The following is a 56,802-nucleotide window of genomic DNA, read 5'->3' on the forward strand; positions in this document are numbered from 1 at the left end:
CCTGGCCGTGGACCACACCGGCGAGGAGGTGGACGGCGACCAGATCCTGGCCGTGCTCGCGCTGGCCATGCGGGAACGTTCCACCCTGCGCTCCGACACCGTCGTCGCGACCGTCATGTCCAACCTCGGCTTCAAGCTCGCGCTGGAGCGCGAGGGGCTGGAGCTGGTGCAGACCGCGGTCGGCGACCGCTATGTGCTGGAGGAGATGAAGGAGAAGGGCTACGCGCTCGGCGGCGAGCAGTCCGGCCACGTCATCATCCTCGACCACGCCACCACCGGTGACGGCACGCTGACCGGCCTGCTGCTGGCGGCGCGGATCGCCGAGACCGGCCGTACGCTCAGGGACCTCGCGTCCGTGATGGAGCGGCTGCCGCAGGTGCTGGTGAACGTCCCGGACGTGGACAAGTCCCGGGTGGGTACGTCCGTGGAGCTGGTGTCGGCGGTCACCGAGGCGGAGCGCGAGCTGGGGGCGACCGGGCGGGTGCTGCTGCGGCCCTCGGGCACGGAGCCGCTGGTGCGGGTCATGGTCGAGGCGGCCGACATCGACCAGGCGCGCTCGGTGGCCGGACGCCTGGCGGACACGGTGAAGTCGGCGCTCGGCTGACACCTTCACGACTTCTCGGCACGCTCACCTCGCGGGGTGGGCGTGCCGAGTGCGTTCCGGCGGGCTACAGCTTGCGCAGGCTCAGCCGCTGGACCTTGTGGTCCGGCCCCTTGCGCAGCACCAGCGTGGCGCGGCCCCGGGTCGGGGCCACGTTCTCCAGCAGATTGGGCTTGTTGATGGTCCGCCAGGTCGTCCGGGCGTAGTCGAGCGCCTCCTCCTCGGAGACCTGGGTGTACTTGCGGAAGTACGAGGACGGGTTCTGGAAGGCGGTCAGACGGAGCTTGCGGAACCGGTTGAGATACCAGCGTTCGATGTCCTCGGGGCGGGCGTCGACGTACACGCTGAAGTCGAAGTAGTCCGCGAGGCCGACCCGGGTGCGGCCGTCCTTGCCGGGCAGGGCGGGCTGGAGCACGTTCAGGCCCTCGACGATGAGGATGTCCGGGCGACGGACCGTGAGGACCTGGTCGGGGACGATGTCGTAGATCAGATGCGAGTAGACGGGGGCCGTCACCTCGTCCTTGCCGGCCTTGATGTCGGCGACGAAGCGGGTCAGGGCGCGGCGGTCGTAGGACTCGGGGAAGCCCTTGCGGGACATCAGGCCGCGGTCGCGCAGTTCCTCGGTGGGCAGCAGGAAGCCGTCCGTGGTGACCAGTTCCACGTGCGGGTGTTCGGGCCAGCGGGACAGCAGGGCCTGCAGCAGGCGGGCGACGGTCGACTTGCCGACCGCCACCGAGCCGGCGACGCCTATGACGAAGGGCGTGCCGGACTGGGAGCCCTGTTCGCCGAGGAAGGTGTTCAGGGCGCCTCTGAGGCCGTCCGTGGCCTTCACATAGAGATTGAGCAGCCGGGACAGCGGCAGATAGATGTCGCGCACCTCGTCGAGGTCGATGACATCGCCCAGACCGCGCAGCTTCTCGACCTCCTCGGCGGTCAGCGGCAGCGGCGTCTTGTCGCGCAGCGCGCTCCACTCGGCACGGGTGAGGTCGACGTAGGGAGTCGCCTCCGGCCTGGACCGGTGGGCGCTCCGGGGCATCGAGGGGACCGGAGAGATCACAGTCCATTGTTAACGGAGTTCGAACGGGTGGCCGCGTGGGCTGCGTCACGCCGGGGCGCGCGGGCGGGCTCGCGGTGGCCGGACGATGGCTGGACGAGGTGGCCGGGCGATATGAATTTGATCATCTGACGGTAAGTAGGGCATAAAGGGGACGCAAAGCGTGCGGGGGGAATCCGCAGGCACGAACAGAGAGAACGCCCTTCCATGAGAACCATCGCCGTCCGTCGTACCGCTCTCGCCGCCTCCGCCGCGGCCCTCGCGCTGCTCGCCACCGCGTGCGGATCCTCCGACAGCGAGGGCAAGAGCGACGACGCGAAGGCGGCCCAGGCGGAGAAGAGCCCCTCCGCCGCGCCCGCCAAGGCGCTGAGCGCTGCGGAGCTGGAGAAGGCCGCGCTCGCCCAGGCGGACGTCAAGAGCGGCAAGGTCATCACCAAGGTCGTGCCGGGGGACGACCTCGCGCAGGACAAGGTGACGTCGGACGACGCGGCGTGCACCCCGCTCGCGTACGTCGCGGCGGCCACGTATCTCGGCAAGCCCGCGGCCACGGTGAAGCGCACGTGGACCGGCGACGCCAAGAAGGCCGGGGCGGGGGCCAGTGACGAGGAGAAGATGCTGGCCGTCGCCAACTACGCGAAGGCCGTCGAGACGCTCACCAGCTACGACAACGGCGGCGCCGAGCAGGCGATGAAGGACCTGAAGACGGCCGTCGGGAAGTGCTCCGGTGGCTTCTCCTACACCGCGAACGGCACGAAGACGAAGGTCGTGAAGGTGGCGACGACCGAGGAGCCCGGCGGCGCCGACGAGGCGCTGGCCCTGACGCTGACGGTGGACGCCGACGGGGTCAAGGCGCCGGTGAAGGCCGTGGTGGTCCGCAAGGGTGCCACGCTCGCCTCCTTCCCCGCCATCAACATCACCTCCCTCGCCACCGGCAAGGACTTCGCCTTCCCGACGCAGATCGTCGACGCCCAGCTCGCCAAGCTCGGCTGATCGGGTCGGCTTCCCCGGCCTCGCGTGCGCTGGGAATTTCCGAATTCGGGCAGGCTTCGGGAGGTCGGGGTGCCGCACTGACCGTAGGCTGCGGCACATGTGCGGAATCGTGGGATACGTGGGGCCGCAGTCGGCGCTCGACGTGGTCGTGGCGGGACTGAAGCGGTTGGAGTACCGGGGGTACGACTCGGCGGGCGTGGCCGTCCTCGCGGACGGCGGCCTGGCCTCGGCCAAGAAGGCCGGGAAGCTGGTCAACCTGGAGAAGGAGCTGGCGGACCGGCCGCTGCCGACCGGTCCCACCGGCATCGGACACACCCGGTGGGCCACCCATGGCTCCCCGACCGACGCCAACGCGCATCCGCATCTCGACAACGCGGGCCGGGTCGCCGTCGTCCACAACGGCATCATCGAGAACTTCGCGGTGCTGCGGGCCGAGCTGGAGGAGCGCGGCCACGTCCTCGCCTCCGAGACGGACACCGAGGTCGTCGCGCATCTGCTCGCCGAGGAGTTCTCGGTGACCGAGGACCTCGCGGAGGCGATGCGGCTGGTGTGCGGTCGGCTGGAGGGCGCGTTCACCCTGGTCGCGGTGCACGCGGACGCGCCGGACGTGGTCGTGGGCGCCCGGCGGAACTCGCCGCTCGTGGTCGGTGTCGGGGAGGGCGAGGCGTTCCTCGCCTCGGACGTGGCGGCGTTCATCGCCCATACGCGCTCCGCGATCGAACTGGGCCAGGACCAGGTGGTGGAGCTGCGCCGGGACGGCGTGACGGTCACCGGCTTCGACGGACGGCCCGCCGACGTCCGCAGCTTCCATGTCGACTGGGACGTCTCGGCCGCCGAGAAGGGCGGCTACGACTACTTCATGCTCAAGGAGATCGCCGAGCAGCCCAAGGCGGTCGCCGACACCCTGCTCGGCCGGATCGACGCGGCCGGTTCGCTGTGCCTGGACGAGCTGCGGATCTCCGCCGCCGAACTGCGCGAGGTCGACAAGGTGGTGATCGTGGCGTGCGGGACCGCCTTCCACGCCGGGCTCATCGCCAAGTACGCCATCGAGCACTGGACCCGCATCCCCTGCGAGGTCGAGCTGGCCAGCGAGTTCCGCTACCGGGACCCGATCCTCGACTCGCGCTCGCTGGTCGTCGCCATCTCCCAGTCCGGCGAGACCATGGACACGCTGATGGCGCTGCGGCATGCCCGTGAGCAGGGCTCCAGGGTGCTGGCGATCTGCAACACCAACGGCTCCACGATTCCCCGCGAGTCGGACGCCGTGCTGTACACGCACGCGGGCCCGGAGGTCGCGGTCGCGTCGACGAAGGCGTTCCTGACGCAGCTCGTCGCCTGCTATCTGGTGGCCCTGTATCTGGGGCAGGTGCGCGGCACGAAGTGGGGCGACGAGATCGGGGCCGTCATCCGCGATCTGTCGAAGATCTCCCACGAGGTCGAGCGGGTCCTCGAAACCATGGAGCCGGTACGGGAGTTGGCGCGCTCGCTCGCCGGGAAGAACACCGTGCTGTTCCTGGGGCGGCATGTGGGCTACCCGGTGGCGCTGGAAGGCGCCCTGAAGCTCAAGGAGTTGGCGTACATGCACGCCGAGGGCTTCGCGGCGGGCGAGTTGAAGCACGGGCCGATCGCACTGATCGAAGAGGACCTGCCGGTGGTGGTCGTGGTGCCGTCGCCGCGTGGTCGCTCGGTCCTGCACGACAAGATCGTTTCGAACATCCAGGAGATCCGGGCGAGGGGCGCCCGCACGATCGTGATCGCGGAGGAGGGCGACGAGACCGTGGTCCCGTACGCCGACCACCTGATCCGTATCCCGGCGACCCCGACCCTGCTCCAGCCGCTGGTGGCGACGGTGCCGCTCCAGGTCTTCGCCTGCGAACTGGCCACGGCCCGGGGCAACGAGGTGGACCAGCCGCGCAACCTGGCGAAGTCGGTGACGGTGGAGTAGCGAGCCGACGCCCGGCCCCCGGAAGCCGGGGCCGGGCGAGGTCCGTGCTCAGCCGCGCGCGTCCTGGGCGCGGCGGTACGCCCGATGGGTGTAGTAGGCCAGCATGGCGCCCGGCACGATCGCGCGGGCGAGGTAGTACCACGCCGGGTGCTCCGCGTCGGACGCGTCGAGGGCGGCGGTCAGGATCGCCAGGACGAACACCACGTCCAGCACCACCATGCCGATGAGCCCGAGCGGCCATCTCCGCGCCGCCTTGCCGCCGTCGGCGTTCCCGGCCGCCCGCGCGCCGCTCTGCCGCTCGCGCGGGCGCGGGATCCGTTCCGGGTCACGGGCCGGCAGGGGGACGACCAGCTCGGCGGGGACGGCCGCGTCCAGCGCCGCGATCCGCTGGGCCGTCACACCCCGGAACAGGGTGGGCTCGATGGCCACGCGGAAGCCGTCGAGGCCGGTCAGTTCGCGGGCCCCGTCGGGGCGGGCGGTCATCGCGGCGCAGGAGTGGAACCGCACGGTGACCGGGCCGCCCGGCAGCAGCAGACTCACGCCCTGCTCGCCGATGACCAGCGTGACGTCGTCGTCCTCCAGCGAGGGGTGCCGGGTGCCGACGACCGGTGTCGAGGAGTACTGCGGGGCGGGCGTGAACCCCGCCCATTCGGCCTCCTGGGTGGGCACTTGGAGCAGCGCGCCGTCCCACACCTCGCGCGCGACCTCGCGCAGATCCGCGACCGTGACCGCGTTCAGCTCGGCCTTGTGCTGCTCGGGGGAGAGCAGCCGGTGGCCGAGCAGCAGGCTGAGCGCGTACGTCGGCAGCAGGGCGGCGCCGAGGTCGGGGGTGTCGTACATCTTGAGCATCTTGCCGCGTACGGCGTCCAGTTCGGCCTGCTCGATACGGCCCGCGCGCAGCCGGGCGAGCGTGTCGACGAACCCGCCGACCACCGCCGCCTGCTTCCGGGGCAACGCGTCGGCGTACGCGGTGAGCGTGGCGAAGTCCGCGTCGCGCGGGCTGTAGTCGGCGTCGGCCGTGTACGAGTAGCCGCCCTCCTGTCGCAGATCCTGGTAGAGGGCGCGGCCGAGGACGTCGGTGAAGACGGCCGCCGCGGTGGTGCGGCGCAGGACCGAGGTGAGGACGACATGGCCGTCCTCGCCGCGGATGTAGGCGGGCGTGACGGGCAGCGCGCTGGACGGGGCCGGTGCCGGGATGCGGCGGCCGGCGGGCAGCGTGAGGTCCAGGCCGTCCGGTACGTGGTCGCTGGTGATCCACAGCACCGCGTTGTCCCGGGTGAAGCGGGTCTCGGCCCACTGCCGTACCTCGTCGGCGGTCAGCCGCAGGGTGCCGAGTTCGTCGTAGCTGGACAGGCCGTAGCCCTGGGCGCCGTAACGCCACAGCGGCATCGGGGTGCCCGGACCCGCGCCGCGCCCCGCGGCCTCGGTGCGGAGGATCTCCTTCTCCGTCTCCAGCCGGTCCAGCGGCAGGTCGCGCAGCGCCGCGCAGACGGCGTTGAGATACGCGACGACCTCCGCCTCGCTGCCGGTGACGTGGAAGAGGGTGTACGCGTTCGCCGTGGCGCCGTTGTAGTGCAGGTCGGACAGGCCGAGGCGGTGCAGGGCGAGGTGTTCGACGAGGTGGGTGATGCCGGAGGTGGGCAGGGTCTCGTCGGCCCGGCCCACGCGGAAGAAGAGACCGGCGGTGATCTCGCCGGGGCGCGGAGCGTGGAGGACGGGAACGCCCTGGGCGGTGGTGTGGGCGATCAGGCCGTCGAGGGCGGCGAGTTCGGCACCGTCGGGTCGGCCCGCGGTCGTGTCGTCCACGGTCGTCCGGTCATACGCGTCATACGTGGTCATCTGTCCGTCGTCCTCCCTCTCAGAGCGTCGCCAGCGCGGCCTTGCGGAACTTCATGAACCGGCTCTGCCAGTTGCCCAGGTACTGCCACGAGGACTCGGAGGCCATCGAGCCCAGGGCGGCGAAGTGCCGGGCGGCGTCCTCGAGATGGCCGCCGAGCGAGAAGGCGAGGGCGAAGGTGCTGTGGCCGGTGATCCAGTGCCAGTCCTGGCGGTAGGCCGAGTGCAGCACGGAGACCAGGGCGGCGTGGCGCAGGTCGTCACGGACGGGTACGCCGTGCATGTACGCCGTCGCCTCGCTGTCCTCCAGCTCCAGCCAGTGCTCGATATGGGCCTCGGCGACCAGGATCCCGGCGTGCGAGCCGTCCGGCGCGGAGGCCGCGCACTCCTGGGCGAAGCCGTGCGCGGCCTCCCAGGAACCGCCCCACTTGGGGCACACCTGCTGGAGCAACTGCGTCTGCGCGCTGAAGTGGTGGGGGTGATGGGCGGACAGCCGGTCGTAGCGGCGCCGGGCCTCGGACTGCCCCAGTTGCAGACCGCGGGCGAGGGTGATGCGGGACGTCCAGGCGGGGGCGTACGCGGGCTGCTCCGCGCAGACCTCGATCAGCAACTGCTCGGCCTTGCGCAGCCAGGAGTGGAACCGGTCGAACTGGTCCCGCGAGACGTGCTCGGCACGGGCACCACTGCGGATCTCCCAGCCGATGCGGATGTACCGCTCGGCCAGCAGCGTGCGCGCCAGCGGGTCGCCGGGCAGGGCCGCCACGGCCTTCTCCAGGTAGGTCTCGGTCCCGGCGATGCCGCCGAACGCGCCGACGGCGACGGAGGTCTTGTCGACGGAGTCGAGCCCGGCGAAGAAGTCCTGGGTGGCCGCCCAGTCACCGGCCCGGGCCGCGGTGCGCAGCGGGGCGAGTCCGGGATGCGCGTCGAACGGGTCGGTCACCAGCGCCGAGGCCCGCTCGGCTCTGCCCCCGTCGCCCTCTCCGCCGCCGCTGCTCCTGCTCATGGCTCCGCCCCCTTGGCGTATCGAATGTGTGCCGACCGCAGCACGCGCCGACTGACCCCCAGGGCGCGCGATGTGATCCACAGGTGCACGAACGGGCGCGAATGTGAACCGCCGGTGTGCACGGTGTGATCGAGTCTGCGCAGGTTAGCAGGGGTGTCCGACATGAGGTGACCGGATTTCAGGTGGCTGGATTTCAGGTGACGGTGAGAGGGCACTCGACGAACTCACCGAACTCACCGAACCGGCCGAACTCACCGCCGTCCGAGCCGACCTCCGAGGCGACCTCCGAGCCCGACCGATGAATTCCCGTCCCAACTCCGGTCATTGCTACGTACGTTGTATACAGGCCGCACCGACGACCGTACGAACGCAGCCGCCAGGAAGGACCACCCGTCATGACCGCACCCGCCAACGGCCCCGCCAGCTACTTCCCCTCCATCGAGAAGAAGTACGGCCGCCCGATCGCCGAGTGGACGGACCTCATCCGCTCCTCGCCGCTGACCAAGCACATGGAACTGGTCAACTGGCTCAAGTCCGAGCACGGCCTGGGCCACGGCCACGCCAACGCCCTGGTGGCGCACACCCTCGCGGAGAACAGCGGCAAGTAGGGCAACCGGGCGAGGCGCCGGGCGGATCGTAGAGTGCCCGGATGAGCATCATCGGAGTCGGTATCGACGTGGCCGAGATCGATCGGTTCCGGGCCGCGCTGGAGCGTACCCCGGGGCTGGTCGAACGGCTCTTCGTGGAGCGGGAGTTGTCGCTTCCCAGTGGGGAGCGGCGGGGGCTCGCCTCCTTGGCGGCGCGGTTCGCGGCCAAGGAAGCGTTGGCCAAGGCCCTGGGTGCGCCCAGTGGGCTGCACTGGACGGACGCCGAGGTGTACGTCGAGGACAGCGGGCAGCCGCGGCTGCGTGTGACGGGCACGGTCGCGGCCCGTGCCGCCGAACTCGGCGTGCGGTCCTGGCATGTGTCCCTCAGTCATGACGCGGGTGTCGCGTCCGCGGTGGTCGTCGCCGAGGGGTAGCGCCTCCGCCGTGCGGCGACAGCGGTGCGGGAGACTCGGCGGTATGCGTACTGCGTACAGCGTGGAGACGGTGAGGGCGGCCGAGCGGGCGCTCATGGCACGGCTACCGGAAGGCGCGCTGATGCAGCGCGCAGCCGCCGGACTGGCCGCGACCTGCGCCCAGGTGCTGGGCCGGGTGTACGGCAGCCGGGTGGTGCTGCTGGTCGGCAGCGGGGACAACGGCGGCGACGCCCTGTACGCGGGGGCGCGGCTCGCCCGGCGCGGGGCCGGCGTCACCGCGCTGCCGCTCACGCCCGACCGCGCGCACCGGGGCGGGCTCGCGGCCCTGCGGCGCGCCGGTGGCACGGTCGCGGACCCCGCGGTGGCCGCCGAGGAGACGATCCGGCGGGCCGACCTGGTCATGGACGGGATCGTCGGCATCGGTGGCAAGGGCGGCCTGCGGGCGGACGCCGCACGGCTCGCCGCGCTCGCCGCGCGCTCACGTGCGGCCGTCGTCGCCGTGGACCTGCCGAGCGGGGTGGAGGCCGACAGCGGGGAGGTACGAGGGGCGGCCGTACGGGCGGACCTCACCGTGACCTTCGGTACGCACAAGCCGGCGCTGCTCGTCGATCCGGCACGCGAGTACGCCGGCACCGTACGCCTCGTCGACATCGGGCTCGACCTGCCCGAGGAGGCCGAACTGGAGGCGCTGCAGCACGCGGACGTGGCGGCGCTGCTGCCGCTGCCGGGCCCGGAGAGCGACAAGTACCGGCGCGGGGTGGTCGGGATCGCCGCCGGGTCGGCCCGCTACCCCGGCGCGGCCGTGCTCGCGGTGTCGGGCGCGCTGCGGGGCGGGGCCGGGGCCGTGCGGTACGTGGGGCCCGCCGCGAGCGCGGTGATCGCCCGCTTCCCGGAGACCCTCGTGTCCGACAAGGGTCCCGCGAAGGCCGGGCGGGTGCAGGCATGGGTCGTCGGGCCCGGCGCCGGGGACGAGGCGCGGTCCGTGGCGGAGGTGCTGAAGGCCGAGGTCCCCGTGCTCATCGACGCGGACGGGCTGCGACTGGCCGACCGGGGCGCCGTACGCCGTCGCTCGGCCCCCACCCTGCTGACCCCGCACGCCGGGGAGGCCGCCGCCCTGCTCGGTATCTCGCGCGAGGAGGTCGAGGGCGCCCGGCTCACGGCGGTACGGGAACTGGCGGCGCGCTACGACGCGACCGTGCTGCTCAAGGGCTCGACCACGCTGGTGGCGGACCCCGGGGGCGGGCCGGTGCGGGTGAACGCGACGGGCACGCCGTGGCTGGCGACCGCGGGCAGCGGCGATGTGCTCTCGGGGCTCTCCGGCTCGCTGCTCGCGGCCGGCCTCTCGCCCCGGGACGCCGGGAGCACGGCGGCGTATCTGCACGGCCTCGCGGGCCGCTACGCGGCGGACGGCGCGCCCGCGGGGGCGCACGACGTGGCAGATGCGCTCCCGGAGGCCTGGCGGGACGTACGCGACTGAACGACCGCCCGCCGGGGCCGCGCGCACGTGTGGCGCCTGCGTACGGGTGACCCGCGAGCGCGGCGGCTCCGTCGCACCGTCGCGCTCGCGCTTGTCTGATCACATGATCAGTACACGCATGGCCGGTCGCGGTGCCACGGTCCTCCTCACCGTCGCCACCGCCCTCTCCTCGGCCACCACAGTCGCCGCCGCCCCCGACGCCCCGAGGAAGTGCCCCGTACGCGCGTACCGCGTCGCCTGCGTCGACCTCACGCGCCAGCTCACCTGGGTGCAGAAGGGGGAGAACGTGGTCTACGGCCCCGTCCCGGTCCGCACCGGCGGCCCGGGGTACCGGACCCGTACCGGCTGGCACAAGATCTTCTGGAAGCACCGGAACCACTGGTCGACGCTCTACGACACCCCCATGCCGTACAGCCAGTTCTTCAGCGGCGGCCAGGCCTTCCACGCCGTGGACGACGACATCACGAGCGGGGAGGGCTCCTACGGATGTGTGAACATGCGCCCCGCCGACGCCCGCGCGCTGTGGGGGTTCCTGAAGGAGGGCGACCGCGTGTACGTATGGGGGCGCAAGCCCGGCACCTGAGACCCGAGCGGTACCGGTGCCGGATCACCATCGACCGCTTTTGAGACACTGGGGCGCCATGACAAGTTCAAAGACAGCACCCTTCCGTGCCCGCGCCGAGATCGACCTGGCGGCCCTTCGAGCGAACGTACGAGCCCTGCGTGCCCGCACGCCGGGCGCGGCCCTGATGGCCGTGGTCAAGGCGGACGCGTACGGACATGGCGCGGTGCCGTGCGCCCGCGCCGCCCTCGAAGCCGGTGCGCGGTGGCTCGGTACGGCCACGCCCGAGGAGGCCCTCGCCCTGCGCGAGGCGGGCCTCCCGGGGCGTCTCATGTGCTGGCTCTGGACGCCCGGCGGCCCCTGGCGGCAGGCGATCGAGGCCGATGTCGACGTGTCCGTGAGCGGCCTGTGGGCCCTCGCGGAGGTGCGCGAGGCGGCAGCCGCCGTGGGCGCGCCCGCCCGCGTCCACCTCAAGGCCGACACCGGTCTCGGACGGGGCGGATGCCAGCCCGACGACTGGCCCGAACTCGTCGCCGAGGCCCTGCGCGCCCAGGCGGACGGCCTGCTCACCGTGGTGGGCCTGTGGTCGCACTTCGCCTGCGCCGACGAGCCCGGCCACCCCTCGATCCAGGCCCAGCTCACCCGCTTCCGCGAGATGGTGGCGTACGCCGAGGCGCAGGGCGTGCAGCCCGAGGTGCGCCACATCGCCAACTCGCCCGCCGCGCTCACCCTGCCCGAGGCCCACTTCGACCTCGTCCGTACGGGCATCGCGATGTACGGCATCTCGCCGAGCCCCGACCTCGGCACCCCGGCCGACCTCGGGCTGCGCCCGGTGATGGCGCTCAAGGCCTCGCTCGCCCTGGTGAAGCAGGTCCCCGGCGGCCACGGCATCAGCTACGGGCACCTCTACACCACCCCCGGCACCACCACCCTCGGCCTGGTCCCCGTCGGCTACGGCGACGGCATCCCGCGCCATGCCTCCGGGGCGGGCCCGGTCCTGGTCGACGGCAAGCCGCGTACGGTCGCGGGCCGGATCGCCATGGACCAGTTCGTGGTGGACCTGGGCGGCGACGAGCCGGCGCCGGGCGCGGAGGCCGTCCTCTTCGGCTCCGGCGACCACGGCGAGCCCACCGCCGAGGACTGGGCGCAGGCGGCCGGGACGATTGCATACGAAATCGTGACCCGGATCGGCACCCGCATCCCGCGCGTCTACGTGAAGGTGGATACCGAACACGAGGGCTGACCCGTCCGGGTGAATCCGGCAGGGGCCTGTTCCGAGGTGTCCGTCGTCCGCGCGACGACGGACACCTCGGAACAGGCCCCGGGTCATGAGCAGAACGAGCGGAGCTCTCGGGGAGGAGCGGGACGTGAGCGAGAGCAGCGCCGGGGCCGTGGAGGCCGTCGCGGGCGAGGCCGCCTCCGCCGCCGGGAACTGGCGCGTCGCCGGTCTCGCGGGCGCGGCGCTGGGCATGGTCGCGGCGGGAGCCGCCGCGGGTGTGGCCATGGAACGGCTGACGGTCGGCCGCAGCATGCGCCGCAAGGCCCGGCTCGTCCTCGACTCGGCGGGCCCCTACGGCGGGCTGCGCGGCACCCCCGGCAAGGCGTACGCGGACGACGGGACCGAGCTGTACTACGAGGTGGACGACGTCGAGCCGGAAGGCGGCTCGGCACCGCGCCGCCGCCGGCTCTTCGGCCGCAAGGCCCCGGCCCCGGTCACCGTCGTCTTCAGCCACGGCTACTGCCTCAACCAGGACTCCTGGCACTTCCAGCGGGCCGCGTTGCGCGGTGTCGTACGGACGGTGCACTGGGACCAGCGCAGCCATGGTCGCTCCGGGCGCGGCAAGGCGCAGGCCGACGGCACGCCCGTCTCCATCGACCAGCTCGGACGCGATCTCAAGGCCGTGATCGACGCGGCCGTGCCCGAAGGGCCGATCGTGCTCGCCGGACACTCCATGGGCGGCATGACGGTCATGGCACTGGCGGACCAGTTCCCCGAGCTGATCCGCGAGCGGGTCGTCGGCGTCGCCCTCGTCGGGACGTCCTCCGGGCGGCTCGGCGAGGTCAACTTCGGGCTGCCCATGGCGGGCGTCAACGCGATACGGCGCATCCTGCCCGGCGTGCTGAAGGCGCTGGGGCAGCAGGTCGCGCTCGTGGAGAGGGGGCGCCGGGCCACCGCCGACCTGTTCGCGGGGCTCATCAAGTGGTACTCGTTCGCGTCACGGGACGTCGATCCGGCCATCGCCCGGTTCGCCGAGCGGATGATCGAGGGCACCCCGATCGATGTCGTCGCCGAGTTCTACCCGGCGTTCGACGACCACGACAAGACCGCGGCGCTCGCCCACTTCGCCGATCTCCCGGTCCTCGTCCTGGCCGGTGTCCAGGACCTGGTCACGCCGAGCGAGCACAGCGAGGCGATCGCCGATCTGCTGCCCGACGCCGAGCTGGTGCTCGTGCCCGACGGGGGGCACCTCGTCATGCTGGAACACCCCGAGGCCGTGACCGACCGCCTCGCCGATCTGCTCGCCCGTACGGGAGCGGTGCCCGCCCCGGCTACCGTTGATGGCTGTGGCTCCGCCTTCTCCTGAGGTGAGGTGGCGTCCCGTCTCCGGCCGCGGTCCGGCCCGGACCGATCCCCTGGCGGGGGCGTAACAAGCGCACGACTCCGAGTGAGTGACGATGGAAGAACTCGCAACACCGCACACCCCGGCACCCGACGGCGTCACCGTCCGGCTCACCATCACCTCCCCCGAACAGATGCGGGAGCTGGGGCGCCGGCTCGCCGAGCTGCTGCGCGCCGGCGACCTCGTGATGCTCAACGGCGAGCTGGGCGCGGGCAAGACCACCCTGACCCGCGGGCTCGGCGAAGGGCTCGGGGTGCGGGGCGCGGTCACCTCCCCGACCTTCGTGATCGCCCGGGTGCACCCGTCCCTCGATGACGGCCCGCCGTTGGTCCATGTGGACGCCTACCGGCTGGGCGGCGGCCTCGACGAGATGGAGGACCTCGATCTCGATGTCTCGCTGCCGGAGTCCGTGGTCGTCGTGGAGTGGGGCGAGGGCAAGGTCGAGGAGCTGACGGACGACCGGCTCCACGTGGTCATCCACCGCGCGGTCGGCGACACCACGGACGAAGTGCGCCTTGTCACCTTCACGGGCATCGGACGCCGCTGGGCGAACGTCGACCTGGGCGTGCTGTCGGCCTGAGCCGGGCCTGAGGTGCCGCGATCGGCGGGCTTTCGGACGTACCGCCGGGGCGTGCGCTCGTCCGCCGAACGTTCCGACAAGGTGTCGGCATGATGTTGCATCGCGGGTGCCGGGCGTGGTCACATGGATGTCAGTCCGTGGTCAGGTCTACCTAACCGCGCCGGCCCTCGTGTCTCCAGGAGGCGTCCATGCCGGCTTCAGAACGAGACGAGACGCGACCGCGCGTGGCGGCCGGAGCCGCCGGGGTGTCGATGCGGGACCTGCTGGCGTCGTGCGCCGCGGCGAAGCTGGTCTCGACCCCGCCGCGGGACCCCGAGCCCGAGACTCCCCGAGCCACGTCCCCGGCCGCGCCGGCCACCGAGGAGCACCGCAGAGCCGCGTAGGGCGCAGTCGCGTCAGGGGACGACGACGACCTTCTCCCCGTCCTTCGTGAACTCCCACAGCGCGGTGCCGTCCGCCCGGGACTCGCGGATCCCGCCCAGCTTCTTCGAGGCGTCGGGCGCGCTCGTCGACCCGTCGATCGCCGCGCTGAAGCCGATCACCGCGGGCTGCAGCGTGAACACCACGATGTGCTCCACCTGGACACCGTCCGAACCGGTCCCGGAAGGGCGCTTGGACGTCACCTGGTACGTGCCCGGCGCCGGATCCACCGTCCCCGGCGTGACCTCGAACGTGCGCCGGACCTTGCCGTCCGCGCCCACCAGCCACACCCGGTCGTCCCCCAGCGCGTACACCACCCGCTCGCCGGTGCCGGAGTCGCCGGGCAGCGCCGCCGGAACGTTCTTCTTGTCCTCGGGCGCCTTCGGCACGGTGGGCTTCGGTGACGTCTTCACCCGCGGCTTGCCCAGGGAGTCGGGCACGCTGGCCGACGCCTGGTAGGCGAGGAATCCGACCGCGGCGATGGCCGCCGCGGTGAGCCCGGCCACGAATCCCGAGCTGCCCCTAGCCACCCTGTGCCCCACCTCTCGGCCCCGCGCGGACGGCCTCGCGCCGCACGCGGACGTACTCGTAGCTGTATGCGTCTCGTACGACGTACTGATTCCGCCGTACACCTTCGGTGTGACGTTAGCAGCAGGGGTGGACCGTGCCGGGGCGGCCGTGTGGCGGGCGCGAGCGCCGTAGGCTGTTTGCGTGCTCTTGCTCGCTCTGGATACCGCCACCCCCGCCGTCACCGTCGCGCTGCACGACGGCACGTCCGTCGTCGCCTCCTCGAGTCAGGTGGACGCGCGCCGGCACGGGGAACTCCTGCTGCCCGCCGTCGACCGGGTCCTCGCCGAGGCGGGCACCCGGCTCGACGCCGTCACGGCCGTCGCCGTGGGCGTGGGCCCCGGCCCCTACACGGGGCTGCGCGTCGGCCTGATGACCGCCGACGCCTTCGGGCTCGCCCTCGGTGTGCCCGTGCACGGCCTGTGCACCCTCGACGCCCTCGCGTACGCCTCCGGACTGGACGAGCCCTTCGTCGTGGCCACGGACGCGCGCCGCAAGGAGGTCTACTGGGCGCGGTACGACAACGCCCGCACCCGGGTCACCGAGCCCGCGGTGGACCGGCCCGCCGAGATCGCCGAGACGGTCGCGGGCCTGCCCGCCGTCGGTGCCGGGGCGCTGCTCTACCCGGACACGTTCGCACGGGCGCGGGGACCCGAGCATGTCTCGGCGGCGGCGCTCGCGTCCCTCGCGGCGGAGAGGCTCGGGGCGGGCGAGGAGCTGCCCGCGCCCCGGCCGCTGTATCTGCGCCGCCCGGACGCGCAGGTGCCCAAGAACTACAAGGTGGTCACGCCCAAGTGACCGCGCCCGTGACGCCCGTACTGCGCGAGATGCGCTGGTGGGACATCGACCCCGTACTGGACCTGGAGAAGGACCTCTTCCCCGAGGACGCCTGGTCGCGGGGCATGTTCTGGTCCGAGCTGGCGCACGCCCGGGGCCCGGAGGCGACGCGGCGGTATGTCCTGGCCGTCGAGGAGGACCGGGTCGTCGGCTACGCGGGCCTGGCCGTCCAGGGCGACCTGGGCGACATCCAGACCATCGCCGTCGCCCGCGACCACTGGGGCACCGGCCTCGGCCGACGGCTGCTGACCGAGCTGCTCCAGGCCGCGACGGCGTTCGAGTGCGCCGAGGTGATGCTCGAGGTCCGGGTCGACAACGTGCGCGCGCAGAAGCTGTACGAGCGCTTCGGCTTCGAGCCCATCGGCTTCAGACGCGGCTACTACCAGCCGGGGAACGTCGACGCCCTGGTGATGCGCCTGACCACAGCATCCGACGGCGGTTCCGGCACGGAACCGACATCAGTACAAGGAACCGAGAGCAATGGCTGACGAACCCCTGGTCCTGGGGATCGAGACCTCCTGTGACGAGACCGGTGTCGGCGTCGTCCGCGGCACGACCCTCCTCGCGGACGCCGTCGCGTCCAGCGTCGACGAGCACGCGCGCTTCGGCGGTGTGGTCCCCGAGGTCGCCTCCCGCGCGCACCTCGAGGCCATGGTGCCGACCATCGACCGGGCGCTGAAGGAAGCCGGGGTGAGCGCGAAGGACCTCGACGGCATCGCGGTCACCGCCGGGCCCGGTCTCGCCGGCGCCCTGCTGGTCGGCGTCTCGGCGGCGAAGGCGTACGCGTACGCGCTGGGCAAGCCGCTGTACGGCGTCAACCACCTCGCCTCCCACATCTGCGTGGACCAGTTGGAGCACGGCGCGCTGCCGGAGCCCACGATGGCGCTGCTGGTGAGCGGCGGGCACTCCTCGCTGCTGCTGTCCACCGACATCACCTCCGACGTCCGGCCGATGGGAGCGACCATCGACGACGCGGCGGGCGAGGCCTTCGACAAGGTCGCGCGCGTGCTGAACCTCGGCTTCCCGGGCGGCCCGGTCATCGACCGGTACGCGAAGGAGGGCGACCCGCGGGCCATCGCGTTCCCGCGCGGTCTGACCGGGCCGCGCGACGCGGCGTACGACTTCTCCTTCTCCGGTCTGAAGACGGCCGTGGCCCGCTGGATCGAGGCCAAGCGGGCGGCGGGGGAGGAGGTGCCGGTGCGTGATGTGGCGGCCTCCTTCCAGGAGGCGGTGGTGGACGTGCTGACCCGCAAGGCCGTACGGGCCTGCCGCGACGAGGGCGTCGACCATCTGATGATCGGCGGCGGTGTCGCGGCCAACTCCCGGCTGCGCGCGCTCGCCCAGGAGCGCTGCGAGGCGGCCGGTATCCGGCTGCGGGTGCCGCGGCCGAAGCTGTGCACGGACAACGGCGCGATGGTCGCGGCGCTGGGCGCCGAGATGGTGGCCCGCAACCGGGCCGCCTCCGACTGGGACCTGTCCGCGGACTCCTCGCTGCCGGTGACGGACCCACACGTCCCCGGGAACGGGCACACGCACGCGCACTCCCACGACGCGCATGACCATGTGCACGAGATCAGCAAGGAGAACCTGTACTCGTGACGGTCGCGCTGATGTGGGAGGCACGGGCGGTGGCCGGCCGCGGCGAGGAGCTGCTGGCCTGGGCGCGGGCCCAGGAGCTGCCGTCGCCGCCGCTGCGCCGCGAGACCTTCCGCGCCCCCCAGGACCGGGTGCTCGTCATCACCTGGTGGGACGCGGACCTCACCGCCGATCTCCCCGAACTCCCCGACCCCGCAGGGGAGTTGGTGACCCGGGCGGTGCACCGGTGGCGCTTCGAGTCGGTGTCCGAGGACTGACCGGGGGCTGAGCGAGGGCCGAGCGGGGCCCGGCTCTCAGGCGTGGGCAGGGTGGCCCAGCAGCATCGTCGGCGCCCCCGCCACCCGCGTCAGGAACACGGTCAGCGCGTTCCTGCCCTGCGGCTTGGGCAGGACCTTGCGGCGCAGCTCCTCCGGCTCGACCGCCGAGCCGCGCTTCTTCACGGTCAGGACCCCCACCTCCCGCTCCCGCAGCAGGGCCTTCAACTTCTTGACGTTGAAGGGGAGTCGGTCGGTGATCTCGTAGGCGGTGGCGTACGGGCAGGGGCGCAGCTCGTCCGCCGTCACGTACGCGATCGTCGCGTCGAGGAGACCGCCGTCCAGCTCGTCGGCCACCTCCGCCACCAGATGCGCGCGGATCGCGGCGCCGTCGGGCTCGTAGAGATAGCGGCCGAGCGGGCGCACCGGGGGGTCCGGCAGGCCACGGCCGCGCAGCTCCCGCGGGCCGGGCAGCAGCGTCGCGCGGACGAGCCTCGGCTCCGTGCCGAACCACAGCACGGCCTCCTTCACATCCCCGCCGTCCGAGATCCACTCGGCCTCCGCCTCGGGCGGCACCGCCTCGTGCGGGATGCCGGGGGCGACCTTCAGGGCCGCGTGCGGGGCCTTCAGGGCCGTGGCCACGGCCCAGGACAGCGGGGGCGAGTAGGCCTCCGGGTCGAAGATCCGCCCGCCGGCCGAACGGCCGGACCGGCCGCCCCGCCGCGCCGGGTCGACGAAGACGGCGTCGTACGAGGACACGTCGACGTCCGTGACATCGGCCTCGCGCACCTCGATCAGCGCGGACAGGCCGAGCGCCTCGGCGTTCGCCCGCGCCGCAGCCGCCGTCAGCGGGTCGCGGTCCACGGCGAGGACCCTGATCCCGGTCCGGGCGAGCGCGATGGCGTCACCGCCGATGCCGCAGCACAGATCGGCGACGCTGGACACGCCGAGGGCGCGCAGCCGCCGGGCGCGATAGGTCGCGACCGTGGTCCGGGTGGACTGCTCGACGCCGTTCGGGGTGAAGAACATCCGCGCCGCGTCCTCGGCCCCGAACTTCGCCGCCGCCCGCTCGCGCAGCCGCGCCTGGGCGAGGGCCGCCGAGACCAGTTCGGCGGGGTGGTCGCGGCGCAGCCGGGTGGCGACGGCCAGTTCCTGTGCCGGAGCGGTGCCGCGCACCTCGTCGAGGAGGGCACGGCCCTCGGGGGTGCGCAGGGATGCGAAGGAGACGTCGTTCACCAGGCCATTGTCGGCCAGTCGGTGGATGGCGTGTGCCCGGTCGCGGTGTCGGACCCCGGGGGCCGGGGGCGGCTGGAAGGATCCGGCACCATGCGGCTCGTACGACAAGATGACGAAGGGCGTGCGAAGCATGTCCCGCGGGTCGGTGCGCTGACCGTGGCGTGCGCGGCCCTCGCCCTCCTGGCGCTCGCCGCCCTCGCCGCCGCGTGTTCCGGCGGCGGTGTGCCGGGAACGCTCGGCTCGCAGTCGCTGAAGGCGCCGCAGGGGCGCGCCCTCGACGGATACCCCGACAAGCCGCCCTCGTACGCCCAGCGCGCGGCAGCCGCCACCCGCTGGGGACTGGCGAAGGTGCCGCTGGTCGCGGCGCCCCCGGCGAAGAAGCCGGCGATCACCTTCCGCAAGGGCTTCGGGGTCCCGGGCGGCGCCGGACTGCCCCCGGTGTTCACGAGCGTCCCCACCAAGGACAAGGTCGTCTTCCTCACCATCGACGACGGCACGGACAAGGACCCGGCGTTCCTGCGGATGATGAGCGAACTGCACGTCCCGTACACCGCGTTCCTCAGCGACACCGTCGTCGACGACGACTACGACTACTTCCGCGGGATGCGCGACCTCGGCGTCACGCTGGACAACCGCACCCTGCACGACCCCTATCTGCCCGGGATGTCCTACGAGGAACAGAAGAACGAGATCTGCGGCATGCAGGACGTGATGAAGGAGCAGTTCGGCAGGCGCCCGACGGCCTTCCGGCCGCCGCAGGGCGCCTATGACAAGGAGACGCTGCGTGCCGCGCGGGACTGCGGCATCGCGTATGTGCCGCTCTGGAACGAGGAGATCTACCCCGACCACTGGGAGTACCGCGAGTGGGACCGCAGGCTGCACCCCGGCGACATCGTCCTGACCCACTTCAAGGGACCGTCGGACTGGGACGTCACGATGTCCGACCTGGTCCGCCGGTTCCTGAAGAAGGTCACCGACGACGGGTACGCGTTGGGGCGCCTGGAGGACTACCTGTGAGGGCGCGGCGGCCGATGCGCGCGCTCCTCGGCGGGGCGCTCGTCCTGATGCTCCTGTCCGGCTGCGCCCCCTCCGTCGACCCGATCGAACGGCTGGGCAAGAAGGCCGCGCAGAAGGTCCGCCCCTCGCACGGGCCGCACGAGGAGAGGTACCGGAACTGGGGCCTTGCCGCCCCGGTAACGCGCGCTCCCCGGCCGGTCCGCTCCCCGGGCCACGGCGCGGGTCCGGCGGGACCGGGCCTGCCGCCCGCCCTCGACCATGTGCCCACCCACGACAAGGTCGTCTTCCTGACCTACGGCGCGGACGCGGAGCAGGACCCCCGGTTCATCGACATGGTCCGCGAACTGCGGCTGCCGGTCAGCGTGTTCCTCGCGGACAGCTCCGTCGGACCCGGGTACGCGCGCGCCGCACGGCTGCGGGCGGCCGGCGCGAGCATCGAGAACCTCACCCTGCACCACGCCGAGCTGCGCGGGCTCTCCTACCGGGCGCAGCGCGCCGAGATCTGCGGCCAGCAGGAGCGGCTGAGGGTGCGGCTGGGCGGCCTGCACCCCCGGCTGCTGCGCCCGCCGTACGGCACCTACGACCGCACCACGTTCGAGGCGGCGGCGGACTGCGGCATCACGTCGCTGATCCTGTGGCGCCGCACGCCGGGCCGCGGCCCCGACGCGTACGAGAGGGACGCGCCCCTGCACCCCGGCGACATCCTCCGGCCCCATGTCCAGCCCCACGAGGAGGAGAGCCGCCCGCCCGCCTCCCTGACGACGGAGACGGCACGCCTGCTGCGCCGCATCCAGGAGAGCGGGTTCACGGTGGGGCGACTGGAGGACTATCTGTAGCCCGGCCGGGCCCCGCGCGACGCCGCACCGCGCACAATTGGCACTCCGCTTGACCGAGTGCTAATCGCGGTCATAGTCTCGGCTCTGGCACTCACCACCGGAGAGTGCCAACACAGCGACGGGCAGGTCCGGCACCCGCGACGACGGATCGACCTGGTCGCCACCTCAGACAGTTAACCCCGTGAGATCTCCGAAGGGGGAGGTCGGATCGTGACGACCGCCAGCTCCAAGGTTGCCATCAAGCCGCTCGAGGACCGCATCGTGGTCCAGCCGCTCGACGCCGAGCAGACCACCGCCTCTGGCCTGGTCATCCCGGACACCGCGAAGGAGAAGCCCCAGGAGGGCGTCGTCCTCGCGGTGGGCCCGGGCCGCGTCGAGGACGGCAAGCGCGTCGAGCTCGACGTCAAGGTCGGCGACGTCGTGCTCTACAGCAAGTACGGCGGCACCGAGGTGAAGTACAACAACGAGGAGTACCTCGTTCTCTCGGCTCGCGACGTGCTCGCGATCGTCGAGAAGTAATTCACCGAAGCAGACTGCTTTGAGCTGCGCCCCTGGCCCCCGCGACCGTTGACAGGCCGGGCGTCGGGGGCGCGGTTCGCTTTTCACCGCGATGGGCGGCTGTTCCGGGAGGGCTGCCGCGGATCGCAACGAGAGGACTGAAACGCTCCATGGCGAAGATCCTGAAGTTCGACGAGGACGCCCGTCGCGCCCTCGAGCGCGGCGTCAACAAGCTTGCCGACACGGTCAAGGTGACGATCGGCCCGAAGGGCCGCAACGTCGTCATCGACAAGAAGTTCGGTGCTCCCACCATCACCAACGACGGTGTCACCATCGCCCGCGAGGTCGAGATCGAGGACCCGTACGAGAACCTCGGCGCCCAGCTCGTGAAGGAGGTGGCGACCAAGACCAACGACATCGCGGGTGACGGTACGACCACCGCCACCGTGCTCGCCCAGGCCCTGGTGCGCGAGGGTCTGAGGAACGTCGCCGCGGGTGCCTCCCCGGCCGCCCTGAAGAAGGGCATCGACGCCGCCGTCAAGGCCGTCTCCGACGATCTGCTGGCCACCGCCCGCCCGATCGACGAGAAGTCCGACATCGCCGCCGTCGCCGCGCTGTCCGCCCAGGACCAGCAGGTCGGCGAGCTGATCGCCGAGGCGATGGACAAGGTCGGCAAGGACGGTGTCATCACCGTCGAGGAGTCCAACACCTTCGGTCTGGAGCTGGACTTCACCGAGGGCATGGCCTTCGACAAGGGCTACCTGTCCCCGTACTTCGTGACCGACCAGGAGCGTATGGAGGCCGTCCTCGACGACCCGTACATCCTGATCAACCAGGGCAAGATCTCCTCCATCCAGGACCTGCTGCCGCTGCTGGAGAAGGTCATCCAGGCGGGTGCCTCCAAGCCGCTGCTGATCATCGCCGAGGACGTCGAGGGCGAGGCGCTCTCCACGCTCGTCGTCAACAAGATCCGCGGCACGTTCAACGCCGTCGCCGTCAAGGCCCCCGGCTTCGGCGACCGCCGCAAGGCGATGCTCCAGGACATGGCGGTCCTCACCGGCGCCACGGTCATCTCCGAGGAGGTCGGCCTCAAGCTCGACCAGGTCGGCCTGGACGTGCTCGGCACCGCCCGCCGCGTGACGGTCACCAAGGACGACACCACCATCGTCGACGGTGGCGGCAAGTCCGAGGACGTCGTCGGCCGCGTGGCCCAGATCAAGGCCGAGATCGAGACCACCGACTCCGACTGGGACCGCGAGAAGCTCCAGGAGCGCCTCGCGAAGCTGGCCGGCGGCGTGTGCGTGATCAAGGTCGGCGCCGCCACCGAGGTGGAGCTGAAGGAGAAGAAGCACCGTCTGGAGGACGCCATCTCCGCGACCCGCGCCGCGGTCGAGGAGGGCATCGTCTCCGGTGGTGGCTCCGCGCTGGTCCACGCCTCCAAGGTGCTGGCGGACGGCCTCGGCAAGCAGGGCGACGAGGCCACGGGTGTCGCCATCGTGCGCCGCGCGGTCGTCGAGCCGCTGCGCTGGATCGCCGAGAACGCCGGCCTCGAGGGCTACGTCATCGCCTCCAAGGTCGCCGAGATGGACAAGGGCAACGGCTACAACGCCGCCACCGGTGAGTACGGCGACCTGGTCAAGGCCGGCGTCATCGACCCGGTGAAGGTGACCCGTTCCGCCCTGGAGAACGCCGCCTCCATCGCCTCCCTGCTGCTCACGACCGAGACCCTGGTCGTCGAGAAGAAGGAAGAGGAAGAGCCGGCCGCGGCCGGCCACGGCCACGGTCACGCCCACTGACCCAGGCCACAGGCGCCACTGAGGTCCGGCACCCCCACGGAGGGTGCCGGACCTTCGCGCTGTCCGGGCAGTCCGGGGCCGTCCGAGGCCGTCCGGGTCCGTTCAGGTCTCCAGGGCGTCGAGCGCGCCGAGCTGCTCCATCAGCCCGAGCTGGTCGTGCTGCCACCAGGTCTCGGCGATCTTCCCGTCCTCGCTGAACCGCAGCAGGGTCATCCCGCTCATGGTGACGTCGCGCCCGGTGGGCGTGATCCCGAGGAACTCGCCCTTGTGCCGGGCGTTCCACGTCCACAGGACGCAGACCCGGTCGCCCTGGGCGATCACGTCATCGAGGGTGAACGCCGCGTCGAAGGCGCCGCGCCATACGTCGTACTCGCGCCGGAGCGCGTCGAGACCGATCGTGTCCTGGGCGTTCACGGGATCATGGCTGTGGCAGTCCTCCGTGATCAGGTCGTTGAGCGGCGGCAGTTCGCCCTCGGTCGTCAGCGTCTCGAAGAACCGCCGGGCGTTCGCCGCGTACAACTGCTCGTCCCGGATCACGTCCAGCTCGGTGAACGTGGGCGTCCCGTCGCACAGGGCGACCATCTCGCGGAAGATCTTCTCGCTCTCGGGCAGGTGCGCGGTGCGCATCGCCTCCTCGTACGAGGGGAACTCCACGATCTCGATGAAGTGCGAGGCGTCGGCCCGGTCCTTGCCGATCACGCTGTGCGTCGCGGTCCGTCTGCCCCGGGTCTGCTCGACCCACGCCTCCATGATCCGGTTCATCTCGTCGAACCGACGGGTCCTGCAGTCGATGAGCCGCACATATGTCATGACGCCGCCTCCGGCCCCCCTGAGTCCGGCAGATACGGTCAATTTTCCCACCCGAGGGGCGCCGCCACCCGTCCTCCGACCCGGCGCCGAAGTCGGTGATCGCCCTAGCGCGGCCCGTACTTGCGCCCCGTCCGCGAGGTCACCCCGCCCAGCAGCCCGCGCGGCGTCACCTTCACCACGCCCATCAGCGCCTTGTACCGCGGGTCCGGAACGGACAGCGACTTGCCCCGCGCCAGATCCGCCAGCGCCGCGGCGACCAGCTTGTCCGCATCCAGCCACATCCAGTTCGGGATGTTGCTCGTGCCCATCCCGGCCCGCTCGTGGAACTCCGTACGGACGAAGCCGGGACACAGCACCATCAGCCGTACGCCCGAGTCGGCCAGGTCCCGCGCGGCGCCCTGCGTGAACTGCACGACCCACGCCTTGGACGCGCCGTAGGTGCCGCGCGGCACGAACGCCGCGACCGAGGCCACATTGACGACCCCGCCGCGCCCGCGCGAGCGCATCGCCTCCGCCGCCGCGGTCGTCAGCCGCAGCACGGCCTCGCAGTGCACCTTGAGCATGCGCAGCTCGTCGGCCATCGGGACGTCGAGATAGCGGCCCTTGTTGCCGAAGCCCGCGTTGTTGATGAGCAGATCGACCGGGTTCCTGAGGTCGGACAGCCGCGCGGCCACCGTCTCGATGCCCTCGTCCGTCGCGAGGTCCGCCGCCAGCACCTCCGCCTCGATGCCGTGCCGGTCGTGCAACTCCGTCGCCTGCTCCCGCAGCCGCTGGGCGTCGCGGGCCACCAGGACGAGATCATGGCCGTCGGCGGCGAGGCGTCGTGCGAACGCGGCGCCGATGCCCGCGGTCGCTCCCGTAATCAGAGCCGTTGTCATGGGCCAACGATAGTGACCCGGAGCGCACGAGTCCGCCCACCGGACAGGCCCGTTCACCCACTCTTCCGCCAACGCCCCTACGATGTCGGCCGGTTGTCCGCCGCGTATGTGCGCACGTACTCCCGGGCCGCCGCCAGGCTCTCCGGGTGCAGCGCCTCGCCCGCCGCCAACAGGCTTGGCAGCAGGTGCCGTTCCGTGGTCGACGCCCGGAACTGGAGGGCGACCGTCACCTCGTGGTCGGGCCGGTGCACGATCTCGACGGGGTCCCCGGCCCGGATCTCGCCCGGCTCGATCACCCGCAGATACGCGCCGGGCGCCCCCTGCCGCGTGAACCGCTTGACCCAGCCGCTCTCCCCGAGGTGCCCCTGGAAGGTACGGCACGGGATCCGCCCGGAGGTGACCTCGAGCAGCAGTTCGGCGCCGACGCGCCAGCGCTCGCCGATCAGCGCCCCTGACACGTCGATCCCCTGCGTGGTGAGGTTCTCGCCGAACGAGCCGCTCGGCAGGGGACGGCCCAGCTCACGCTCCCAGGCGTCCAACTCCTCGCGGGCGAACGCGTAGACCGCCTGGTCGTCGCCGCCGTGGTGCCGCAGATCGCACACGGCGTCCCCGGCCAGCCCGCTCGCACCCGTTCCCTTCGGGCCGGGCGCGGCCACCCGGACCGGCCCGTCCACCGGCCGCTTGTCGATACCGGTCACGCCTTCCGCCTGATCGGTGTACTCGACGGCCTCGGGGCGGCCCAGGTTCAGTGACAGAAGCTTCATGTCCGCACCGTAGGCGATATGCGGTCCCGCGGCGTAGGCGTAGGCGTAGGCGCAGGTGCAGGCGATATGCGATCAAAGCGTCGGCGCGATATTCGTCGCCGCACCCAAGAATCGCTTATGCTCAAAGCGTGATCGAGGCCCGACACCTCCGTGTGCTCCGCGCCGTGGCCGCCAGTGGCTCCTTCTCTGCGGCGGCGCGCGAACTGGGCTGCACCCAGCCCGCCGTCAGCCAGCAGATGAAGGCGCTGGAGACGTCCGTCGGCACGCCCCTGCTGATCCGCAGCGGCCGTGAGATGCGTCTGACGCAGGCCGGCGAGGCGCTCGTACGGCATGCGACAGGCATCCTCGCCGGGCTGACCGCCGCCGAGGAGGAGGTCGCCGCCATCGCGGGCCTCAGGGCCGGCCGGGTCCGCCTCGTCTCCTTCCCGAGCGGCAGCTCCACGCTCGTCCCCACCGCGCTCGCCGCGCTGCGCGCCGCGCATCCCGGCACCCGGGTCTCCCTCGAGGAGGCCGAGCCCCCCGAGTCCGTCGAGAAGCTGCGCGCCGGTGACTGCGATGTCGCGCTCGCCTTCCGCTACGAGGGAGCGGCGGGCGTCGAGGAGTGGGACGACCTGATCGTCCGCCCCCTGCTCTCCGACCGCCTCGTCGCCCTGGTCCCCGAGCGCCATCGGCTGGCGCGCGCGGAGTCCGTCGCCATCGGCGACCTCGCGAGGGAGTCGTGGATCGCGGGCTGTTCGCGCTGCCGGGGCCAGCTCGTCCAGGTGTGCGAGAGCGCGGGCTTCTCCCCGCGCATCGACTTCGCGACCGACGACTTCCCGGCGGTGGCCGGTCTGGTCGCGGCCGGTCTCGGGGTGGCCGTCCTGCCGCAGCTCGCGATCGAGTCCGTACGGCCGAGGGGCGCGCGTCCCATCGCGCTGGAGCCCGCGGTGCGGCGGGAGATCGTCGCGCTCACCCTGCCCGACCTGGCCCAGGTGCCGGCGGTGGCGGCGATGCTCGGGAAGCTGGCACGGGCGGCGGGACGCTGAGGCCGTCTGCCGTGCGGGCGCACCCGCCGGGCGGCGTGTTCGGGTAACCCTCTTGGGCTACACCTGGCCGCACAAGTATGGGCACGCCCGTGCGTGCCCGCGTCGCAGAAACGTTCTTTCAGTTGTTCGGGGCGGCCGTGCCCCCGTTGGTCGTCGATGCCGGTACCAGCCGGTTGCGTGCTCGACCCATCAGCTCTTCGCGCTCGTCCTCGGTCAGTCCGCCCCATACGCCGTACGGCTCCCGCACCGCCAGTGCGTGGGCCGCGCACTCCGCGCGTACGGGGCATCTCATACAGACCTCTTTGGCCGAGTTCTCGCGCGCGCTCCGCGCCGCGCCGCGCTCACCTTCCGGATGGAAGAAGAGCGAGCTGTCGACCCCACGGCAGGCCGCATGGAGCTGCCAGTCCCACAGATCCGCGTTCGGTCCGGGAAGGCGGGAGAAGTCTGCCATTGCATGTCCCCTTGTTGCCGTTCTGGGCGGATATGTGTGCTTCCGACCGTACAACGACGATCTTAGGAGATGAAAATATGACTCATTGCGAATCTAGCTCCAGACACCAGCTAATGGGAAGAAAAGCGGCTAAATGGGGCATAGGTTGTGATGAAAGTTCGGGGGTCCGCGCGCATGTCTGCACCGTGTTCGCGCCCTCACGTACAGTGCCGAAGATGGCTTGCTGCACCGTAACTCTTTCGAGTGACCATCGTTGGAGAGTGCGGAGGCGGTTGAAAGAACAAGCGCTCGGGCAGGCGTCCGAGGGCGTCGACCGCTCAGGTGACGATTCGTAACCAGCCTGGAGGCTCAAGGTGACGCGCATCAGCTTCGGAGGGCGGTCATGACATCCGTCCTCGTCTGCGACGACTCCCCGCTTGCCCGAGAGGCGCTCCGCCGTGCGGTCGCGACCGTGCCCGGCGTCGAGCGCGTGACGACGGCGGCCAACGGCGAGGAAGTCCTCCGCCGCTGGGGCGCCGACCGCTCGGACCTGATTCTGATGGACGTACGCATGCCCGGCCTGGGCGGCGTAGAGACCGTACGACGGCTGCTGTCCGCGGACCCGGGAGCGCGCATCATCATGCTCACCGTCGCCGAGGACCTGGACGGCGTGGCGCTCGCGGTAGCCGCGGGCGCCCGCGGCTATCTGCACAAGGACGCCTCGCGCGCGGAGCTGCGGGCGACGGTGACGCAGGCCCTCGCCGACCCGACCTGGCGGCTCGCGCCGCGGCGGCTGCGCTCCGCCGAGATGGGCGCCGCGCCGACGCTCACCGCGCGTGAGATCCAGGTTCTGGAGGGCATGAGCCACGGACGGTCCAACGCGGAGATCGGCCGGGAGCTGTTCCTCTCCGAGGACACCGTGAAGACGCATGCCCGGCGGCTGTTCAAGAAGCTCGGCGCCTCGGACCGCGCGCACGCGGTGGCGCTCGGCTTCCGGTGGGGCCTGGTCCGCTGAGTGGGCCCTCGCGGGGGTGTGCGGATCCCCGCCTGCCGCAGGGCGGGCGGGGCGCAGCGACCCCGGGCGGGTCCGGACGGCCCGCCTCGTACTCCCCTGAGGCCGCTCGGCAACGGGGCTCGCCGGGTGCCCGCTGCTCGTTTCGCCGCGCATGCCGCATCCTTGAGGTGTGGAGTTCCTCGGGGACGAGTCGGTCGAGCGGGAGGGGAGGGCGCAGGAGATGGGTTCCGGCGCACCTGCTCATAACGCTTCGGTGCACAACTACGGACGCGGTGTCACGGATCGGACGACGTCAAGGCACCATGGATCGATGCGCGACGACGAGACAACGGTGATCGGTGCGCTCGTCCACCGCGCCGTCGACGGCGACGAGCAGGCGACCCATGACCTGCTCGCCCGCGTACACCCCCTGGCCTTGCGCTACTGCCGCACGCGCCTGTCCCGGCTGCCCGGCGACGCCCGGCACTTCGTCGAGGACCTGGCCCAGGAGGTCTGTGTCGCGGTGCTCCTCGCGCTGCCGCGCTACAAGGACACCGGGCGCCCCTTCGAGGCGTTCGTCTTCGCGATCGCTGCGCACAAGGTCGCGGACCTCCAGCGCGCGGCGATGCGCCATCCCGGTTCGACGGCGGTCCCCTCGGACGAGATGCCGGAGCGCCCGGACGACTCGCTGGGCCCCGAGGAGCGGGCGCTGCTGAGCAGCGACGCCGAGTGGGCCAAGAAGCTCCTGGCCAACCTTCCCGAGAACCAGCGCGAGCTGCTGCTGCTCCGTATCGCGGTGGGCTTGACCGCGGAGGAAACGGGACAGATGTTGGGAATGTCACCGGGGGCGGTGCGCGTGGCGCAGCACAGGGCGCTGAGTCGGCTGAGGGCGCTGGCGGAGCAATAGCGAGCGCGCCCTGTCGGGCCCTTGTGCGACAAGGTCCTTACAGAACATGGCCTTTTGGCCGTCACAAGACCAGTCGGGCCACTCGCTTCGTGCATATGTACGAAGCGGGGTCCCGTTAACGATCGTGGAATGAGAGGTCCGTGCTTCCCGTTAGCATGGACATCCGCACCGTTCAAGGCCATTTGGGGAAGGTGTCATGACTGCAAACGTCGACGGAGTGCCCGAGAAGTTCGCGACACTCGGGTTGACCTACGACGACGTGCTGCTGCTGCCGGGCGCGTCGGACATGGCGCCCGACGAGATCGACACCACCTCGCGCGTCTCCAAGAACGTCCGGGTCAACATCCCGCTGCTGTCCGCCGCCATGGACAAGGTCACCGAGTCGCGCATGGCGATCGCGATGGCCCGCCAGGGTGGCGTGGGCGTCCTGCACCGCAACCTCTCCATCGAGGACCAGGCCAACCAGGTCGACCTGGTCAAGCGCTCCGAGTCCGGCATGGTGGCCAACCCGATCACCATCCACCCGGACGCCACCCTCGCCGAGGCCGACGCCCTGTGCGCGAAGTTCCGTATCAGCGGTGTCCCGGTCACCGACCCGTCCGGCAAGCTGCTGGGCATCGTCACCAACCGTGACATGGCCTTCGAGAACGACCGCTCCCGGCGGGTGCACGAGGTCATGACCCCGATGCCCCTGATCACGGGCAAGGTCGGCATCTCGCGCGACGAGGCCATGGAGCTGCTGCGCCGCCACAAGATCGAGAAGCTTCCGCTGGTCGATGACGAGGGCCTCATCAAGGGTCTGATCACGGTCAAGGACTTCGTGAAGGCGGAGCAGTACCCGAACGCCGCCAAGGACTCCAAGGGCCGCCTCCTCGTGGGCGCCGCGGTGGGCGTGGCGGGCGACGCCTTCGAGCGCGCCCAGGCCCTCATCGAGGCGGGCGTCGACTTCATCGTCGTCGACACCGCGCACGGCCACTCCCGGCTGGTCGGCGACATGGTCGCCAAGATCAAGTCGAACGCGTCGGGCGTGGACGTCATCGGCGGCAACATCGCCACGCGCGACGCCGCCCAGGCGCTCATCGACGCCGGCGTGGACGGCATCAAGGTCGGTGTCGGCCCCGGCTCCATCTGCACCACCCGCGTCGTCGCCGGTATCGGCGTCCCGCAGGTCACGGCCATCTACGAGGCCTCGCTGGCGGCCAAGGCGGCGGGCGTCCCGGTCATCGGCGACGGTGGCCTGCAGTACTCCGGCGACATCGCCAAGGCCCTGGTCGCGGGCGCCGACACGGTGATGCTCGGCTCGCTGCTCGCGGGCTGCGAGGAGTCGCCGGGCGAGCTGCTGTTCATCAACGGCAAGCAGTTCAAGTCGTACCGCGGCATGGGCTCCCTGGGCGCCATGCAGACCCGCGGCGACCGCAGGTCGTTCTCCAAGGACCGCTACTTCCAGGAGGGCGTCGCCTCCGACGAGCAGCTCATCCCGGAGGGCATCGAGGGCCAGGTGCCCTACCGCGGCCCGCTGTCCTCCGTCGTCCACCAGCTGGTCGGCGGCCTGCGCCAGTCGATGTTCTACGTCGGCGGCAGGACGGTCCCGGAGCTGCAGGACCGGGGCCGCTTCGTGCGCATCACCTCGGCGGGCCTGAAGGAGAGCCACCCGCACGACATCCAGATGACGGTCGAGGCGCCGAACTACAGCAACAAGAAGTGACGGACCCGCGCGCCGAAGGCGTCTGAGGCGCGCGGTCCCACGTCCGAGGGCGGCCCCGGAGCTTCCGGGGCCGCCCTCGTGCGTCCGTCGTCGTACCGGGCGGGGCGGCCGTTGTCGCACCCGTCGGCGATACTGGAAGACGCTGAAACGCAGAGGGAAAGGCCACAGACGTGACTGAGATCGAGATCGGGCGCGGCAAGCGCGGCCGCCGGGCGTACGCCTTCGACGACATCGCCGTCGTCCCCAGCCGCCGTACGCGGGACCCGAAGGAGGTCTCGATCGCCTGGCAGATCGATGCCTACCGCTTCGAGCTGCCGTTCCTGGCCGCCCCCATGGACTCGGTCGTCTCCCCGGCCACCGCGATCCGCATCGGAGAGCTGGGCGGCCTCGGTGTGCTGAACCTCGAAGGCCTGTGGACGCGGTACGAGGACCCGCAGCCGCTGCTCGACGAGATCGTCGGACTGCCCACGGACGTCGTGACCCGCCGCCTCCAGGAGATCTACGCGGCTCCCATCAAGGAGGAGCTGATCGGGCAGCGCATCAAGGAGGTGCGCGACTCGGGCGTGGTCACCGCCGCCGCGCTCTCCCCGCAGCGCACGGCCCAGTTCTCCAAGGCCGTCGTCGACGCGGGCGTGGACGTCTTCGTGATCCGCGGTACGACGGTCTCGGCGGAGCATGTCTCGCACTCGCACGAGCCGCTGAACCTGAAGCAGTTCATCTACGAGCTGGACGTCCCGGTGATCGTCGGCGGCTGCGCCACCTACACCGCGGCCCTGCATCTGATGCGCTCCGGCGCGGCCGGTGTGCTGGTCGGCTTCGGCGGCGGCGCCGCGCACACCACGCGCAACGTCCTCGGCATCCAGGTCCCGATGGCGACGGCGGTCGCGGACGTGGCGGCTGCCCGCCGTGACTACATGGACGAGTCCGGCGGCCGGTACGTCCACGTGATCGCGGACGGCGGCGTCGGCTGGTCCGGCGACCTGCCGAAGGCGATCGCCTGCGGCGCGGACGCCGTGATGATGGGCTCCCCGCTCGCCCGCGCCACGGACGCGCCGGGCCGGGGCAACCACTGGGGCATGGAGGCCGTCAACGAGGAGCTGCCGCGGGGCAAGAAGGTCGACCTGGGCACGGTCGGCACCATCGAGGAGGTCCTCACGGGCCCGTCGCACACCCCGGACGGCTCGATGAACTTCTTCGGCGCCCTGCGCCGCGCCATGGCGACCACCGGCTACAGCGAGCTGAAGGAGTTCCAGCGCGTCGAGGTGACGGTGGCGGACTCGCAGCACCGGCGCTGACCTGACGCCGCGCTCGGCCTGAGCGACGAAGGGGCCCGGTCCACCCGCGGAGGTGGACCGGGCCCCTTCGCATGCCCAAGTGCCCAGGTGGGGGCGCGTTGTGTGGTCAGGGGGCGCGCGGTTGCCTTCGGGACGAATACGCCGGAGAGGGCGGTGCCGAGCCGCTAGTGTCCGTGTCCGGCGACCCCGTTCTCTGGGGCGCCCCCTTCCAAGGACCTGGACCGGACCCCGCCCCTCGGGGCCCGGCCCGATTCCGACGGACCGCCTACCGGGTCAATGGGCGGCATCGTGGAAGGGGGCGCGTCCATGGGGCGTCACCGCATGCCCACCCACTGGAATCGGATCCGTCTGTGGCCGGTGAAGTGCCGGAGGAGGTGGATCTTGCGGAACTTTGGATGGTGAGCGGCCACCCCTATAGAGGATAGGGGTGGACACTCCGTTCACTTTCAGGAGCCTGTCGCAGCGACCTCTGCGGCGGGCTCCGCCTCTTGCACGGTACCGGATTCACCGTCAGGCGGCTCGGCACCGAGAGGGGCGGATCTTCGGACGGTGAGCGGCCACCCCTGCAAGGACTAGGGGTGGACGCTCCGTGAACTACCCCCCACGCTAGCGCCGCAGCCGCCCCCCCCGCCACCAGCCCCGGAAGCACATCCGCCCCCGTGCGCCCCCTTCACAAGCGGTGCGCCGCCCCTGTGGGTGTGGCCCCCCGTGTGTCCAGCAGGAGTTGTGCCTTCACCGACAAGCCCTGGAGGTCGTACGTGCGGTGGTGCTGGAGGAGGATCGTCAGGTCCGCGTCGGCCGCGGCTTCGTAGAGGGAGTCCGCGCGGGGGATCGGGCGGTCGAGGACGCTCCACGCGGGGACGTACGGGTCGTGGTAGCTGACGGAGGCGCCGAGTTCCAGCAGGCGCAGGGCGATCTCCCGGGCGGGGGAGGCCTGGAGGTCGGCGAGGTCCGGCTTGTAGGTCACGCCGAGCAGCAGGACGCGCGCTCCGCGGGCCGACTTGCCGTGCTCGTTCAGGAGCGTGGCGGCGCGCTGGACGACGTACTGGGGCATCCGGCTGTTGACCTGCTGCGCCAGTTCGACCATGCGCAGGGTGCGTCCGGTCGGGCCCGCGAGGTCCTGGGGGACGGCGTGGCCGCCGACGCCGGGGCCGGGGCGGAAGGCCTCGAAGCCGAACGGCTTGGTCTCCGCGCAGCGGACGACGTCCCACAGATCGACGCCCAAGTCATGGCAGAGGACGGCCATTTCGTTGACCAGGGCGATGTTGACCTGCCGGTAGTTCGTCTCGAGTACCTGGACGGTCTCCGCCTCGCGCGGGCCACGCGCGCGGACCACCTTGTCGGTGAGGCGTCCGTAGAAGGCGGCGGCGGACTCGGTGCAGGCGGGGGTCAGACCGCCGATCACCTTCGGGGTGTTGGCGGCCCCGAAGTCGCGGTTGCCGGGGTCGACGCGGCTCGGCGAGTACGCGAGGTGGAAGTCGCGTCCGGCGCGCAGCCCCGAGCCCGCTTCGAGCAGCGGACGCAGGAACTGCTCCGTGCTGCCCGGCGGCACCGGTGACTCCAGGATCACGGTGGTGTACGGGCGGAGCCGCTCGGCGAGCGCGCGGGCGGCGCTCTCCAGTTGGCCGAGGTCGAGCCCGCCGCCCGCGCCGCGCGGGACCGGGGCGCAGATGACGGCGGTACGGACCCGGCCCAGCTCGGCGGCGTCGTCGGTCGGCCGGAAGCCCCCCGAGAGCAGTCGGCGTTGTTCGGCGGCGGTGAGGGAACCGGCCTCGGACCCCGTCCGGTATCCGATCGTGGAGATGCCGGCGGCGACGGCGGCCTGGGCCAGGGGCAGGCCGAGATGACCGAGTCCGATGACGGCGAGGTCTGCGGGCATGGGTGAGCCGTCCTTCGCGGTAGCCGAAGCGGGACAGGTGTGCAAGCCGTGTGGACAGAGAGAGCGAGTGCAATGTCAGACTAGGAGTAAATATGACCGATTTGCGGGATTGACGGGGCGCGTTTCTCGTGAGTTGTCCACAGGCAGTGAGTGCGTGGTGGCCGAAGCCGGACATCCCGGTCAGACTTTGGGCAGGGGGATGTGAGCCGAGCCTCGCCCGGCGGGTGAGGCCGACGCGGCAGACGGCGGGAGGCAGCGGTGAGGACAGCGGCACTGGGACCGGCGCAGCGCGCCGAGTCACTGGCGGAGATGGCCGAGCGCGAGCTGGACGTGCTGGTCGTGGGCGCGGGCGTGGTCGGCGCGGGCACCGCGCTGGACGCCGCCACGCGCGGTCTGTCCACGGGCCTCGTCGAGGCGCGGGACTGGGCGTCGGGCACCTCCAGCCGGTCGAGCAAGCTGATACACGGCGGTCTGCGCTATCTGGAGATGCTCGACTTCGCGCTCGTACGCGAGGCGTTGAAGGAGCGCGGGCTGCTCCTCGAGCGTCTCGCGCCGCATCTCGTGAAGCCGGTCGCGTTCCTGTACCCGTTGCAGCACAAGGGCTGGGAGCGGCTGTACGCGGGCTCGGGCGTCGCGCTCTACGACGCCATGTCGATGGCGCGCGACCACGGCCGCGGGCTGCCGATGCACCGTCACCTGAGCCGCCGTCAAGCGCTCCTCGTGGCCCCGTGCTTGAAGAAGGACGCGCTGGTCGGGGCGTTGCAGTACTACGACGCGCAGGTGGACGACGCCCGCTATGTGACGACGCTGGTGCGTACGGCCGCGGCGTACGGCGCGAAGGTCGCCAACCGCGCGCGCGTCACCGGGTTCCTGCGCGAGGGCGAGCGGGTCGTCGGCGCCATGGTGCAGGACGTGGAGGGGGGCGGGCGGTACGAGATCCGCGCCCGGCAGATCGTCAACGCGACGGGGGTGTGGACCGACGACACCCAGGCCATGGTGGGCGAGCGCGGTCAGTTCCATGTACGGGCGTCCAAGGGCATCCACCTGGTCGTACCGAAGGACCGGGTGCACGCGACCTCGGGGCTCATCCTGAGGACCGAGAAGTCCGTCCTGTTCGTCATCCCGTGGGGGCGCCACTGGATCATCGGGACGACCGACACCGACTGGGATCTCGACAAGGCGCACCCGGCGGCCTCCAGCGCGGACATCGACTATCTGCTGGAGCGGGTGAACTCCGTCCTGTCCGTGCCGCTCACGCGGGACGACGTGGAGGGGGTGTACGCGGGCCTCAGGCCGCTGCTCGCGGGGGAGTCCGACGCCACCAGCAAGCTGTCGCGCGAGCACACCGTGGCGCATCCGGTGCCCGGTCTCGTGGTCGTGGCGGGCGGCAAGTACACGACGTACCGGGTGATGGCCAAGGACGCCGTCGACGAGGCGGTGCACGGCCTGGACCAGCGGGTCGCCGAGTGCGTCACGGAGGACATCCCGCTGCTGGGCGCCGAGGGCTATCCCGCGCTGTGGAACACCCGGGCGCGCACGGCGGCGCGTACCGGGCTGCATGTGGTCCGGGTGGAACACCTGCTGAACCGGTACGGCGCGCTGGCGGAGGAGATCTTCGAGCTGATCGCGGCCGACCCCTCGCTCGGCGAACCTCTCACGGCCGCCGACGACTATCTGCGGGCCGAGGTGGTGTACGCCGCCTCCCACGAGGGCGCGCGCCATCTGGACGACGTACTGACCCGGCGGACGCGTATCTCGATCGAGACGTTCGACCGCGGCACGCGCAGTGCGCGGGAGGCGGCCGAGCTGATGGCGCCGGTGCTCGGCTGGAGCGAGGGCCGTATCGCGCGCGAGGTCGAGCACTACGAGAAGCGGGTGGAGGCGGAGCGCGAGTCGCAGCGGCAGCCCGACGACCTGACGGCGGACGCGGCGAGGCTCGGGGCACCGGACATCGTGCCCGCGGTGGGCGACCTGGGGTAAGACCGCGGTAAGGGAATGGCCCGTCCGGCCCGGGACGTTCGGCGCGGCGGCGCCGGAATCCTTCCTGTCCGCGGCCCATCATGGAGGGCGGCTCGACGCGGGACCGGGCGAGAGCCGATCCTGGTCGGACGGGCGCGTGCGGTGGTGTCGGCGTCCGTCGAAGGCCCGGGACCGCCGTGTCCGCCGTGCCGACACACCGTCAGGCGGGGAGCGGGACGCCGATCCAGGGGCACCCCTGGGCGTCGGGCCGGTCCGAACGTGAGGGACAATGAAGGCTCTGTCAGGGCGGGTTGCATGAGGGGACGCATGTCGGAGGCGGAGCGGGCGGGGTCATCCCACCAGGACAAGAGCGAACGTCTCCTCGCCGGTCGCTACCGGTTGGGGGAGGTACTCGGCCGCGGCGGCATGGGCACGGTGTGGCGCGCCAAGGACGAGACCCTCGGCCGTACGGTCGCCGTCAAGGAGCTGCGGTTCCCGTCGAGCATCGACGAGGAGGAGAAGCGCCGGCTCATCACGCGCACGCTGCGCGAGGCCAAGGCGATCGCCCGGATCCGCAACAACGGCGCGGTGACCGTCTTCGACGTGGTCCAGGAGGACGATCGGCCCTGGATCGTCATGGAGTTGATCGAGGGCAAGTCGCTCGCCGAGGCCATCCGTGAGGACGGACTGCTGGACCCCAGGCGCGCCGCCGAGGTCGGGCTGTCGGTCCTCGACGTGCTGCGCGACGCGCACCGCGAGGGCATCCTGCACCGCGACGTGAAGCCGTCGAACGTGCTGATCGCGGAGGACGGCCGGGTCGTCCTCACCGACTTCGGCATCGCCCAGGTGGAGGGCGACCCGTCCATCACCTCCACCGGCATGCTCGTCGGCGCCCCCTCGTACATCTCGCCCGAGCGGGCGCGCGGGCACAAGCCGGGCCCGGCGGCCGACCTGTGGTCGCTCGGCGGGCTGCTCTACGCGGCGGTCGAGGGTGTGCCGCCCTACGACAAGGGGTCGGCGATCGCCACGCTGACCGCGGTGATGACCGAGCCGCTGGAGGAGCCGAAGCACGCCGGTCCGCTGCGCAACGTCATCTACGGGCTGCTCGCCAAGGACCCGCAGCAGCGGTTGGACGACGAGGGCGCGCGGGCGATGCTCCAGGAGATCGTCCACGCCCCCGCGCCGAAGGACGAGATCCCGGCGGACGCGACGCGGGTCATCGAGGCGCCTCCGGTGCCCAAGGAGCTTGCGGACAAGGGGAGTACGGGGTCCGGAGGCAAGCGGGGCGAGGAGGCCGCCGAGCGGCTGCGCGGCGCGCTGCGCTCCGTACGCAAGGCCGCCGCGACCCCGGCCGAGAGCGCGGCGGCGTCCACCCCCGCGGCGGACAAGCCCGCCGCCGAGGCGTCCGGCGTGGGAGCCGCGTCCTCGGGCGCGCGGGGCGACAGCGCCACCGCCGTGTCGAACTCCGGTGCTCCGAAGTCGAGTTCGGGATGGCCCGTCGTGCCGGACCCGGACCGTCCGCCGCGGCCCGCGACGCCGCCCAGGGCGCCGCTCACGGACGTGGTGTCGAAGCGGACGCTGGTGATCATCGCCGCGGTCGTGGTCCTCGCCGTGCTCGGCACCGTGCTCGCGTTCACGCTCAAGAGCGACGACAGCGGCGCGCAGGACGGCAAGAAGGGCGGCACCAAGGCCGCCGCGACCGCCGACGCGGCCCCCGGGAGCGGGCACAAGGACGGCGGCGGCGCCCCCCGCACGGACGGCGGCAGCACGAGCGACACCGCCACGGACGGGAAGAGCACCGCGGACGCCTCGCCGCCCGCCGGTAAGGGCGACGACAAGCCCTCCGGCGGCTCCTCCGGCTCGTCGGACGGCAAGGGCTCCAAGGACGACAGCGGCGCGGCCTCGACGCACAAGAGCAGCCAGGGCTACGCGATAGGCCTTCCCGCGGGCTGGAAGTACCAGAAGTCGGACTCGGCGGGGGACCGGTTCACCGGGCCCCACGGCCAGCGGCTGCTCGTCGGCTGGACCTCCACGCCCAAGGGCGATCCGGTGGCCGACTGGAACCAGCAGGAGCGCTACATGGTGCGCCCCCAGTACAAGCGGGTCCACATCAAGGCGGTGGACTACCGCGGCTGGAACACGGCCGACTGGGAGTTCACCTACGTCGACGGGGGCACCGCGTACCGGGTGATCGACCGCGGGTTCGTCGTCAACTCCCATCAGGGGTACGGGCTGATGTACACGGCGAAGGCGGACGAATGGGACGGCGCGCTCCGTAAGGACACCTGGAAGACGCTGACCCAGACGTTCCAGCCGAAGTCGTGACGTACCACTTGGTGAACTGACGTTCCGTACGGTCCACTTGCGGGGAGATATGACATCCCCGGGTTGTGGGTTGCGTTCGGCACGTATCGTGAAGCACTGCGGACCGTACGAAGCCGGAACGGGGCGTCAGCCGAACGCAAGACCAAGGGCGGCCGGGGGAGGCAGCGTGGACGACTATGCGGGACGGGTGCTCGCCGACCGCTACCGCCTGCCGTTGCCGCCCTCCGACGCGTTCGAACTCGCCGAGACGCGCGCCTTCGACAGCTACAGCGGACAGGAAGTCCTCGTCCGCCAGGTGCCGTTGCCCGAGATCGTCGAGGCGGAGGTGCTCGGCGCGGACGGGCTGCCCGAGGGGTTCGTCCCGCAGGAGGGCAGGGCGGCCCCCGCCGCCTTCGCCCGGTCGGCGGCCACGCGTCGGCCCACCGATCCGGCGGTACGGCGCGCGATCGAGGCAGCCCAGGCCGCCGCGCAGGTCCCCGACCACGCCCTGCTCGACCAGGTCTTCGACGTGTTCGCCGAGGCCGGTTCGCTGTGGATCGTGAGCGAACTGGTCCCGGCGAGGCCGCTGGCGGCGCTGCTCGCCGAGCAGCCGCTGACGCCCTACCGCGCGGCGGAGGTCGCCTCCGACGTCCTCACGGCGCTGTGCGTCCTGCACGCGCACGGCTGGGTGCACCGCAACGTCACCGCGCGCACGGTGCTCGTCTGCGACGACGGCCGCGTGATGCTGACCGGTCTGGCGGCCGGAGCCGCGGAAGAGGCGCTGTGCGGCTACGACCCCGTTCCCGTACCGGAGTTCGACACGGACGCCGAGCCGCCCGAGCCGAGCGGGACCCCGCACGGCACCGACGCCGAGGCCGCGCGACGGGCCGCGATCGAGGCCCGAGCTGGCGGCGCCCCGTCGACAGCGGCAGCCCTGGGGCCCGGCGCTCCGGGCTCCGCCGGAGACGTACGGGCCGCGCGCGCCGGAGCGATCGCCGCGTACCGCGCCGGGGCGCGCGCCGCGGCACGGGCCCAGGACGAACAGCGTGGCGGCCCGGCGGCCCTGTCGCCGCCCCACCCGGCCGACAGCGGCGCGGCGTTACCGGCGCAGACGGCCGCGCCCGGAGCGGAAGCCCTCGTGAAGCCCCCGCCCGGACAGATCGTCGACCCGTACGGCGTGGGCGACACGGCCTCCCGGCCCGCCCCCGTACCCCGCCGCGCGGAGCCCCTCCACGAGGAGCCCGCGGCCCCGGCCGGCCAGGGTCCGGGACCGTGGGGCCACCGCGGCCCCGCCACCGCGCTCGCCGCCGAGCGGGCGCGCCAGGCGCGGATGGCCGTCGTCGGGCCCGTCACCGAGCGATGGGCGCCCGAGCAGGCCGGTCCCGTGCACGAGAACTGGCGACTGGCCCCGCCGATCGGCCCCGCGACCGACCTCTGGGCGCTGGGCGCGCTGCTCTTCCGGGCCGTCCAGGGCCATGCGCCGTATCCCGAGGACAGCACCACCGAACTGGTCCAGCTCGTCTGCGCCGAACCGCCCGCCTACGCCGAGGAGTGCGGCCCGCTGCGCCCCGTCGTGGAGTCCCTGCTGCGGCAGGACCCGGACGAGCGGCCCGACGTCGAGGAGCTGCGCGGCTGGCTGCGCTCGCTCATACGGTCCGCGCCCGAGCCCGAGGCGGGCACGCAGGTCGTCGCGGCGCCGCCCGCCGACCCCACGCGGCTGCCGATCGTACGGCGCCGCGGCGAACTGGTCCGCCGTCGCCGCGCCCGGTCCGAGGGTCGCCGCGCCCGCTCCGAGAACGGCCCGGCCCGCCATCGGCGCGCCCGCGAGGAGCGGCAGCGACCGCCCCGCCGACTCGGCCGCACCCTGCTCCTGCTGGTCCTGACCGGCATGACCGCCGCGATCACGTTCGCCCTGGTGTACATGCCGAAGGCCGCGTCCAGCGGTGGTGACGCGGCGGAGGAGCGCACCAGCGCCGCCGGTGACGTCAGCCCCGCGCCCCAGCAGTCGGAGCCGGGCGATGCCGAGGAGCCGAGTCCGACCTCCTCCAAGAGCCCCACGGAATCGGCGGGTTCGGCCCAGACGCAGACCAACGACCTCCAGGTCGCCGAGGGCTTCACGCTGCGCAAGGACCCCGAGGGCTTCCGCGTCGCCGTGGCGAACGGCTGGACCCGTACGCCGAAGAACGGAAGTGGCCAGATCGTCTACTCCCACGGCGACTTCCGGCTCATCGTGGTACCCGGGCGCGACAGTACGAAGCGGTACGGCAGCGATCCGCTGACCTACCAGCGGGAGTCGGAGCCCGAACTCCAGCCGTTCCGCAGCTCCAGTTGGGCGTCCTCCAGCGGCATGCGGCGTATCGACGTGGGTGAACGCATCCAGGCCGAGGGGCAGTTCACGTGGACCGACGCGAGTGGGCGCGCGCTGTTCGTCCGCAACCTCGCCGTTCTCGTCGGCGGTCGCTACCACGTGGTGCAGATCCGCGGCCCCGAGGCCGAACGCGACGAGGTCACGCGGCTGTACGAGCAGGCGGAGCAGACCTACCAGGCGAGCCGCTGAGGAGACGTCAACTGCCCTGTGCCCGAGGAGAGTCCGGGCCACGCGGTGCGATGGTTGCGTACGGTGAGGGAAGGGAGAACCGTCACAGTGCGGTCTCCGAACGGCCCCGTCGGTTCCCTGTGGGGGAGCCGCTCTCTAGTCTGACCCTCGTCAAGACCATTGCGGGGGAACGTGAACCAGATGCAGGGCCTGCTCCTCGCGGGCCGCTACCGTCTCGTCGACGCCATCGGCAGCGGGGGCATGGGCCGGGTGTGGCGCGCCCACGACGAGGTACTGCACCGCCCGGTGGCCATCAAGGAACTGACCGCCGCGCTGTATGTCACGGAGAGTGACCGGTCGGTGCTGCTGGCCCGGACCCATGCCGAGGCGCGGGCCGCCGCACGCATCAACCACTCGGCCGTGGTCACGGTCCATGACGTGCTGGAACACGACAACCGGCCATGGATCGTCATGGAGTTGGTCGAGGGCGAGTCGCTGGCCGACGCGATCAAGGAGCGCGGCCGGATCGAGCCCGCCGAGGCCGCCCGGATCGGGCTGTGGGTGCTGCGCGCCCTGCGCGCCGCGCACGCCGCGGGCGTACTGCACCGCGATGTGAAGCCCGGCAACGTGCTGCTCGCCTCCGACGGACGGGTGCTGCTCACCGACTTCGGGATCGCCCAGGTCGAGGGCGACACCACCATCACCCGCACCGGCGAGATCGTCGGCTCCGTCGACTACATAGCCCCCGAGCGCGTACAGGGCCATGACCCGGGCCCCGCCTCGGATCTGTGGGCCCTCGGCGCCACGCTGTACACGGCGGTGGAGGGCACCTCGCCGTTCCGGCGGACCTCTCCGCTGTCCACCATGCAGGCCGTGGTCGGCGAGCAGGCCCCGCCGCCGCGGTCCGCCGGAGCCCTGGAGCCGGTGATGACGGCGTTCCTGTGCAAGGACCCCGCCGCGCGGCCCGACGCGGCACAGGCCGAGCAGATGCTCGCCGAGGCGGCGGAGGGGCGGCGGCCGAGGACGGCACAGGAGTACGTGGCGACCCAGCACCTGGACGTGGGCGGCGCCGGGGACACGGCCGCGCAGCCCCCGTGGACGGGGGGCCCGGCAGCGTCCGGCAACACCCTGTACCAGCCCGCGCCGCCGCCGCCCGCGCCCCGTCCCCGCCGCCGTGGCCGCATGATCGCGCTGGCCCTCGCGCTGGCCGCGGTCGTGGGCACGGCGGGCGCGGTGGCCGTGAACCAGCTCGGCAAGCACGACAGCGAGACCACCGAGTCCGCGGGGGAGGCGGCCGGGACGGCCACCACGCACGGGGCGCAGTCCCCGCCGAAGCCGGGGCCGTCGCCGTCCCCGAGCACGCGGCCGTCCCCGAGCACCGTCCCCGAGGGGTGGGTACGGGTGGACGACCCCGCGGGCTTCAGTCTCGTCCTGCCCGGCGAGCAGTGGAAGCGGCAGGCGTTCGACGCCCATCAGACCGACTACACACCCGACGGCGGCAACCACTTCATCCGCATCGCCGTCGACACCTCCCCGGACTACGACGACCCCTTCCAGCACCAGCGTGACCTGGACCAGCAGCTCGGACGGCTGGCCAAGTACCGGCGGGTGAGTCTGGAGGCCAACATCTACCGGGACAGCAGGGGTTCGCTGTGGGACTACACCTGGACCGCGCTGCCCAAGGACACGTCCTTCCCGGGACCGCGCCATGCCGTGGAGCAGATGTACGTGTCCCGCGACGGTGTCGAGTACGCCCTCTACATGTCCGGCCCCGAACAGGACTGGCAGACCACGCGTGAGCAGTTCGACGTGCTGCTGCGGGGATGGCGTCCCCCGGCCGGCTGACCGGCTCCGAACGGCCCGCGCGCGTACGTCGCTTGTCGGCCACCCGCCGTTCGGCGTCCCGGAGGGCGGACCTCCGGTGGGGCATGATGGGGCGCATGACGACCGAGGGGGAGAACGCCCGTGTCGTGGCGGGGCGTTACCGTCTGGAGGAGCGGATCGGCCGCGGCGGCATGGGCGTTGTGTGGCGGGCCGCCGACCAGTTGCTCGGACGTCAGGTCGCGGTCAAGGAACTCGTCCTGGACACCTCGCTCTCGGGCGAGGAAGCCCGGCTGTACCGTGAGCACACCCTGCGCGAGGCGCGTGCGGTCGCGCAGTTGCGGCACCCGCACATCATCGTCGTCCATGACGTCGTCGAGGAGGACGAACGCCCGTACCTCGTCATGGAGTTGATCGACGGCGGATCGCTGGCCGAGCGTATCGCCACGCGCGGCCCGGTCGACGCCCGCGAGGCCGCCCGGATCGGTGTCGGTCTGCTGGGGGCGCTGCGCCGCGCCCATGACGCGGGTGTGCTGCACCGCGATCTCAAGCCCGCGAACGTCCTCGTGGAGGCGGGCACCGGCCGCGTCGTCCTCACCGACTTCGGTATCGCGCAGGTCGCGGGCGCCACCACACTCACCGAGAGCGGCTCCTTCGTCGGGTCGCCCGAGTACACCGCGCCCGAGCGGATGTCCGGCGAGCGGACCGGGCCCGAGTCCGATCTCTGGTCGCTGGGCGCGCTGTTGTGCACCGCCCTGAGCGGCGCGTCCCCGTTCCACCGGGACTCGTTGGGCGGCATCCTGCACGCGGTGGTCGTGGACGAGATCCGGCCGCCCGCGCAGGCGCAGCCCATCCTGCCCGTCGTCCGCGGGCTGTTGGAGCGCGACCCGCGACGGCGTCTGGACGCGGCCGAGGCGCAGCGGCTGTTGGAGGAGTTCCTGGCGACGGGACGTATGCCGCGCGCGCCGGTCGCGTACCCGCCGACACAGCGGGACGTGCCCCGACGCGTCGTACCGTCCGTGTGGAAAGGGGAGTTCAGGCATGCGACGCAGCCCTCGGCGGGCGCGCCGCAGACCGGGCAGCGGTTCTCGCGGGGCGGACTCGTCCTGACGGCCGTCGTCGCCGCCGTGGTGGGCGCGGGCGTCTCGGTGATGGCCCTGCTGTGGCGGGACGACGGCACCATCGGTGACATGCCGAGGAGTCCGGCACCGCCGCGCCCGTCGGTCAGCGCGAGTGTGACCCGGCAGTCGACCCCGGGAACCGCGCCCGTGCCCGCGCCGACGGGCGCGTCGCCGTCCGCCGCCCGTACGGCGCCCGAGGGATATCGACTGGCCCGTGATCCCGGCGGGTTCTCGCTCGCCGTGCCCCACGGCTTCACACGCAGTCCGCAGGGCGAGCGGATCTTCTATCTGTCGCCGGGGCGGACCTTCCGGATCGGGATCAGGATGGCGGACCCCGAACCGGGCGGCCCGCTCGTGGTGATGCGCCGCGCCGACGCGGCCGGGCCGTCCACGAACCCGGGGTATCGCGACAGCCGGGTCACCGAGACGTCGCACCACGGACAGCGGGCCGCGCTCCGGGAGTTCAGCCGAAACGGCTTCACCGCCGCGGAGGGCCCACGGCGCACCGTCGACCTGTGCTGGGAGGAGGACGGTCGGATGTACGAGGTGTGGGTGTCGGCGCCGGTCGGCAGGGTGCGGGAGGCGAAGGAGTACTTCGACGCCGCGGTGGACACGTTCGTACCGGGGTGAATCGGAGACGTGCTTGTACCGGGGCGAATCGGGAATAGGGGGCGCCTCGGGTCACGGGTGTGTGACCGCGTCAGAACCTAGGTGGCTGACGGGGTACAGGGTGCGATAAGCATGACCGTATGAGTCATCAAGGGGGAGGTCCTCGCCACTCCGACCAGCCGACGAGCTTCGGCTTGCAGCCGCCGCAACCCGGCGTCCCGGTCCAGGCGAACCCGTACGTCCGACAGCCGCAGCAGCCGCAGTCGCCGCAAGCGGCGCCGCCCCCGGAGAGCACCCCCACCGTCAGCGTGCCCGAGGCACCGCGGGAACCGGGGGCCGGACGGCTCATCGCCGGGCGTTACCGGCTGCTCTCCAAGCTGGGCCACGGTGGCATGGGCACGGTGTGGCGGGCCAAGGACGAGACGGTGGACCGGGAGGTCGCCGTCAAGGAACCCCGGGTCCCGGACCATCTGCCCGAGCGGGAACGCGCCAACGCCTTCGAGCGGATGCGCCGTGAGGCACGGGCCGCCGCCCGCCTCGACCACCCCAGCGTCGTGAACGTGCACGACGTGGCGGTCGTGGACGGGCAGCCCTGGATCGTGATGGAGCTGGTGCGGGGCCGCTCGCTGGGCGCCGCGCTCCAGGAGGGCACCCTCGGGGTGCAGGAGGCCGCGCGGATCGGCTTGGAGGTGCTCGGCGCCCTGGAGGCCGCGCACGCGGCGGGCATCCTGCACCGGGACGTGAAGCCGGACAACGTCCTGCTCGGCCGCCATGACCGGGTCGTCCTCACCGACTTCGGCATCGCGCAGATCGAGGGCGAGACGAACCTGACGGACACGGGCGGCTTCGTCGGCTCGCCCGAGTACACCGCGCCGGAACGGGTGCTGGGCCGCCGTCCCGGCCCCGAGGCGGACCTGTGGTCGCTGGGCGTGGTGCTCTACGCGGCGACGGAGGGCGTCTCGCCGTTCCGCCGCACCAACCCGCCCGCCACGCTCCAGTCGGTCCTCAACTCCACCCCCGCGGCCCCGGCCGCCGCCCGCGGCCCGCTCGCCGACGCCATCAACGGACTCCTGGAGAAGGACCCGGCACGCCGCCCGAAGGCCGCCGAGGTCCGCCGTCTGCTGGAGGAGGCCGCCACACCGCCGCAGCCGACGCAGCCCATACAGTTCGCGGTCCCGGCGGTCCCCGCCGCGGCCCCCGCCGTGTCCGGCGGCAGCGGTGGCGGCATCCGCATCGGCCGGCGGACTCTGATCGGGCTGGGCGCCGGGATCGTCGCGGTGGCGGTGGCGGCGTATCTGGTGATCGCGAAGCCGTTCGCGGGCCCGCTGCCCGACCACTGGAAGAAGCACCCGGAGAAGGCGCTGGGGGCCACCGTCGCGGTGCCCGAGAAGTACCAGGCGATCAGGCCCAAGAAGGACGCCAGAGACGAGAACTGGGTGACGTACGCCGACCCGAGCGGCGGCATCCGGGTCGTTCTGGAGCTGACGAAGAAGTCCGACGACTCCACGGACAAGATCAAGGACTCGTCGATGGCGGAGATGTACGCCGACAGCGACGAGTTCAGGGACAGCGGCTCCTATGAACTCGACATGCCCAAGGGGCCGAAGATGGTGAGGAAGGAGACCAAGTACCACGGCAGACAGGCCGCCGAGAACACGGTCTCCTACATGACCGACGACAACGACAACCCGAGCCCGCGCGAGCTGAAGATCTTCTACTACAAGGACTCCGCGGGCAACATGTACAAGCTCACGATCGGCTACCCGGGCGACGGCGACTTCACGGCCCGCGGGCGCGAGGTGGCCGACGCGGCGATCGCGAACCTGGAGATCGACCGCCCGTAGACCGCCCGCGGACCGCCGGTGGACGACCCGTACCGCGCCGAGGTGTTACCCACGGGTACCCAAAGCCTCCCGTCCGGCATACGCTGCCGCTCATGACGGACTCGCAAGCCCCGGACAAGGCCCCCGACAAGGCCCCCGACAAGGCCACGGACAAGGCGACGGACACGACCGGTACGGGTAAGGCCGGTACGGGTACGGTCGGCACCAACCCCCTCGCCCCCGCCCCCGCCGGTGTCCGCACCGCCGCCGACGTGGTCACGCCGGAACTCGTCGCCCATCTCACGAAGGGCGTGGTCGGCTCCGGCCGTACCGCCAACCACACGCCGTACACCGGCGAGAAGCTGGCCGACCTGCCCGAGTCCACTCCGGAGGACGTGGCGGAGGCCTACGAGCGGGCCCGCGCCGCCCAGCACGCCTGGGCCGCGACGCCCGTACGGCAGCGCGCCGCCGTCCTGCTGCGCTTCCACGACCTGGTGCTCGCCCGCCAGGCCGAGGTGCTCGACCTCATCCAGCTCGAGACCGGCAAGGCCCGCCTCCACGCCCACGAGGAGGTGCTCGCCGTCGCGATCGCGGCCCGGCACTACGGACGCACTGCGCCCTCGTATCTGCGGCCGAAGCGGCACACGGGCGCCATCCCGGTGCTCACGCGCGTCACCGAGCTGCGCCACCCGCGCGGTGTCGTCGGCCAGATCGCGCCCTGGAACTACCCGCTGGAGCTGTCGGTCGGCGACGCGCTCCCCGCGTTCGCGGCGGGCAACGCGGTGGTGATGAAGCCGGACACGGAGACCTGCCTGACCGCGCTGTGGGCGCGGGACCTGCTGATCGAGGCCGGTCTGCCCGCGGGCGTCTTCCAGGTCGTCCTCGGTGACGGACCGGTCGTCGGCCCGGAGGTCGTGCGGCACGCCGACTACGTCTCCTTCACCGGCTCCACCCGCACCGGCCGCGAGGTCGCCCAGGGCGCCGCCGCCCGCCTCGTCGGGGTCTCGCTCGAACTCGGCGGCAAGAACGCCATGGTGGTCCTGGAGGACGCCGACATCGACAAGGCGGCTGCCGGTGCCGTACGCGCCTGCTTCTCCTCGGCGGGCCAACTGTGCATCTCCGTCGAGCGGTTGTACGTCCACGAGGCGATCGCGGACGCCTTCCTGGAGCGGTTCGCCGCCCGCACCAGGGCGATGCGGCTCGGCACGTCCCTGGCGTACGGCGCCGACATGGGATCCCTGGTCGGGGAACGCCAGTTGGAGACCGTGACGCGCCATGTCGAGGAGGCCGTCGCCAAGGGCGCGAAGGTGCTGGCGGGCGGGGTCGCCCGGCCGGACATCGGCCCGTACTTCTACGAGCCCACCATCCTCGACGGTGTCGAGGCGCCGATGGCCGTGTGCGCCGAGGAGACCTTCGGCCCGGTCGTCTCGATCTACCGCTTCACCACCGAGGACGAGGCTGTCGAGCGCGCCAACTCCACCCCGTACGGCCTGAATTCCTCGGTCTGGACGAAGGACGGCCGCCGCGGCAGGGCGCTCGCGGCCCGGCTGCGCACCGGCACGGTCAACGTCAACGAGGGCTACGCGCCCGCGTACGGCAGCGTCCGGTCGCCGATGGGCGGCATGAAGGACTCCGGCCTCGGCCGCCGCCACGGCTCCGAGGGCATCCTCAAGTACACCGAGGCCCAGACCGTGGCCCACCAGCGGCTGCTGCCGATGGCGCCGTCGCTCGGCATGGACCACGAGCAGTACGCGACGTTCATGAGCCGCAGCCTGAAGGCGATGAAGATGCTGAGGTTCCGCTAGGGCCTGTCGTCGAATTCCCGTCTGCCCCGCGACGCCCGGCACGCTCCCCCAAGCTCTGCGAGCAGGGGGGACCCCCAGAGCACGCACCGGACGCCGCGGGGCCGCCCTGCGGGCGACGACGGGAATGTGACGACAGGCCCTCGGCAGGGACCACCACGCCCCCGATGCGCACACGCCACGAGGAGAGCACGTGCCACAGGAGACCGCTGCCCAGCCGCCGGAAGACACGTCGTACGACTCGTGCGGCTCGTACGACTACGACTACGACGTCATCGTCGTCGGCTCCGGCTTCGGTGGCTCCGTCACCGCGCTGCGCCTGACGGAGAAGGGCTACCGCGTCGGAGTACTGGAAGCCGGACGCCGCTTCACCCGCGACTCCCTGCCCAGGAACTCATGGGATCTGAAGAACTACCTGTGGGCGCCCGCCCTCGGCCTGTACGGCATCCAGCGCATCCATCTGCTGGGCAATGTGATGGTGCTGGCGGGCGCCGGGGTCGGCGGCGGCTCCCTCAACTACGCCAACACCCTCTACGTACCGCCGAAGGCGTTCTTCGAGGATCCGCAGTGGAAGGACATCACCGACTGGCAGGCGGAGTTGGGGCCGTACTACGACCAGGCCCGGCGCATGCTGGGCGTGCGGATCAACCCGACCCTGACCCCCTCGGACGTCCATCTCAAGGCAGCCGCCCAGCGGATGGGCGTGGGCGACACCTTCCACCGGGCGCCGGTCGGTGTCTTCTTCGGTGACGGCGACGACGCCGACGGAACGGCCAGGGCCGAGCCCGGTGAAGAGGTCGCGGACCCGTACTTCGGCGGCGCCGGGCCGACCCGCCGGGCCTGCACGGAGTGCGGCGAGTGCATGACGGGCTGCCGCCACGGCGCGAAGAACACCCTGGGCGAGAACTACCTCCACCTCGCCGAGAAGGCGGGCGCGGTCGTCCATCCCATGACGACGGTGGTGTCGGTCACCGACGACTCACGCGGTGGTTACGCCGTCGCGACCCTGCCCACCCACCGCAAGCGCAAGGGGCAGGGCCGGACCCTCACCGCCCGCAGGGTCGTCATCGCGGCGGGCACCTACGGCACGCAGACGCTGCTGCACCGCATGAAGGCGAACGGCCAACTGCCCTACATATCCGACCGGTTGGGGGATCTCACCCGGACCAACTCGGAGGCGCTGGTCGGCGCGCAGACGGACGACCGCCGCTACCGCAAGGCCCATGGCACGGCGAAGGCCGACTTCACCCAGGGCGTTGCGATCACGTCCTCGGTCCACCCGGACGAGAACACGCACATCGAACCGGTCCGCTACGGCAAGGGCTCGAACGCGATGGGCAGTCTGTCGATCCTCCAAGTGCCGTATGCGGAAGGCTCGTCGCGCGCCCTCGGCTGGCTCGCGCACGTGGCGCGCCACCCGTGGCTGACGGTGCGCTCCCTGTCCAACCGCAAGTGGTCGGAGCGGACCATCATCGGCCTGGTGATGCAGTCGCTGGACAACTCGCTGACGACGTATCTGAAGCCGAAGGGCGTCGGCAAGGGTCTGTTGACGGCGCGTCAGGGCCATGGCGCGCCCAACCCGAAGCAGATCAAGGCGGCTTCCGAGGCGGCGTCCGCGCTCGCGGCCGAGATCAACGGCTTCGCGGGCAGCAACGTGGGCGAGTTGATGGGCACCCCGCTGACCGCGCACTTCCTCGGCGGCTGCCCGATCGGCGCCTCGCGCGAGAGCGGCGTGATAGACCCGTACCACCGGCTGTACGGCCACCCCGGCATCTCGGTGGTCGACGGCGCCGCGGTCTCGGCGAACCTGGGCGTCAACCCCTCCCTGACGATCACGGCCCAGGCCGAGCGCGCGATGTCGTACTGGCCGAACAAGGGCGAGGCGGACCCGCGTCCGGCGCAGGGTGAGGCGTACGTCCGCGTCGAGCCGGTCCGGCCGCGGCACCCGGCGGTGCCGGAGGAGGCGTTCGGGGCGCTGCGGCTGCCGCTGCTGGGCATACCGGCGGTGCCACCGAAGAAGTAGCGCCTGTCCAGCCGTACTTCGGAACACAGAAGAAGGACCTGTGCCCCCCTCCGAGCCCAGGTCCTTCTCCTTGGTGCGCGGCGCGCGAGGCGCCTGACGCAGTTCCGCTACGGGTTACGCCACCTGGCTACCCGTCTTACGGCGACGTACGGCGAACACGACACCGGCACCGGCGACGACGGCGACACCGCCGACGAGACCGATGGTCGGCAGCATGGACGAGGAACCGGTCTCGGCAAGGCTGCCGGTGACCTCCTTGGTGGTCCCGCCCTGCGGCTTCACGCGCTGGTCGACGGCCTTGGGCTTCTTGCCGGTCGGCGTCGCCTCCTTCACGTCACCCGGCGTCTTGCTTCCGGCTCCGAGCACCTCGAAGTCGTAGAAGTCACCGTTGCCGTAGCAGGAGCCGCCCTCGCCCGCGTACACGGCCTGGCTCAGCGCGAACGACGAACCCGCCGGGGCCGACGCCTTGACGCTCACCCGCATGTCGAGCGTGGCCGTGGTGTGGGCCTCGAGGGAGCCGAGGATCGCGGAGAAGGTGCCCGTGAGGGTCGTGTTCCCGTAGGCCTCGTGGTACGTGTCGTTCCACGAGCCGTTCTGCTTGACCTGGAGGGTGGCCAGGTCGAACGCCAGCGAGTCGTCGGGGTTCGTGTCGTCGTTGTACTCCGTGAACGCGTTGACCCAGACGTTCTTCAGGTCCTTGTCGGAGTCGTTCTTCACGACGAACTTGAAGTTGTGCCAGCCCGAACCGGCGACGATCTTGCTCGGCAGGCCGGAGATCGTGCCCGTGAGGTTCTCGTCCAGGTCCAGCGACTTGCAGTCGTTGTACGGGTCGAAGCCGTCGTCGTCACCGACGCTGGCGCTCGGGCTCGGGGAGGCCGGGGCGCTCTCCGAGGGGGAGGACGTGGGCTCGTCCGTGGGCGGGGTGCTCTCCGGGGCGGAGGAGCTGGGCTCGTCCGTGGCCGGAGTGGTCTCCGGGGCGGAGGAGCTGGGCTCGTCCGTGGCCGGGGTGCTCTCCGGGGCGTCGGGGGTCGAGTCGTCGGCGGGAGTCGACTCCGTGGCAGCCGGGCTGCTCGACGAGGTGCCCGGCTCCTCGTCCGACGCGAACGCGACCGGAGCCGAGAGCAGAGCGAGCGGGGCTATGACAGCCGTCGCGGCCGCGGTGACCATGGCGCGGCGAAGCTTCATGAAGACCTCGAAACGTTTTGGTGCGCCGCTCTACGTGACGCATCTGGGGAGGCCTCCGCGTGTGGGGCGCGGGTGTGGCCCATGATTCACACAATGCGACCTGTGAATCCTGTAAAGGGTTGCCCGCGCCTTGACGGAAATCTTATGTGAGGTGGGTCACGCTCCCCGGAGCATCGCCTTCCGGCGGCTTCCGGGGCTTCTGGGGCGCATCCGCCCGGTACGATCCGCCGGCCGGTCCCGGGCGTCCCCGGGACCGGCCTCTCTGGTGACCGGACTGCTGTCCCCTGCCGTCCGGTCACACCCCTGGAGCGAGGTCCCACGACGCACGGCACGATCCGTACGTCTCATCACTCCAGCGGAGCCACGCGTGGTTCTCCAGGGCCTGTTCTGAGTTGCCCGCCTGCGGCGCGACGCCTGGCACGGCACCTCGCCGCGTTGTCGGGCTCGCCCGCGTACGCCCAGTACGCGGACGACCCTCCGCCTTGCGATGCTCCCACTGCCTGAAGGGCGTGGGAGGTGCCCCCAGCACCAGATGCCGCGCCGCCCGCCCTCCGGGCGAACGACGGGCAACTCAGAACAGGCCCTGGCGTCCGCCCCTGGCTGGCACGGACACCGGGACCAACGAACCCCTCGCGGCCCCGGTCACGCTCCGTACGGGTGAGAGGGCATACGAACGTGGGTGCGCCGGACGGCGCGTCGGGGACACGTCCGCACCGGGTACCGGGTGTTCAGACCCGGCCGCGGCTCAGTTCGAGCAGGGTCATCGCGAGGGCCGTGCCGGGCTTGCCGAGGGCGTCGCGGTAGCGGCCGAGGATCTCCATCTCGCGGGAGAGGTTCACCCGGCGCCCACCGGAGGTGATCCGGGCCTCCTGGATGACGGCGGAGACCGCCATGCGCTCCTGCACGAGGCCGATGATGCGGTCGTCGAGCGCGTCGATGCGCTCACGTGCGCCGCAGATCACATCGGCGGCCTCGGGGGTGCGGGCGCCGGTCTGCTCGGTGGCCGGCTGGTCGGTGATGGCGGTCATTGTGGGGGCTCCTCGGGGATCGGGATGTGGGAATCGGGATGAGACGAGGTGCCCCGGATCGGCTTGGCCCCGCAAACGTCAGACGCCCCGGACCATGTGGCCCGGGGCGCCTGGGAAGTCGCTTGGCGTTGGCTCAAGCAGCACGACCATGGCAGCCGGCGGGCCGGTTGCCATAGGTAAAGAGGAAGGTCGGGTGCGTGAGCATGGGGCCAGTATGCCGTCGTCGCGGGCGGTGTCCAAACGGGTTCGCATGGTGAGACGTGGCACAGTGCCTCGCCGTACGGCGGTCGCCCGGGGCCGGGGGCCGCTCCGCGCGGAAAGGATCTCGTGGGCGCCCCGTTAGAATTGGTACCTGCCAGACCCCCGCCCAACCGCCGGAAGGCACCCCGTGTCAACAGCGACCCCCGCTGCCGCCGCCGCACCCGACACCGTCCTGGTCGTCGACTTCGGCGCGCAGTACGCCCAGCTCATCGCCCGTCGCGTCCGTGAGGCCCGGGTCTACAGCGAGATCGTTCCGAGCTCCATGCCGGTCCAGGAGATGCTCGCCAAGAACCCGGCGGCGATCATCCTCTCGGGCGGACCCTCCTCGGTCTACGAAGAGGGCGCCCCGACCGTCGACCGCTCCCTGTTCGAAGCCGGTGTCCCCGTCTTCGGCATGTGCTACGGCTTCCAGCTCATGGCGCAGGCCCTCGGCGGCACGGTCGACAACTCCGGAGCGCGTGAGTACGGCCGGACGACGATGACCGTCTCCAGGCCGTCCTCCACTCTCTTCGAGGGCACCCCCGACGAGCAGGCCGTGTGGATGTCCCACGGCGACGCCTGCTCCGCCGCCCCCGAGGGCTTCACCGTCACGGCGTCCACGGACGTCGTCCCGGTCGCCGCCTTCGAGAACGACGAGAAGCGCCTCTACGGTGTCCAGCACCACCCCGAGGTCATGCACTCCACGCACGGCCAGCAGGTCCTGGAGCACTTCCTGTACCGGGGCGCGGGCCTGAGCCCGACCTGGACCACGGGCAACGTGATCGAGGAGCAGGTCGAGGCGATCCGCGAGCAGGTCGGCACCAAGCGCGCCATCTGCGCGCTCTCCGGCGGTGTGGACTCCGCCGTCGCCGCCGCCCTCGTCCAGAAGGCCATCGGCTCCCAGCTCACCTGCGTCTACGTCGACCACGGCCTGATGCGCAAGGGCGAGACCGCCCAGGTCGAGAAGGACTTCGTCGCGGCCACCGGTGTCCAGCTCCGGGTCGTCGACGCGGAGAAGCGGTTCCTCACCGCGCTCGAGGGTGTCTCCGACCCCGAGGAGAAGCGGAAGATCATCGGCCGCGAGTTCATCCGCGTCTTCGAGCAGGCCCAGGCGGAGATCATCGCCGAGGCCGGCGCGAGCGGCGAGCCCGTCGAGTTCCTCGTCCAGGGCACGCTCTACCCGGACGTGGTCGAGTCCGGCGGCGGTACCGGCACGGCCAACATCAAGTCCCACCACAACGTGGGCGGTCTCCCCGAGGACCTGGAATTCCAGCTCATCGAACCGCTCCGCAAGCTCTTCAAGGACGAGGTCCGCATGGTCGGACAGGAGCTCGGTCTGCCGGAGGAGATCGTCCAGCGCCAGCCCTTCCCGGGCCCCGGCCTCGGCATCCGCATCGTCGGTGAGGTCACCAAGGAGCGGCTGGACCTGCTCCGCGAGGCCGACGCCATCGCCCGCGAGGAGCTGACCGCGGCCGGTCTCGACCGCGAGATCTGGCAGTGCCCGGTCGTGCTGCTCGCCGATGTCCGCAGCGTCGGCGTCCAGGGCGACGGCCGGACCTACGGCCACCCGATCGTGCTGCGCCCGGTCTCGTCCGAGGACGCCATGACCGCCGACTGGTCCCGGCTCCCGTACGACGTGCTCTCGAAGATCTCCACCCGGATCACCAACGAGGTCCGCGACGTCAACCGTGTCGTTCTCGACGTGACCTCGAAGCCCCCGGGCACGATCGAATGGGAGTGAGCCTCGGGCTCATCCGCGCCTGAAGAGGTGGAACCGCCGCGGCGGTTCCACCTCTTTCGCGTACGCGGCCCCGACGCAGCCCCGTACCAGGGTCGTTGGGAAGACCCGGACCAGGGCCTTTCGCGGCGGTCAACCAACGGCGCGCTCATTCACCCGTCCAGACCGGACCTGGCGGACGCGCGGCGTGTCCCGTACGGCACAATTCGCTGTCATCGCAGGGTAGTTGCGATGACGGTCCTGACGGGGTGAACCGGCGCGGGAAGGCGGCAGCGGGCGTGGCGGTGCAGGAGGCGAGGCAGGGCGCGGGGTACGGCGGCGGCCCGGACGCACACGAGGGCGGCTGCACCTGCGGGGACTGCCCGCACGGTGCGCGCGAGGGGCACCGGCGCGCCGTCGCCGAATTCCTCGCGAAACGCGAGGAGTTCGCGTCCGGACGTGGGCTGCCCGCCGCGGTCGCGTACTCCGCGTCCGCGTCCCGCCAGTGGGTGTCCGACGAACTCACCCAGTCCGCGGACGTCGTCGCCGAGCGGAGCCGCGCCGACGGCGAGGCCTGGCTGGGCCTGCTGTGGCGGCGTACGGCGCTCACGGTCTGGCCGGCGGTGGGCGTCCTGCTGCTGACCCAGGCGCTGACGGCCATCGGCGCCGGGTGGACCGTGGCCCGGACCGCCGGTCTGGTCGCGGCGGCGCTGGTGGGTGTCGCGCTGACCGCCGCCGGGTATCTGCACCGCTCGCGCGGCGGTGCGCTCGCGCCCGTCATCGGCGAGGACAACCGGCTCTCCACCTCCCGCGCGGTGGCCGCCGGTTGGGTGCTGTTCGTGGTGTACGCCCTGCTGGTGCTGGTCGGCGAACTGGCCGCGGCTTCGGCCCACAGCCGACGCGACGCACTCATCGCCGGACTCGATCTCGCCCGCGGCCTCGGCGTGGTCACGGTGGTCGCGATGGTCTGCGTGGTCGCCGTGCTCGTACGACGCGTGGTCGGACTGCGCGTGCTGGGCCAGCGCCTGCAGAAGGTACGCGCCGACCGGCCCCGCGCGGCGGACCTCCTGACGGACGACTCCGGGCGTGGCAGCTTCGCCGACACCCAGTACGTGGTGATCAGCGCGGCGGCCCTGGTGTTCGCGGTGGTACGCCTGGCCCGCCGCCCCGACCAACTCCCCGACCTGCCCTGGGGTCTGGCCCTGCTGGTACTGATCTCGGCGGCCACGTACCTCGCCGGGAAGTACGCCGAGGGCGGTCGCCCGGTGGTGCTCTCGGTGGTCCGGGCGCGGGAGGCGGGCGATCTGGACGCACCGATCCGCACGGGCGACGACATCGAGATCCGCGGCGCCGGCTTCGTCCCCCCGGGCGCGCAGACCGCGGACCGCCTGTCCCGGATGGTGGTCCGCATCGGCACCGTCCATGTCCATGTCCCCCTGGTCCCCGTCCCCGGCGGCTTCAGGAACCCCACGGACACCCTGCTGACCGTCCCCGTCCCGGTCGACGTCGAACCCGGCCGTGTGGAGGTCCAGGTGGTGACAGCGGCCGGAGTGGAAACGAACCGGGTCACGATCGACGTCACGGACTGACCCCACCGGGCTCGCGCCTGACAGCTCGGAGCCCGAACGCGGGTCCCGAGCGCCCGATGTACCCGTACGGCCCCTTCGGTCGTCGCTCAGTGGGGGCGTGTGCGGGTCGGGGGCCGAGCGTGTGCGTCGGGGCGAAGGCGCCTGCTCCGGGGGCCGGTTCGCCGTTCGGTCCGCGGGAGCCGCGGGCGGCGGGAGGGCCGGAAGGAGCCGCTGCCCCGTAGAGCGAGCTTCTCCTTTCGTACGTATGGTCTGGGAAGAGGACATAGGCGCGGGGGACGAGAGGCGGCGTAGACGATGGCTCAGAGCATGCGGACGGACACCACCCCCCATCTCGAGGTGGGACGCGACCGGCGGGACGCGGTTCTGCGGTACGCCCTGCTTCCTCTTCGCGTCTTCCTGGGCATCACCTTCCTCTACGCGGGTCTGGACAAGCTCACCGACAGCGCCTTCATGCACGCCTCCGGTGCCGGCTCGCTCGGCGACCTGATGCGCAACGTCCGCGGCTCGTCGGCGGTCCCGGCCCTGGTCGACCTGGCGCTCAAGAGCCCTGTCGGCTTCGGCTACGCCATCGCCCTCGGCGAACTCGCCGTCGGTATCGGCACCCTGCTCGGTCTGCTGTCCCGGCTCGCCGCGCTCGGCGGCGCACTGATCTCGCTGAGCCTGTGGCTGACCGTGAGCTGGGCCTCCAGCCCCTACTACTACGGCAACGACCTCGCCTATCTCATGGCCTGGCTCCCGCTGATCCTCGCCGGTGCCCCCGTCTTCTCCCTGGACTCCGCTCTCCGTGCCCGACGACGCCAATTCGTGGGCTGGTGGCCCCGGTAGCCGAGCGGCGGCCGACTACGAGGCCGTCGTCCCTCCGCCGGACGCGTCGCGGACTTCCTTGCGGGCCGCCCGGCCCCTGCGTATGGAACTGCCCACCATCCCTGTCACAGCCGCGAGGCAGAGCCCGCCCGTGACGATCGGGATGATCACGAACCAGGGAATCTCCCAGGCGCCGCCCGCATCACCGAGGAAGGCAATGCCCGCGACGGTCAGGAAGAGACCTGCCGTCAGCCGACCGGGCTGGAACTCATGACGCAGCACGGGCCACCTCCACCTGGCCGATCCCGACCTCCAGGAAGAGGTCGAGCGTGGGCGCGTTCTTCGTGGGAGTGTCCGGGGGCAGGGTCAGATGCTTGTACTCGCCCAGGTTCACGTCCACATCCTTCTTGGCGCTGCCCGGCAACTGGATGTCACCGACGCCCGTGTTGATCCTCAACTCCACCTTCGCGTCCCGCGGGAGGACCACCTTGAGCCGGCCCACGCCCGTCTCCACCCGGGTCGCCACCGTCTGGCCTCGGGCGAGCCGGAGACGGGTGAGGTCCAGGGTGCCCGTGCCCATCCCCAGCTCATACTTCTCCTGAAGGGCCGCCGCGGACGCCGGTGTCCAGGTCGGGCGGTTCCACTGCGTGCTCACATCCTTCGGCAGGGCCGCCGACGCGGCGAGCAGGGCCGCCGTGAGCACCGCGAGGAAGACCGAGCCCGCTCCCGTACGCCCCAGGAACGAGCTGACCGCGATCCCCAGACCGAACACCGTCAGCGCGGCGGCCAGGCCTATCTGGAGGCTTG

Annotated in this window: 49 protein-coding genes and 1 pseudogene (2 of these 50 cut by a window edge); 35 read left to right on the forward strand and 15 right to left on the reverse strand. The window is 71.8% G+C overall.

All coding sequences use genetic code 11. The features are described 5' to 3' along the window. Positions 1 to 604 carry the 3' portion of a phosphoglucosamine mutase gene (gene glmM, locus NGF19_RS11680; protein WP_252424734.1) on the forward strand. 755 nt of this gene lie to the left of the window's left edge, so the window shows 604 of its 1,359 coding nt (coding positions 756-1,359); its start codon lies beyond the left edge, outside the window; the stop codon is at positions 602 to 604. A 64-nt stretch (positions 605 to 668) separates the two neighbouring features. On the opposite strand, the gene coaA is transcribed toward glmM, so the two are convergent. Continuing rightward, positions 669 to 1,637 (reverse strand): type I pantothenate kinase, encoded by a 969-nt coding sequence (gene coaA / locus NGF19_RS11685; RefSeq protein ID WP_252424637.1) that lies wholly within the window; start codon positions 1,635 to 1,637, stop codon positions 669 to 671. A 225-nt stretch (positions 1,638 to 1,862) separates the two neighbouring features. Between coaA and NGF19_RS11690 the strand changes: the two genes are divergently transcribed. Further along, a complete protein-coding gene (locus NGF19_RS11690) occupies positions 1,863 to 2,645 on the forward strand; it encodes a hypothetical protein (protein ID WP_252424639.1) in 783 nt (260 codons plus the stop codon). 97 nt (positions 2,646 to 2,742) lie between these two features. Beyond that, complete coding sequence (glmS, locus tag NGF19_RS11695; protein WP_252424641.1) at positions 2,743 to 4,590, forward strand: glutamine--fructose-6-phosphate transaminase (isomerizing); 1,848 nt, start codon at positions 2,743 to 2,745, stop codon at positions 4,588 to 4,590. Between the two features lie 48 nt (positions 4,591 to 4,638). On the opposite strand, the gene NGF19_RS11700 is transcribed toward glmS, so the two are convergent. From NGF19_RS11700 to NGF19_RS30650, 3 genes are all read right to left on the reverse strand, one after another. Then, positions 4,639 to 6,429 carry a M16 family metallopeptidase gene (locus NGF19_RS11700; RefSeq protein WP_252424643.1) on the reverse strand — a complete coding sequence of 597 codons (1,791 nt, stop codon included), beginning with the start codon at positions 6,427 to 6,429 and terminating at the stop codon, positions 4,639 to 4,641. A 19-nt stretch (positions 6,430 to 6,448) separates the two neighbouring features. After that, positions 6,449 to 7,429, reverse strand: a complete 981-nt coding sequence (locus NGF19_RS11705; protein WP_252424644.1) for a hypothetical protein — start codon at positions 7,427 to 7,429, stop codon at positions 6,449 to 6,451. 193 nt (positions 7,430 to 7,622) lie between these two features. Continuing rightward, positions 7,623 to 7,754: a hypothetical protein gene (locus NGF19_RS30650; RefSeq protein ID WP_289734661.1), complete on the reverse strand. Its 132-nt coding sequence runs from the start codon at positions 7,752 to 7,754 to the stop codon at positions 7,623 to 7,625. Between the two features lie 70 nt (positions 7,755 to 7,824). Here NGF19_RS30650 and NGF19_RS11710 point away from each other — a divergent pair, with 70 nt between their 5' ends. The 8 genes and pseudogenes from NGF19_RS11710 to NGF19_RS11745 all read left to right on the forward strand — a co-directional run bounded on the left by NGF19_RS11710 (position 7,825) and on the right by NGF19_RS11745 (position 14,073). After that, positions 7,825 to 8,037 carry a DUF4287 domain-containing protein gene (locus NGF19_RS11710; protein WP_252424645.1) on the forward strand — a complete coding sequence of 71 codons (213 nt, stop codon included), beginning with the start codon at positions 7,825 to 7,827 and terminating at the stop codon, positions 8,035 to 8,037. 41 nt (positions 8,038 to 8,078) lie between these two features. After that, positions 8,079 to 8,450: a holo-ACP synthase gene (locus tag NGF19_RS11715; protein ID WP_252424646.1), complete on the forward strand. Its 372-nt coding sequence runs from the start codon at positions 8,079 to 8,081 to the stop codon at positions 8,448 to 8,450. 43 nt (positions 8,451 to 8,493) lie between these two features. Then, positions 8,494 to 9,927, forward strand: a complete 1,434-nt coding sequence (locus NGF19_RS11720; RefSeq protein ID WP_252424647.1) for an NAD(P)H-hydrate dehydratase — start codon at positions 8,494 to 8,496, stop codon at positions 9,925 to 9,927. Between the two features lie 193 nt (positions 9,928 to 10,120). Further along, positions 10,121 to 10,510 (forward strand): annotated as a pseudogene (locus NGF19_RS11725) (L,D-transpeptidase); the annotation flags it as partial. A gap of 58 nt (positions 10,511 to 10,568) precedes the next feature. Beyond that, positions 10,569 to 11,732 carry an alanine racemase gene (alr, locus tag NGF19_RS11730; protein WP_252424648.1) on the forward strand — a complete coding sequence of 388 codons (1,164 nt, stop codon included), beginning with the start codon at positions 10,569 to 10,571 and terminating at the stop codon, positions 11,730 to 11,732. 124 nt (positions 11,733 to 11,856) lie between these two features. Continuing rightward, a complete protein-coding gene (locus tag NGF19_RS11735) occupies positions 11,857 to 13,074 on the forward strand; it encodes an alpha/beta fold hydrolase (protein WP_252424649.1) in 1,218 nt (405 codons plus the stop codon). Positions 13,075 to 13,165: 91 nt separating this feature from the next. Then, positions 13,166 to 13,690, forward strand: coding sequence for a tRNA (adenosine(37)-N6)-threonylcarbamoyltransferase complex ATPase subunit type 1 TsaE (gene tsaE, locus NGF19_RS11740; protein WP_252424650.1), 525 nt, complete (start codon positions 13,166 to 13,168; stop codon positions 13,688 to 13,690). Between the two features lie 188 nt (positions 13,691 to 13,878). Further along, positions 13,879 to 14,073 carry a hypothetical protein gene (locus NGF19_RS11745; RefSeq protein ID WP_252424651.1) on the forward strand — a complete coding sequence of 65 codons (195 nt, stop codon included), beginning with the start codon at positions 13,879 to 13,881 and terminating at the stop codon, positions 14,071 to 14,073. Between the two features lie 12 nt (positions 14,074 to 14,085). Here the strand turns inward: NGF19_RS11745 and NGF19_RS11750 are convergent, their stop codons facing one another. Next, positions 14,086 to 14,640, reverse strand: coding sequence for a hypothetical protein (locus NGF19_RS11750; protein ID WP_252424652.1), 555 nt, complete (start codon positions 14,638 to 14,640; stop codon positions 14,086 to 14,088). 181 nt (positions 14,641 to 14,821) lie between these two features. Here NGF19_RS11750 and tsaB point away from each other — a divergent pair, with 181 nt between their 5' ends. The 4 genes from tsaB to NGF19_RS11770 are packed head-to-tail and all read left to right on the forward strand — an operon-like array spanning position 14,822 to position 17,367. Next, positions 14,822 to 15,475: a tRNA (adenosine(37)-N6)-threonylcarbamoyltransferase complex dimerization subunit type 1 TsaB gene (gene tsaB, locus NGF19_RS11755; protein WP_252424653.1), complete on the forward strand. Its 654-nt coding sequence runs from the start codon at positions 14,822 to 14,824 to the stop codon at positions 15,473 to 15,475. Continuing rightward, complete coding sequence (gene rimI / locus NGF19_RS11760) at positions 15,472 to 16,002, forward strand: ribosomal protein S18-alanine N-acetyltransferase (protein ID WP_252424655.1); 531 nt, start codon at positions 15,472 to 15,474, stop codon at positions 16,000 to 16,002. Before tsaB ends, rimI begins: the two co-directional genes overlap by 4 nt. Further along, complete coding sequence (gene tsaD / locus NGF19_RS11765) at positions 15,995 to 17,113, forward strand: tRNA (adenosine(37)-N6)-threonylcarbamoyltransferase complex transferase subunit TsaD (protein ID WP_252424657.1); 1,119 nt, start codon at positions 15,995 to 15,997, stop codon at positions 17,111 to 17,113. The genes rimI and tsaD overlap by 8 nt, the downstream gene beginning before the upstream one ends. Next, positions 17,110 to 17,367 carry a hypothetical protein gene (locus NGF19_RS11770; protein WP_252424659.1) on the forward strand — a complete coding sequence of 86 codons (258 nt, stop codon included), beginning with the start codon at positions 17,110 to 17,112 and terminating at the stop codon, positions 17,365 to 17,367. Before tsaD ends, NGF19_RS11770 begins: the two co-directional genes overlap by 4 nt. Before the next feature lie 36 nt (positions 17,368 to 17,403). Here the strand turns inward: NGF19_RS11770 and NGF19_RS11775 are convergent, their stop codons facing one another. After that, positions 17,404 to 18,600, reverse strand: coding sequence for a class I SAM-dependent methyltransferase (locus NGF19_RS11775; RefSeq protein WP_252424661.1), 1,197 nt, complete (start codon positions 18,598 to 18,600; stop codon positions 17,404 to 17,406). Positions 18,601 to 18,690: 90 nt separating this feature from the next. Here NGF19_RS11775 and NGF19_RS11780 point away from each other — a divergent pair, with 90 nt between their 5' ends. The 4 genes from NGF19_RS11780 to groL all read left to right on the forward strand — a co-directional run bounded on the left by NGF19_RS11780 (position 18,691) and on the right by groL (position 22,747). Beyond that, the gene (locus tag NGF19_RS11780; RefSeq protein ID WP_252424663.1) at positions 18,691 to 19,617 is read left to right on the forward strand and encodes a polysaccharide deacetylase family protein; all 927 of its coding nucleotides are present in this window, start codon (positions 18,691 to 18,693) and stop codon (positions 19,615 to 19,617) included. A 14-nt stretch (positions 19,618 to 19,631) separates the two neighbouring features. Further along, positions 19,632 to 20,453 (forward strand): polysaccharide deacetylase family protein, encoded by an 822-nt coding sequence (locus NGF19_RS11785; RefSeq protein ID WP_252424736.1) that lies wholly within the window; start codon positions 19,632 to 19,634, stop codon positions 20,451 to 20,453. A 210-nt stretch (positions 20,454 to 20,663) separates the two neighbouring features. After that, positions 20,664 to 20,972, forward strand: a complete 309-nt coding sequence (groES, locus tag NGF19_RS11790) for a co-chaperone GroES (protein ID WP_252424665.1) — start codon at positions 20,664 to 20,666, stop codon at positions 20,970 to 20,972. A gap of 149 nt (positions 20,973 to 21,121) precedes the next feature. After that, a complete protein-coding gene (gene groL, locus NGF19_RS11795) occupies positions 21,122 to 22,747 on the forward strand; it encodes a chaperonin GroEL (RefSeq protein ID WP_252424667.1) in 1,626 nt (541 codons plus the stop codon). A gap of 102 nt (positions 22,748 to 22,849) precedes the next feature. Here groL and NGF19_RS11800 read toward each other — a convergent pair whose 3' ends face one another. The 3 genes from NGF19_RS11800 to NGF19_RS11810 form a co-directional block, all read right to left on the reverse strand. Then, positions 22,850 to 23,557 carry an ester cyclase gene (locus tag NGF19_RS11800; protein ID WP_252424669.1) on the reverse strand — a complete coding sequence of 236 codons (708 nt, stop codon included), beginning with the start codon at positions 23,555 to 23,557 and terminating at the stop codon, positions 22,850 to 22,852. Positions 23,558 to 23,661: 104 nt separating this feature from the next. Further along, a complete protein-coding gene (locus tag NGF19_RS11805) occupies positions 23,662 to 24,435 on the reverse strand; it encodes an SDR family NAD(P)-dependent oxidoreductase (RefSeq protein WP_252424671.1) in 774 nt (257 codons plus the stop codon). 77 nt (positions 24,436 to 24,512) lie between these two features. Next, positions 24,513 to 25,199: an MOSC domain-containing protein gene (locus NGF19_RS11810; protein WP_252424673.1), complete on the reverse strand. Its 687-nt coding sequence runs from the start codon at positions 25,197 to 25,199 to the stop codon at positions 24,513 to 24,515. Positions 25,200 to 25,327: 128 nt separating this feature from the next. Between NGF19_RS11810 and NGF19_RS11815 the strand changes: the two genes are divergently transcribed. After that, a complete protein-coding gene (locus tag NGF19_RS11815) occupies positions 25,328 to 26,224 on the forward strand; it encodes a LysR family transcriptional regulator (protein WP_252424675.1) in 897 nt (298 codons plus the stop codon). Positions 26,225 to 26,342: 118 nt separating this feature from the next. Here the strand turns inward: NGF19_RS11815 and NGF19_RS11820 are convergent, their stop codons facing one another. After that, the gene (locus tag NGF19_RS11820; RefSeq protein WP_252424677.1) at positions 26,343 to 26,675 is read right to left on the reverse strand and encodes a WhiB family transcriptional regulator; all 333 of its coding nucleotides are present in this window, start codon (positions 26,673 to 26,675) and stop codon (positions 26,343 to 26,345) included. A 382-nt stretch (positions 26,676 to 27,057) separates the two neighbouring features. On the opposite strand from NGF19_RS11820, the gene NGF19_RS11825 reads away from it, so the two are divergent. The 4 genes from NGF19_RS11825 to NGF19_RS11840 all read left to right on the forward strand — a co-directional run bounded on the left by NGF19_RS11825 (position 27,058) and on the right by NGF19_RS11840 (position 31,555). After that, a complete protein-coding gene (locus NGF19_RS11825; protein ID WP_003948568.1) occupies positions 27,058 to 27,669 on the forward strand; it encodes a response regulator transcription factor in 612 nt (203 codons plus the stop codon). Positions 27,670 to 27,979: 310 nt separating this feature from the next. Continuing rightward, positions 27,980 to 28,555: a sigma-70 family RNA polymerase sigma factor gene (locus NGF19_RS11830; RefSeq protein WP_030571403.1), complete on the forward strand. Its 576-nt coding sequence runs from the start codon at positions 27,980 to 27,982 to the stop codon at positions 28,553 to 28,555. Between the two features lie 196 nt (positions 28,556 to 28,751). Continuing rightward, positions 28,752 to 30,260: an IMP dehydrogenase gene (gene guaB, locus NGF19_RS11835; RefSeq protein WP_252424679.1), complete on the forward strand. Its 1,509-nt coding sequence runs from the start codon at positions 28,752 to 28,754 to the stop codon at positions 30,258 to 30,260. Between the two features lie 170 nt (positions 30,261 to 30,430). After that, positions 30,431 to 31,555, forward strand: coding sequence for a GuaB3 family IMP dehydrogenase-related protein (locus NGF19_RS11840; RefSeq protein WP_252424681.1), 1,125 nt, complete (start codon positions 30,431 to 30,433; stop codon positions 31,553 to 31,555). A gap of 670 nt (positions 31,556 to 32,225) precedes the next feature. Here the strand turns inward: NGF19_RS11840 and NGF19_RS11845 are convergent. Next, positions 32,226 to 33,434 carry a nucleotide sugar dehydrogenase gene (locus NGF19_RS11845; protein WP_252424683.1) on the reverse strand — a complete coding sequence of 403 codons (1,209 nt, stop codon included), beginning with the start codon at positions 33,432 to 33,434 and terminating at the stop codon, positions 32,226 to 32,228. A 258-nt stretch (positions 33,435 to 33,692) separates the two neighbouring features. On the opposite strand from NGF19_RS11845, the gene NGF19_RS11850 reads away from it, so the two are divergent. The 8 genes from NGF19_RS11850 (at position 33,693) to NGF19_RS11885 (ending at position 49,432) form a co-directional block, all read left to right on the forward strand. After that, positions 33,693 to 35,414 carry a glycerol-3-phosphate dehydrogenase/oxidase gene (locus NGF19_RS11850; RefSeq protein WP_252424685.1) on the forward strand — a complete coding sequence of 574 codons (1,722 nt, stop codon included), beginning with the start codon at positions 33,693 to 33,695 and terminating at the stop codon, positions 35,412 to 35,414. A gap of 306 nt (positions 35,415 to 35,720) precedes the next feature. After that, positions 35,721 to 37,718 carry a serine/threonine-protein kinase gene (locus tag NGF19_RS11855; protein ID WP_252424687.1) on the forward strand — a complete coding sequence of 666 codons (1,998 nt, stop codon included), beginning with the start codon at positions 35,721 to 35,723 and terminating at the stop codon, positions 37,716 to 37,718. Positions 37,719 to 37,884: 166 nt separating this feature from the next. Next, a complete protein-coding gene (locus NGF19_RS11860; RefSeq protein ID WP_252424689.1) occupies positions 37,885 to 40,254 on the forward strand; it encodes a serine/threonine kinase C-terminal domain-containing protein in 2,370 nt (789 codons plus the stop codon). Between the two features lie 180 nt (positions 40,255 to 40,434). Continuing rightward, positions 40,435 to 42,078, forward strand: a complete 1,644-nt coding sequence (locus tag NGF19_RS11865) for a serine/threonine-protein kinase (protein ID WP_252424738.1) — start codon at positions 40,435 to 40,437, stop codon at positions 42,076 to 42,078. A gap of 95 nt (positions 42,079 to 42,173) precedes the next feature. Beyond that, positions 42,174 to 43,805 carry a serine/threonine-protein kinase gene (locus NGF19_RS11870; RefSeq protein ID WP_252424691.1) on the forward strand — a complete coding sequence of 544 codons (1,632 nt, stop codon included), beginning with the start codon at positions 42,174 to 42,176 and terminating at the stop codon, positions 43,803 to 43,805. A 119-nt stretch (positions 43,806 to 43,924) separates the two neighbouring features. Next, on the forward strand, positions 43,925 to 45,628 hold the full coding sequence (locus NGF19_RS11875; protein ID WP_252424693.1) for a serine/threonine-protein kinase: 1,704 nt from the start codon (positions 43,925 to 43,927) through the stop codon (positions 45,626 to 45,628). A 92-nt stretch (positions 45,629 to 45,720) separates the two neighbouring features. Then, a complete protein-coding gene (locus NGF19_RS11880; protein ID WP_252424695.1) occupies positions 45,721 to 47,412 on the forward strand; it encodes a succinic semialdehyde dehydrogenase in 1,692 nt (563 codons plus the stop codon). 190 nt (positions 47,413 to 47,602) lie between these two features. Beyond that, on the forward strand, positions 47,603 to 49,432 hold the full coding sequence (locus NGF19_RS11885; RefSeq protein WP_372505649.1) for a GMC oxidoreductase: 1,830 nt from the start codon (positions 47,603 to 47,605) through the stop codon (positions 49,430 to 49,432). 114 nt (positions 49,433 to 49,546) lie between these two features. Here NGF19_RS11885 and NGF19_RS11890 read toward each other — a convergent pair whose 3' ends face one another. Beyond that, the gene (locus NGF19_RS11890) at positions 49,547 to 50,617 is read right to left on the reverse strand and encodes an LAETG motif-containing sortase-dependent surface protein (protein ID WP_252424697.1); all 1,071 of its coding nucleotides are present in this window, start codon (positions 50,615 to 50,617) and stop codon (positions 49,547 to 49,549) included. A gap of 728 nt (positions 50,618 to 51,345) precedes the next feature. After that, positions 51,346 to 51,645: a chorismate mutase gene (locus tag NGF19_RS11895; protein ID WP_252424699.1), complete on the reverse strand. Its 300-nt coding sequence runs from the start codon at positions 51,643 to 51,645 to the stop codon at positions 51,346 to 51,348. 388 nt (positions 51,646 to 52,033) lie between these two features. Between NGF19_RS11895 and guaA the strand changes: the two genes are divergently transcribed. The 3 genes from guaA to NGF19_RS11910 all read left to right on the forward strand — a co-directional run bounded on the left by guaA (position 52,034) and on the right by NGF19_RS11910 (position 56,016). Beyond that, complete coding sequence (guaA, locus tag NGF19_RS11900) at positions 52,034 to 53,626, forward strand: glutamine-hydrolyzing GMP synthase (RefSeq protein ID WP_252424701.1); 1,593 nt, start codon at positions 52,034 to 52,036, stop codon at positions 53,624 to 53,626. Between the two features lie 275 nt (positions 53,627 to 53,901). Next, a complete protein-coding gene (locus NGF19_RS11905; RefSeq protein WP_252424703.1) occupies positions 53,902 to 55,191 on the forward strand; it encodes a hypothetical protein in 1,290 nt (429 codons plus the stop codon). A gap of 294 nt (positions 55,192 to 55,485) precedes the next feature. Next, complete coding sequence (locus tag NGF19_RS11910) at positions 55,486 to 56,016, forward strand: DoxX family protein (protein ID WP_372505650.1); 531 nt, start codon at positions 55,486 to 55,488, stop codon at positions 56,014 to 56,016. A 15-nt stretch (positions 56,017 to 56,031) separates the two neighbouring features. Here NGF19_RS11910 and NGF19_RS11915 read toward each other — a convergent pair whose 3' ends face one another. Both NGF19_RS11915 and NGF19_RS11920 read right to left on the reverse strand, forming a co-directional pair. Continuing rightward, positions 56,032 to 56,277, reverse strand: a complete 246-nt coding sequence (locus NGF19_RS11915; RefSeq protein ID WP_252424705.1) for a hypothetical protein — start codon at positions 56,275 to 56,277, stop codon at positions 56,032 to 56,034. Then, positions 56,264 to 56,802, reverse strand: partial view of a PspC domain-containing protein gene (locus NGF19_RS11920; RefSeq protein ID WP_252424707.1) — the 3' end only. It continues 865 nt past the right edge of the window; only the last 539 of its 1,404 coding nucleotides appear in the window; the start codon falls outside the window, past its right edge — the gene reads right to left on this strand; its stop codon occupies positions 56,264 to 56,266. Before NGF19_RS11920 ends, NGF19_RS11915 begins: the two co-directional genes overlap by 14 nt.

Origin of the sequence: Streptomyces macrolidinus, from assembly GCF_023887685.1 — a bacterium.
Taxonomy (GTDB): Bacteria; Actinomycetota; Actinomycetes; order Streptomycetales; family Streptomycetaceae; genus Streptomyces; species Streptomyces macrolidinus.

What these genes read in the sequence shown, in the direction of transcription:
- coaA (WP_252424637.1), bottom strand. Translation starts at nt 1,637, where the DNA reads ATGCCCCGGAGCGCCCACCGGTCCAGGCCGGAGGCGACTCCCTACGTC.
- NGF19_RS11690 (WP_252424639.1), top strand. Translation starts at nt 1,863, where the DNA reads ATGAGAACCATCGCCGTCCGTCGTACCGCTCTCGCCGCCTCCGCCGCG.
- glmS (WP_252424641.1), top strand. Translation starts at nt 2,743, where the DNA reads ATGTGCGGAATCGTGGGATACGTGGGGCCGCAGTCGGCGCTCGACGTG.
- NGF19_RS11700 (WP_252424643.1), bottom strand. Translation starts at nt 6,429, where the DNA reads ATGACCACGTATGACGCGTATGACCGGACGACCGTGGACGACACGACC.
- NGF19_RS11705 (WP_252424644.1), bottom strand. Translation starts at nt 7,429, where the DNA reads ATGAGCAGGAGCAGCGGCGGCGGAGAGGGCGACGGGGGCAGAGCCGAG.
- NGF19_RS30650 (WP_289734661.1), bottom strand. Translation starts at nt 7,754, where the DNA reads ATGACCGGAGTTGGGACGGGAATTCATCGGTCGGGCTCGGAGGTCGCC.
- NGF19_RS11710 (WP_252424645.1), top strand. Translation starts at nt 7,825, where the DNA reads ATGACCGCACCCGCCAACGGCCCCGCCAGCTACTTCCCCTCCATCGAG.
- NGF19_RS11715 (WP_252424646.1), top strand. Translation starts at nt 8,079, where the DNA reads ATGAGCATCATCGGAGTCGGTATCGACGTGGCCGAGATCGATCGGTTC.
- NGF19_RS11720 (WP_252424647.1), top strand. Translation starts at nt 8,494, where the DNA reads ATGCGTACTGCGTACAGCGTGGAGACGGTGAGGGCGGCCGAGCGGGCG.
- alr (WP_252424648.1), top strand. Translation starts at nt 10,569, where the DNA reads ATGACAAGTTCAAAGACAGCACCCTTCCGTGCCCGCGCCGAGATCGAC.
- tsaE (WP_252424650.1), top strand. Translation starts at nt 13,166, where the DNA reads ATGGAAGAACTCGCAACACCGCACACCCCGGCACCCGACGGCGTCACC.
- NGF19_RS11745 (WP_252424651.1), top strand. Translation starts at nt 13,879, where the DNA reads ATGCCGGCTTCAGAACGAGACGAGACGCGACCGCGCGTGGCGGCCGGA.
- tsaD (WP_252424657.1), top strand. Translation starts at nt 15,995, where the DNA reads ATGGCTGACGAACCCCTGGTCCTGGGGATCGAGACCTCCTGTGACGAG.
- NGF19_RS11780 (WP_252424663.1), top strand. Translation starts at nt 18,691, where the DNA reads ATGCGGCTCGTACGACAAGATGACGAAGGGCGTGCGAAGCATGTCCCG.
- NGF19_RS11785 (WP_252424736.1), top strand. Translation starts at nt 19,632, where the DNA reads ATGCGCGCGCTCCTCGGCGGGGCGCTCGTCCTGATGCTCCTGTCCGGC.
- groL (WP_252424667.1), top strand. Translation starts at nt 21,122, where the DNA reads ATGGCGAAGATCCTGAAGTTCGACGAGGACGCCCGTCGCGCCCTCGAG.
- NGF19_RS11800 (WP_252424669.1), bottom strand. Translation starts at nt 23,557, where the DNA reads ATGACATATGTGCGGCTCATCGACTGCAGGACCCGTCGGTTCGACGAG.
- NGF19_RS11805 (WP_252424671.1), bottom strand. Translation starts at nt 24,435, where the DNA reads ATGACAACGGCTCTGATTACGGGAGCGACCGCGGGCATCGGCGCCGCG.
- NGF19_RS11810 (WP_252424673.1), bottom strand. Translation starts at nt 25,199, where the DNA reads ATGAAGCTTCTGTCACTGAACCTGGGCCGCCCCGAGGCCGTCGAGTAC.
- NGF19_RS11820 (WP_252424677.1), bottom strand. Translation starts at nt 26,675, where the DNA reads ATGGCAGACTTCTCCCGCCTTCCCGGACCGAACGCGGATCTGTGGGAC.
- NGF19_RS11825 (WP_003948568.1), top strand. Translation starts at nt 27,058, where the DNA reads ATGACATCCGTCCTCGTCTGCGACGACTCCCCGCTTGCCCGAGAGGCG.
- NGF19_RS11830 (WP_030571403.1), top strand. Translation starts at nt 27,980, where the DNA reads ATGCGCGACGACGAGACAACGGTGATCGGTGCGCTCGTCCACCGCGCC.
- guaB (WP_252424679.1), top strand. Translation starts at nt 28,752, where the DNA reads ATGACTGCAAACGTCGACGGAGTGCCCGAGAAGTTCGCGACACTCGGG.
- NGF19_RS11845 (WP_252424683.1), bottom strand. Translation starts at nt 33,434, where the DNA reads ATGCCCGCAGACCTCGCCGTCATCGGACTCGGTCATCTCGGCCTGCCC.
- NGF19_RS11855 (WP_252424687.1), top strand. Translation starts at nt 35,721, where the DNA reads ATGTCGGAGGCGGAGCGGGCGGGGTCATCCCACCAGGACAAGAGCGAA.
- NGF19_RS11865 (WP_252424738.1), top strand. Translation starts at nt 40,435, where the DNA reads ATGCAGGGCCTGCTCCTCGCGGGCCGCTACCGTCTCGTCGACGCCATC.
- NGF19_RS11870 (WP_252424691.1), top strand. Translation starts at nt 42,174, where the DNA reads ATGACGACCGAGGGGGAGAACGCCCGTGTCGTGGCGGGGCGTTACCGT.
- NGF19_RS11875 (WP_252424693.1), top strand. Translation starts at nt 43,925, where the DNA reads ATGAGTCATCAAGGGGGAGGTCCTCGCCACTCCGACCAGCCGACGAGC.
- NGF19_RS11880 (WP_252424695.1), top strand. Translation starts at nt 45,721, where the DNA reads ATGACGGACTCGCAAGCCCCGGACAAGGCCCCCGACAAGGCCCCCGAC.
- NGF19_RS11890 (WP_252424697.1), bottom strand. Translation starts at nt 50,617, where the DNA reads ATGAAGCTTCGCCGCGCCATGGTCACCGCGGCCGCGACGGCTGTCATA.
- NGF19_RS11895 (WP_252424699.1), bottom strand. Translation starts at nt 51,645, where the DNA reads ATGACCGCCATCACCGACCAGCCGGCCACCGAGCAGACCGGCGCCCGC.
- NGF19_RS11910 (WP_372505650.1), top strand. Translation starts at nt 55,486, where the DNA reads ATGGCTCAGAGCATGCGGACGGACACCACCCCCCATCTCGAGGTGGGA.